Source organism: Hydrogenophaga sp. (genome assembly GCF_036675665.1).
In the GTDB taxonomy this organism is placed as follows: domain Bacteria; phylum Pseudomonadota; class Gammaproteobacteria; order Burkholderiales; family Burkholderiaceae_C; genus Hydrogenophaga.
This window is the reverse complement of sequence record NZ_JAKFEO010000007.1, coordinates 391,186-447,783: the sequence shown is the minus strand read 5'-3', so window position 1 is coordinate 447,783 and position 56,598 is coordinate 391,186. Positions and strand designations below refer to the sequence as shown.

Genomic DNA, 56,598 nt, shown 5'->3' with positions numbered 1-56,598 from the left:
ACGTCAATGGACACACCCGGTTGATGCACGACGGGCGTGCCAACGGTGTGCTGGAGGCCATCCTGTGGCATGGCGGTGAGGCCGAGGCCAGCAAGCAGCAGGTGCTGCAGATGAAAAAACCCGAGCGCGATGCGCTGGTCAGGTTCGTGGAGTCGCTGTGATCAAGCTGTACCGTTTCATGACGGGCGTGGGCATGTGCCTGGCCTGGGGTCATGCCCTGGCCCAGAACGTGGGGCCCGCCGAGCCGGTGGTGGCCTTCCCCATCTACAACGCGGCTCAGGCCATGCAGGGGCTGCACCAGCACACGCTGTTGCCGCGCGCTCAGGCCTTTGCCGACGCGGCGCAGGCCTTGACCAGGCAGACCACCGCCTACTGCGCCGGCCCTGCGGGCGGCGACGGCGCGCTGCAGGCGGTGCGCCAGCAATGGCACGGCAGCTTGCAGGCCTGGGAAAGGCTCTCCAGTGTGGCCACCGGAGCGGTGCTGGAGCGGCGCTCGCAGCGCCAGATCGACTTCTGGCCCGTGCGCCCGGCGCTGATCGAACGCGCCATGGCCCGCGCGCCGCAGGGCGAGAAGGCGATGGAACTGGTGGGCACACCCGCCAAAGGCCTGCCCGCACTCGAATGGCTGTTGTGGACGCGGCCGGCAGCACCCGACACACCCGCCTGCGCCTTTGCGCAAGAGGTGGCCAGGGACGTGGAGCGCGAAGCGCTGGCCCTGGTGCAGGCCGAAGCCCGCATCGCTGCGAAGGACTGGGATGACGACGCCGAGGCCTCGCGCAAAGGCATGGCGGAATGGATCAACCAATGGCTGGGTGGACTGGAATCCCTGCGCTGGGCGCAGATGGAAAAGCCGCTGAAGGCAGCGCCGGCCGGCGAGCGCCCGGCCTATGCGCGGCTCGCCAGCCGCGGTGACGCCGCCAGCTGGCAAACCCAGTGGAAGACGCTGCGCGAGCATGCGGGCGTGACCCCGGATCAACGCCGTGCACCGCCCCGACCCGGTCAGGCGCTGGCGCCGATCGAGGCCATTCTGATGGGGCAGGGCAAGCTCGAGCTGTCCGCGAAATGGAGCACCGCGCTGGCGCAGGCCGACCAGGCCATGGCGGCCGTCGACCCGGCGCGTGCGGCCACCGTGCTGAGCGCATCGACAGCGCTCAAGTCGCTCAGCCTGCTGTTCCAGAACGAGGTGGCCAGTTCGCTGGACATCCCGCTGGGTTTTTCGAGCGCGGACGGTGACTGAGGCCCTCGACCCCTTGCGGCGGCGCTGGCTGGGTGCGCTCGCCTTGGGCGGGCTGCTGCCCGGGTTCGCCGTTGCAACACCACCGGGTGCGCCCGCTGCCGGCGCGCGCCTGCTTGCGGCCTGGCAATCCGACAACGACCACCGCATCGGGCTGATCGATCTTGCCGATGGACAGGCCCGGGTGCATCGCGAACTGATCGTGCCCACCCGTGCGCACGGCTTGCTGGTGGACGCGGGTGGGAGCGTGCTGGCCATGGCGCGCCGACCGGGTGACTGGCTGGTGCGCTGGCACCCCCGGAGCGGCGCCACGCAATGGCAGTGGGTCGAAGACGATCGCCGCTTCAACGGCCATGTGATGGCCAGCCCCGATGGCCAGACGCTCTGGACCACCGAGACCGACCGCGAGAGCGGCCAGGGCCGCGTGGCCTTGCGACAGGCCCGCACGCTGGCCAAGACCACGGAGTTCGCCACCCGGGGCATGGACCCGCACGAGATGCTGGTCTTGCCGCAGCGGGTGGGCGATGTGCCGGCTGGCAGCCTGCTGGTGGCCAATGGCGGCATTCCTTCGCTGCCCGAAACCGGGCGCGCCAAGCGCGACCTCGATCGCATGGACGCGTCGCTGGTGGCGCTGGACGGCGGCAGCGGACGGGTGCTGGGCCAGTGGCGCCTGAGGGATCCGCGCCTGAGCATCCGCCACCTCGCGTGGGACCCGGTTTCGGCGTGTGTGGGCATCGCCTTGCAGGCCGAACACGACGACCCGGACGCGCGCCGCGCGGCGCCCGTGCTCGCGGTCTGGAGCGGCCGTGAGTTGGTGACCGCCCACGGGCAACCGGCGCTCGCCGGGTACGGCGGGGACATCTGTGCGCGCGCCGAGGGCGGATTTCTGGTGAGCTGCACGCGTGCCCACCAGGTGGCGTTGTTTGGCGCCGGTGGCCAGTGGCAGAACAGCATCGCGCTGGAAGAGGCCTGCGCGCTGGGCGAGGTGGCGGGCACATGGTGGGCCGCCGGGCGCTTCAACGCCCTGGGCGGCGCGGGAGCCGGCGGTGCAAGGACGTCGACCGGTCTGCCTGAGGGTTGTCGCCTGGACAACCACTGGCTGGCGTTCGCTTAGGCCACGCTCAGATCAGGATGTCGAACAGGTTCGAGAACGTGTCCGTCCAGGGCCGGAACCCGGGCCGCGGCTCCAGCACCTGAGCACCCTGCAGCTGAGGCGGCAGCGCGGCGGCCTGGCTTGCATTCACGAACACCACCCAGGTGGATCGGCGGCAGAACGGGTCGCCGTGGCCGCCCGGCAATTCAAGCAGCAGCGCGACCTTGCCCACGTGCTGCGCGGCCGAGGCCATGACCGGTCGCAGGTCGAGGTAGGTGTTGGTGATGTGCACCGCCAGCAGGCCATCAGGGCGCATGTGGCGCATGTAGGCGTCGAACGCCTCCAGCGTGAGCAGGTGGGTGGGAATCGAGTCGCCCGAGAACGCGTCCATAGCCAGCAAATCAAAGGCCTGCGGTGATTCGCGCTCCAGCATCAGGCGGCCGTCGCCCAGCACCGGCACGATGCTCGCCGCGCTGTCGGCCAGGTAGCTGAAGTGCTTGCGCGCCAGGTCGAGCACCTGGTCGTTGATCTCGTACATGCGCATCTCGTCACCCGCGCGCCCGTACACCGCGAGCGTGCCCGCGCCCAGTCCCACCACGCCGAGCTTGCGCGCACGGTCGGTGGGCAGGCTCTGCAGCGCGCGGCCGATGCCGGTGCGCTCGCAGTAATAGGCGGTGGCGCGCCTGGGGTGGTTCAGGTACTGCTCGCCGTGGGTGATGCTGCCGTGCACCATGCTGCGCACGGGGCCCAGGCCGTCCTCGTCCACGCTCTCTTCAATGCGGGTCTGGCTGTAGAAGTTGCGCACCACCTCGGTGTAGCCCTGCACGTAGTCCAGCGAAATGCTGGACAGGCGCACGCCGTAGAGCAGCAGCGCCAGCAGCAGGGCGCCGCGCCACCATCTGCCGCGCAGCTCGGGCCAGAGCACCAGCACCATCAGCAGCGCGCAGAGAAACAGGCCCAGCGGCAGTTCGAAGTACGCGTTGAACACCACCGGCGCCACCAGCCCCACGAACAGGCCGCCCAGCGCACCGCCCACCGAGAGCATCAGGTAGAACAGCGTGAGGTGGCGCAGCGGCGGGCGCCGGCGCACCAGCTCGCCGTGGCAGACCATGCAGAACACGAACACCGCCGCGCACAGCAGGCCCACCAGCACCGGCACGTCCAGGCCCTCGTTCATCGCGAAGTCGAGCGCCACGAAGGCCAGCGGCAAGGCCACCATCAGGAAGAACGGGCGCACGTAGTAGCGCGGCGCGTCGAAGCACAGGATGAAGCTCAGCAGGTACAGCGCCAGCGGCAGCACCCAGAGAAAGGGCACCGGCGCCACGTCCTGCGTGAGGTGGCGCGTGATGGCCAGCAGCAGCATGGACGCGGTGGCCGCCAGGCCCACCCACATCAGGCATTCGCGCCAGCCGGGGCGGGGCGCGTCGTCCAGTGGCGAGGTGTGGGCGGCCGATGAACCGATGTGGCGGCGCACGGTGTAGGCCGCGGTGGCCACGCACACCAGCACGAACAGCGCGTATCCGGCCGACCAGACCCAGGCCTGCGGCTTCACCGCCAGCAGCGGCTCGACCAGCACCGGGTAGGACAGCAGCGCCAGCATGGACGCCAGGTTGGACAGCGCGTACAGCCGGTAGGGCTGCACGCCCTGGGCCACGAAGGTGCGCGCGTACCAGGCCTGCATGAGCGGGCCGGTGGTGGAGAGCAGCAGGTAGGGCACCCCCACGGTGGTGGCCAGCACGCCGAGCACGCTCCAGGTCGGGTAGGCCTGGGCGTCGAGCTTCCACGAGGGGTCGGCCACCACCGGCAGGGTGGCCAGGCTGAGCAGCAGCAGCGCGCCGTGCACCCAGGGCTGGCGCCGGGCGCTGATCTTTTCGTGCATCACATGCACGTAGGCATAGCCCAGCAGCAGCTCCACCTGGAAGAACACCATGCACAGCGTCCACACCGAGGACGAGCCACCGAACCACGGCAGGATCATCTTGGCCACGACGGGCTGGATCTGGAACAGCAGGAAGGCGGAGAGGAAGACCGTGGTGGCGAAGAGGGGCATGAGCGAGCGTTGCGAACCTGAGGGTGCTGGAGTATGGCCGCACGCTCAGGCGTGGCGTTGCAGGAACGCTTCGATCGCTTCGTTCACCGGCTCCGGGTGCGTGATCGGGCCCATGTGGCCGAGCTTCTCGAACACCTGGTGTTCGGCCCGGGGCAGCACGCTCAGCAGGCGACGCGCCACGCCGTGGGCCGAGGCGGTGGAGCGTCCGCCCGTCATGCACAGCACGGGCATGTCGAGGCTGGCGAAGCGGGCCAACGGCGTGGGTTCGGTCATGAGCGCGTGGGCCCAGCGGCGCACGTTGACCGTGGCGTTGGCGATCGCCGGCTGGCGCTCAGGCGGCGTGGCGTCCCAGCTGCCGCTGCCCATCCAGTAGTCGATGAAGCATTTCGCGGCCAGGGACTTGTCGCCCGCGTCCAGCGCCGCGACCGCGGCGGTCACCGCGTTGCGGATGCCGTCGGCTTCGTTGGGCGCGGGCCCGTCGGCTTCGATCAACGAGAACAGCGTGGGCTCGTACAGCACGAGGGCGCGCACGCGTTGCGGTTGCTGCAGCGCGGCGATCAGCGCCACGGCCGCACCGAAGGAATGGCCCACCAGGCTGAAGCCGTCACCGGCCCGGGCGAACACCGGGTCCAGGAAGGCCACCTCGTCGGCCAGGGTGATCGTGCGGTCCGACGGCCAGTCCGGGCTCGACCCCGAGCCATAGGCGTCGGGCGCGAGCACGCGGTGGCTGGTGGCCAGCCGAGCCATCAAGGCACGCCACTGGCCGCCGTGACTCGCGTTGGAGTGCAGGCAGACAACGGCCGGGCCGGTGCCGGCTTCGCGGGTGTGGGGCTGCGGTGAGGCCATGGGGGTTCCAGGTCGGTGCGACCGGCCGATGGTACCGACGCTGCGAAGCGGGGAGGTCGGCGAGGCAGCCCAGCCCTGGGTGGTGGAGGCCGCTGGACTTTCAGGCGGGTTGATCAGGCAGCTGCGCGGCCACCAGTTCGACCACGCTGGCGATTTGGGTGGGCCAGGCATCTTGCTCGGCGCCCGCCATGAAGTTGAGCCGGCAACTCGCGCACGACACCGCCACCGTGTTCGCGCCCGTGGCGTCGATCTGTTCGCGCTTGATGCCCCAGGCCTTGTGGCGCAGTTCCGACGCCCGGTTGATGAGGAAGGCGCCCGCGCCACCGCCGCAACACCAGTTCTGTTCTGCCGTGGGCACTGTCTCGATGACGGTGACACCCAGTGCCTTGAGCGCCGCGCGGGGCTCATCGATCACGCCACCGTGTCGGGCCAGCTTGCAGGCGTCGTGGTAGGTGACGGTGCGGCTCGCGTCGCCGGGCAACAGCTTCAGGCGTCCGGTCTGGATTTCCCGCCCCACATACTCGGACACCGCCAGTGCCTCGAACGGCAGCGGGCTGCCATCGGGCATGCGGCCTTCCCAACGCAGGGCCGGGTAGGCGTGACCACACTCGGGCAGGATGACCACTTTCGCCTGGATCGCCAGGGCTTCGTCCACCAGCCTGGCGGTGGCCGCACGCTGCAGTTTCTCGTCGCCCGCCAGGAGTCCGAAGTTGGCCGCCTCGAACCCGGCGCTTCGCAAGGTCCAGCTCACACCCAGGTGGTTGAGGATGCGCGCGGTGGCCGCCAGAGCGTCTTGATAGAGCAGCACGTCGATCACGGTGGACACCAGCATCACGTCGGCTCGTGGCTCGTCCAGCGGTACCGCGATGCCCTGCGCACGCAGCAGCTCAACCGTGTTCAGCAACTCGGCCGGTCCCACGCCGAAGACCGTGCCCCGGCCCGCCTGTTCCTGCGCCACCGCCGTCAGCTCCAGCGGCGCCAGGCCGGCCTCGAACAAGGCCTCACGCATCACATTGACGCCGCGCGCCGTGTTGATGCCCATGGGGCAGACCAGGCTGCAACGGCCACATTCGGTGCAGCTGTCGTACACCAATGGCTGCCACGCCCGCAGGTCGTCCGCCGTGATGTCGGGCGTGAACAGCCGTCGGATCGGCGCAAAGGCCGAGGTCTCCCGCGCGTGCACGCGGCGCAGCAGGTCGAGCTTGCGGCTGGGGCTGTACTGCGGGTCCTGGGTGCTCTGGAAAAAATGGCAGGCCTCCGAGCAGTAGCCGCAGTTCACGCAAGACTCCAGATCCAGGGCCAGACCGCGGTCGGTCTTGGCCTTCATCACGGCTTTGGCACGCGAGACGCGGTCCCCGTCGGTGAGCGCGTCGGGCTGGGCCATCTCCGGCAGGTGGCCGATGGCCTGGAGGAAGCCGTGAAAGACATCCATGTTGATCATGACCGCACCCCGCGACGACCGAAGAACGTGGCCAGCTGCATGCGCCCTGGCCACACGAGGAAGGCGTGCATGAGCTTGCCGAACGGGAACCAGATCAGGAGCAATTCGAGGCTCAGGAGGTGAACGGCCAGGGGCGCGCGGTAGATCACATGGTCGCGCGAAAGGATGGTGTCCGACGGGTCGCCGATGAGGGCCATGCCGGTGAGGACCGGCAAAAAGGTGACGGTCCAGGTGATCCAGTCGTCGGCATGAGAGATCTGCCTGAGCACCGGATCGGTGATCCGGAACAGCAGCGCCATCAACAGCGAGACGATGGTGCCGGCGGCCGCGATGTACATCACCAGATCCGGCAATGCCGGCCACGTGAGCCCCGTCAACCGGTGGATGAAGGCGATGTGCGGCGCATAGCCCAGGAAGACCACCAACAGGCCGATGTGAAACACATAGGGGTTGGCGGTGACGAGGGTGGCGCTCGGATGGAACCCGCCCGGCGGCAAGGTCCGGGTGAGGGCCGCGCGAAACGCCGCTGCCTTGCCGTAGTCCACCCGCGCAGGGGCGCCTCCACGGCCACCTGCCGGCATGTGCCACAGCCACAGAAGGCGCCACCCGATGCCCGCACCACAGATGGCGAGGGACGCCACCAACAAGGGGCCTCTGGCCCAGTCCAGCAGATCCATGCGACGCCCCTGTTCAAGTGCAAGGCTGCACCTTAGGCCCCTGCGGGGCCAGGGGGCTTGATCCACGTCAACGCGCGGTCAATTGCCGCCCGCCGCCGGCCTTCACCGCGTGCCACTCCAGCACCTGCCAGCGCCGGGGCAAACGCGCGCTGTCGATCCAGGCGGTGTGCTGGTCTTTGCGTTGCATGCCGACGCCGTCGACCCGACCTTCGAGGGCGGGCACGGACGAGCGCTCGATGGTCCACGCGCCGTGCTCCAGCGTGCCGAAGCTGATCTCGATGTCGAGCAGGGCTTCGGCGTGCTGCGGATGGCGTGCCATCACCTTGGCCAGGGTGTCGTCGGGCGCGGTGTCGGAGGGCCATGCGGTGCTGCGCGGGCGCAGGTGCATGAGGTAGCGTCCGGCCACCAGCAAGCGCTCGGTGGTGGGTGCGCCGCTGTCGTCGAGTGCGGCCAGCGCGATGCGTGTGCCGAGCGAGCCCGGCAGGCGTTCCCACACCTCGAAGTACTGACCGTGGATGCCGGTCTCGTGCACGCAGTCGGGTGCCTCGAACACCATGTGGCCGGCGTCGGGTGTGCTGCGCGGGGGCTGCAGGTCGATCTGGCGCTGCCAGGTGCAGACCTCGGGTTGGTCGGCGTCGGGGCGGGTGATCAGCGTGGTGCCACCGAAGCCTTGCTGTTCGGCGCGGCCGGCGGGTGTGGTGCGGTCGGCCTCGGGCGGCACACGCAGATCCCCGTGCCACAGGCCGGTTTGCAGCCAGCGCACCCAGGTGGTGGTGTCGTGTGTGGCGGGGGTCCTGAGCAGCGTGCGTTGCCACACGCCGTGGTAGCGATCGGGGATGGGATCGGGAAGGGTCATGTGATGGCGTTCGGGAAGACGGGCAGCTGTCGGTAGAAGGCCATGTCGTGGTTGGGCCAGAGGCGTGCGCCGGTCTCGCGGGCGAGCGCCTTGAGTTTGCGGATGCTGTCGATGGCCTGTTGTTCCCGGCCCTGCCACAGCGTGCCGGGCGCCACCTCGTCGTCGATGTTTTCCTGCAGGTCGGCGGCATCGCCGGCCAGCAGCACCGGCGCGCCTTGCGGCAGCTCGATCAGCATCGACATGTGGCCGGCGGTGTGGCCCGGCGTGGCCACGGCCTGCACGCCCGGCAGCACGCTGTACTCGCCGTGCTTCAGGCAGAACTGCAGGGCGCGGCCCGCGTCGTCGATCAGATCGTCTTCGAACACCGCGCCGTCCAGGCCGCTGCAGGCGGCGTTCCACTCGTCGCGCTGCAGGTGGATCTCGGCGCCGCAGCCGCAGCGCTTGAGTTCCTTCAGGCCACCGGCGTGGTCAAAGTGCAGGTGGCCAATGAAGATCACATCCACATCCTTCGCGCTCAGCCCCAGGCGCGCGAGGTGGTGGGGAATGCGCTGCTCCTCGCGCATGTCGGGCGCGCCCATCTCGAAGGTGGCGGGGTCGTAGTAGCGCTCGCGCAGCGCCGGTGTGTGGATCTTGGCGTGGTCGCAGCCCACGTCGTACAGGATGCGGCCGTGCTTCGTCTCGATCAGCCAGGCCAGGATCGGCGCCTCGATGGTCTGGCCATGGCCACGGTTGAAGGTGGAGATGGTCTTGTCGTAGCGGTGGGTGGCGGTGAGCAGCGGCCAGATGCGGAGCGCTTGGGTCATGCTCAGGGTCCGGTGAAGGCTTTTACCCAGGTGTTCACGCGGGCGCTCAGTGGGTCGGGTGCGGCGTTGGTCAGACCCTGCAACGAAGCCACCACGTCGTCGGTGCTGCACACGCGCCCGAAGATGCCGCCCTCCACACCGATCATGGCCAGCGCGCTCGCCTGCAGCGCGGGGTTGCTGGCGGCCGTGGCGTCACCCACGGTGGTGCAGAGGAAACCCCGGTCCACCGCTTCGCGCAATGTGGAGTGCACACAGACCTCGGTGGTCACGCCGCAGACGATGAGCCACTCGATGTCGCGCGCGGCCAGCAACTGTGCCAGCCGCGTGCGGTGGAAGGCGCCGTAGCCGGGTTTGTCGATCACTTCTTCGCCCGCCACCGGTCGCACCGCGTCCACGAAGTCGTGACCTTGTTCACCGCGCACCAGCAGCCGGCCCAGCGGCCCCAGGCTGCCAATGGGTGCACCCGCGTCCACGCTGCGCTGCAGCTTGGTGGCGGGGCAGTCGCTCAGGTCGCTCAGGTGGCCTTCGCGCGTGTGCACCACCAGCAGGCCGGCGGCGCGCGCGGCCTGCAGCAGCCGCACGGCGTTGGCCACCACCGCCTGCATGGGGCCGATGTCGATGCCGGCCTTGTCGGCGTATCCGCCGGGGCTGCAGAAATCGCGCTGCAGGTCGATCACGACCAGCGCGGTGCGGGTGGGGTCGAGTGCGGTGTCCATGTTCAGACGCCGGCGGGGCGGGTGAAGCCGATGGTGATGGCCTCGGCCATGCGGCGTGCCACCTCGGTGGCCAGCAACCGGCCCTTGGCGGCATCAGACCCTTTCGCGGACGAGAGCACGCCCGAGGCCGGCACCCAGTCGGTGCGCGGCGGGTACATGTCGTAGGGCGGAAAGTCGGCGGGGCCGTCGTCGGGCAGCAGGTCCATGCGCACGAGGTGGGGGTGGTAGTGCAACATCATGGACGTCTCCAGCACGGCCGCGTGCTCCAGTGCGAAGCCGGGGAAACCATCGGGGAACACATCACCCAGGGTGTCGGGCGTCATGAAGTCCCAGTACTCCAGGCGCATCACCTGCAACGGGTTCGCCGGGTCGGCGGCTTTGGCGTCGCGCAGGCCGAGGTCGATGCCCTCGATCAGGAACCACTGGTTCTCGTAGTGGCCGTTGACGATCACGAGCTTCGTCAATCCATGGCGCGCGAACTCACGCACCGCGTCGCGCACCTGGCCCACGAGTGTGGCCGCGTCCACGCTGGTGGTGCCGCAGAAGTGTTGTCCGCCGCCGCACTTGGGTTGCGATTTGTAGCCGTAGGAGAGCGTGGGCGCCACCAGTCCCTTCACCAGCGTGGCGGTGTCGGCCGCCACGGCGCTGGAGAGCAGGCCGTCGGTGCCCAGCGGCAGGTGCGGGCCGTGTTGTTCGAGCGCGCCCACGGGCAGCAGCACGGGTGGCTGATCGCTCTGCACGCGCGACTGGTAGTCGACCCAGGAGAGTTCGTTCATCCACACGGTGGTGTTCATTCAGGTTCCTTGTGATTGGGTTTTGGGAACGGGTGAGGTGTCGATGGCCTCGGCCAGCGCGGCCAGGGCGATCAGCGCGCCGCCGGCCCACTCCAGGCCGGTCATGGATTCGTCGCCGAACCACAGCGCGCTCATGACCGCCACCACCAGCTCGGCCAGCAGGATCACGCCGGCCTTGCTGCTCTCGATGTGGGTCACGCCGAACTGCCAGGTGGCGGTGGCCAGCAGCAGCCACACGAAGCCGTAGGCCAGCACGGCCAGCCACACACCCAGGCCCATGCCGGTGGGCACGGCGTGGCCCAGCGCGCTGGTGGCGATGAGCGAGATGACGCCGCAGCCCGCGAACACCGCGAAGGTCTTGCTCACCATGGGCACCTGCTGCGCGGCGCGCGCGATCACGTTGTTGGCCGCGAAGCAGAAGCCGGCCGAGAGCGCGAGGAAGTCGACGAAGGTGAAGGCCAGGTCGACTCCGCCCGGGCCGCCCAGGAACAGCCACAGCCCCACCAGCGCCACCACCACCGCCGCCCAGCGCAGCGGCGGGATGCGCTCCTTCAGGAACAGCCAGCCGCCCAGCACCGACCACACCGGCGAGAGGTAGAACAGGAACATCACCCGCACCACGTCGCCCAGCATGAGGGCGTTGACGAAGGAGGTGTTGGCCCAGCCGCCGACCACGGCCAGCGCCAGCAGCAGGCCCCACTGGGGGCGCCAGGCGGCGCGCTGGCGCCAGATGAAGATGCAACTGAACAGGCCCACCACGCCGTAGGAGAGCAGCGACACCATGGGGCCGGTGAGACCCTGCGCGATGAACCACTTCAGCGGCATCCACGACAGGCCCCACAGCGAGGCCGAGAACAGCAGCACGCCGGTGGCGACGCGGTTGGACGGGTGGGTGCGCACGGACATCGACAGCACTCAGGGCATGACCGAGCCGCCGTTGGGCCCCAGCACCTGGCCGCAGTAGAAGCGCGACAGGTCGCTCGCGAGAAACAGCGCAGTGGCGGCGATTTCCTCGGGCTCGGCCACGCGGTGCTGTGGCGTGGCGAGTTCCTTCTCCATCCACTCCGGACTCATGCTCTCCAGCGACACCATGGCGGTGTTCACCGGGCCGGGCGCGATGGCGTTGACGCGGATGCCGTGCGGCGCGAATTCGCGCGCCAGCGACTTGGTGAGACCGATCACGCCGGCCTTGGCCGCGCAGTAGGGTGCGTAGTGCTCGCGCCCCAGGATGCCGAGGTCGGACGCGAGGTTGACGATCACGCCGCTGCCGTGCGCGACCATGCCGGGCAACACGGCGCGCGACATCAGGAAGACCGACTTGAGGTCGGTGGCCATCATGCGGTCCCAGTCGTCGTCGGTGGTGTCGAGGAAGGGCTTCTCCTGGATGATGCCGGCGTTGTTGACGAGGATGTGGAGGTCGCCCACGGTGTGCAGCGCTTCGGCCACCAGACGCTGCACGGCGGCGCCGTCGCTCACGTCGGCACTGATCGCCACGGCCTGCCCACCGGCGTTCTTGATGGCCTGCACCACCTTGGCGGCCTCCTGCGGCTGCTGCAGGTGGTTGATCACCACGCGCGCACCGGCCCGAGCCAACAGGATGGCGATGGCGCGGCCGATGCCGGTGGACGCACCCGTGACCAGCGCGGTCTGGCCCGCCAGTGACAGCGACACGCTCATTGGACTACCCTGCGCGCTCATGCCATCACCTCGCCGTGGCTGGCCACCAGGCATTGGCCGGTGAGCGAACGGGACTCGCTGCTGGCGAGAAACAGGAACACGCCGGCGATGTCGGTCGGCGTCAGCATCTCGGGCACCGCCTGGCGCGAAAGGATCTCGCGCTCCACCTCGGCCTCGCTGCGGCCTTGTTCGTGTGCCATGGCGGTGAGCGAGCGCAGCGCGGCCTCGGTGCGGATCCAGCCGGGGCAGACCGCATTCACGCGGATGCCGCGGGCCCCCAGTTCGAGCGCCAGCGATCGCGTGAGACCCACCACGGCGTGTTTGCTCGCCGCATAGGCCGAGAAACCGGCGACACCGATGCGGCCCCAGATGGAACTCTGGTTGATGACGCTGGCGCCGCGCGGCAGCAAGGGCAGCAGCGCCTGCGTGAGCCGCACCATGGAGGTGACGTTGTTGTCGAGCAGGCCGGCCCAGCGGTCCATGGAATCGGCTGCGGCGTCGTCGAGCGGTGTGGGGTACTCGGTGCCGGCGTTGTTCACCAACACGTCCAGCGTGCCCCAGCGTTCGCGAACCTGTCTGGCGATGGTGGCCACCTGCGCGGCGTCGCCGAGGTCGCAGGCGGCGGCGGTGGCGTCGAGCTCGGCGCTGAGCGCGGGCAGGGCGGTGCCGGGCCGGTCGAGCAGCATCAGCCGCGCACCCTGCGCCGCAAAGGCCCGCGCCAGCGCCTGCCCGATGCCGCCGGCCGCGCCGGTGATCAGCACGGTCTTGCCCTGCAGGCCGTGGTCGGCGGCCATGTCAAACGGCGGTCAGAAAGGACACGCCGACAGCGCCGAGGAAGCCGTCCGCGCGCCCCGGCGTGCCCGGTGGCTGCACGGCACCGTAGTTGCTCGCCAGCACGCGATGGACGCGGTTGATGTGGAAGCTCTTCAGCAGTTCACCCACGGTGATCACCTGGGGGTAGCTGTCGGGGTAGAGCTCGCGGTGGAAAGCGGGCAGTCGGTACCAGGGCGCGGTGGGGCGCTCGTGGTGCGCGTTGTGAAAACCGAAGTTGAGCCAGACCAGGTTGAACCACTTCGCATCCAGGCTCACCACGTCGCTGTAGGTGTTGGCCTGTTCGTAGGCGCGGTCGCGCAGCTTGTCGGCCGGGATCGGTGTGTCGTCCAGGATGGGGTAGGCGTCGTAGGTGTGCTGGAAGCAGTCGGCGAAACGCAGCACGGTCACGAAGATGAGGAAGGCCAGCGCGTACAGCAGCAGCGCCTTGAGCGACCACCAGCCCAGCAGCGCCAGCGCGGCGACCCGTACCACGGCCACGCCGATGACGCGGCCGCGCGCGGCCTTCTTCTTGTCGCCCATGAAGGGCATGGCGATCACGAAGCCGCGCATGAGGAACTCCACCGCCGGGATCCAGGCCCATTCCAGCGCCAGCACCACGCGGCGCACTGCTGCGTGAGCGCGCAAAAAGGCCTGCGCGTCGAAGGTGATGACGTCGGCGCGCTCCACATGGTGGCGCATGTGCTTGCGGCGCATGTCGGCGAAGCTGGCGTAGCAGCTGCCGTTGATCCAGCTCATGAGCGTGCCCCAGCGTTCGTTGGCCTGTGGCGTGCGAAAGATGGCGTTGTGCGCGAACTCGTGGATGAAGTAGGCCGACCAGATGAGCGTCTGCGCCACCAGCAGCACGCCCAGCGCATTCAGCAGCCAGCCCGTCTGCCCCAGCAGCGCGATGCCCGCGGGCCAGCCCAGCACGGTGAAGCCCATGGCGGCAACGTTGGGCCACACGCCGTCCTCGTATCGGAAAACCGGTTTCATGGAAATGCCTTCAATGGAGAAACGCTGTCGTCACCGCACCGGTGTCCACCCAGGCACCGGTGCCGCCACCCGGAGGATTACTTCAGACCTTTGACCAGGCTGGCGTCGAAGGTGGCTTCGATCGCCGGGATCGTGGTGATCTGGCCTTTGGCCTTGAGCAGCTCGCCGATGATGTCGCCGCTGGCGTGGTACGAGGTGGTTTCCTTGGCCTTCATGAAGGCCTTGGGCATTTCGGCCACGGGGATGTTGTAGACGCCGGTGAGCTGTTCCTTCACCTCGGCGGCGGACACGCCCATGAACTTGCCGATGATCTTGTGCGCCTCGGCGGGCTTGGCCTTCATGTAGGCCAGGCCGTCCAGATACGCCTGCATCACGCCGGTGATCTGCGCTGGCTTGGCCTTGATGACCTTGTCGTCGAACACCAGCACGTCGGCGATCAGGCCGGGCGCGTCTTTCGAGGAGAACACCACCTTGAACTTCTTGCCGCCGCCCTGGCCGAGGATCTGCGACAGGCTGGGCTCGTAGGTCACGCCGATCGGCAACTGGCCAGAGGCCATGGCGGCCGGCACGGCCTCGGGTGTCATGCTCACCGGGGTGATGTCCTTCTCGGTCAGGTTCACCGTCTTGAGCGCGTAGGACAGCAGGAAGTCGCTCGGCGAGAGCGGGTTGTAGCCGATCTTCTTGCCCTTGAAATCGGCCACCTTGGTGATGCTGCTGTCGACCACGATGGCGTCGCCACCGTTGGAGTAGTCGATGGGCATGACCACCTTCATGTTGCGGCCCGCCGCCACCTGGCCCACCACCTGGTCGTAGGTCAGCATGCCGCCGTCAACCGCGCCCGAGGCAATGGCCGCGGGAATCAGTGCCGGGTCGTTGAAAACCTGCAGCGAGACCTTGAGGTTGTATTTCTTGTAGAGGTCCAGCGCCTCGGCCACGTAGAACGGGCCGTAGCCGATCCACACCACGGTGGCGATCTTCATGGACGCGGGGGTTTGCGCAAACGAGGTGAGCGTTGCCAGCGACAGCGCCAGGCCCAGGGCCGGCTTGAGGAAGTGGTTGCGCCGGCTCGAGTGGGTGGGGGCAGAGGATTTCATCATTGAGGCTCCATGGGTTGAAAGGACGCGCAGGAAGAACCGATCTGTGATCGTTCTCCCGGGCTTTTGTCCCTCCGTGGAGCCTGCGATGAGGCCGGCACACTCTCGGACCAGACACCGCTGCTTCAGCGGTCGGAACCCTAGTGCACCTGAGTGCCGAGCTGTCTCGGGGGCGGACCCCAGATGGCTCTTCTTGCAAGCGTGGTATCAGCAGAAAGCGTGCCAGCCTTTTGCCGACGGCAAGCCCGTTTTTGCGCCGCGCGGCAGCCGGTTTTGCACCAAAAGCAGATGGCAGCGGGCGGCTCAGCCGCGCTTGGCCGGCGCACTGCGCCCTGTGTTGGTGCGGGGCTTGCGCGCAGCCCGGACCTTGGGCGCGGTCGCTGTTTCGGCCGGGGTCTCGACAAGGTCGGGGGGCAGCAGGGGCACGAAGGGCGCGCGTGCGTCGGCGGCCAGACCTCGGGTGAGGGTTTCCAGGATCTCGATCAGTTGCTGCCGCTGCGTGAGCGTCAAGGGCGAGAGCAGGCGCTGGTAGGCCTGCTCGGCCGGGCCGCGCGCGCGCTGCAGCAGCTTCTTGCCGGCCGGCGTGAGCACCACCGCCATCTGGCGCTTGCTGTGCTCGGACATGCGCCGCTCGATCATGCCGCGCTCCTCCAGCCCCTTGCACACCCGCATCACGGTGACCTTGTCGAACGCCAGCGCACGCGCCAGCCGGGTCTGGTCCAGGCCCGGCTCGCTGGCCAGCACGGTGAGCACGCCGTACTGGGCCGGGGTGAGGCCCACGCTGGCACAGGCGGTTTCGAACACCGCTGCCGAAATCTGGTGGGTGCGCCGCAGCAGGAAGCCCGGGCGCTGGTACAGGTCTTTCAGGGTCATGAAATGAAAACTCGGGATTCTACGAATGGCGGCCAACCGGCCTGGACTTCCATAATGGTTCGCATGCTAACGATTGGAGACATGGAATGACACGCTCGAAAACCCTCACCTGCCGCGCGCGCCGCGGCCTGCTGGCCCTGGCGGTGCTTGCCAGCGCTGGTCTGGCCCACGCCCAGGCGACCGATGCACCGCTGCGCCTGATCGTGCCCTTCACGCCCGGCACCGGCATCGATCTGATCGCTCGCACCATCGGACCCCGGTTGTCCGAGCGCCTGAAGCGCCCGGTGGTGGTGGACAACCGGGCCGGGGCCTCCGGCAACATCGGCACCGAGGCCGTGGTGCGGGCCGCGCCCGATGGCAACACCCTGCTGGTCAGCGTGAACACGCTGGTGATGAACCGCAGCCTGTACCCCGCAGCCACCTTCGACCCGCTGCGCGACCTCACGCCGGTGAGCCTGACGAGCTGGGGCCAACTGATGCTGGTGACCCACCCCAAGACCGGTTTCAAGACCGCCGCCGACCTGGTGGAGGCCGCACGCAAGGCGCCCGGCAAGCTCAACTACGCCTCGCCCGGCGTGGGCACGCCGCACCACCTGTCGATGGAGCTGTTCAAGAACACCAGCAAGAGCTTCATCACCCACATTCCCTACCGTGGCACCGGCCCGGCGCTCACCGACCTGCTGGGCGGCCAGGTGGACGCGATGTTCCTGCCGATCCATGTGGCGCTGCCGCAGATCCGCAGCGGGCGCCTGGTGGCACTGGCGATCGGCAGCGACAAGCGCCACGCCTTGCTGCCCGACGTGCCCACGCTCACCGAGTCGCGCACCGCCGACGTGAACGTGGACATGTGGTACGGCGTGTTCGCGCCCAAGGGCATGGCCCCGGCCATGGTGGCCACGCTCAACCGCGAGATCAACGACATCCTGGCCAGCGAGGAGGTGAAGAAGGCGTTTTCATCCCAGGGCATGGACCCGAGCACCGGCACGCCCGAGGCGTTTGGTCAGCTGGTCCAGAAGGACGCCGAGCGTTGGGCCAAGCTGATCAAGGCCCAGAACATCAAGGCGGAATGACGATGGCAGATCAGACCGCGATCGCGGTGGTGGGTGGCGGCATCGCCGGGCTGGCGTTTGCCCTGGCGTTGCACCAGCGTGGCATCGCCTGCGATGTGTACGAGGGCGTGGCCGAGGTCAAGGAGCTCGGCGTGGGCATCACGCTGCTGCCGCACGCCATGGAGGAGCTCACCGCGCTGGGCTTGCTGCCGCCGCTGGAAGCCGCGGGCATCGAGAACCGCGAGAGCGTGTTCTTCAACCGCTTTGGCCAGCGCGTGTACGGCGAGGCGCGCGGGCGGCATGCGGGCTACGAACTGCCCGAGCTCGGCATCCACCGCGGCAAGCTGCACCGCATCCTGTTTGACGCGGCGCAGAAGCGCCTGGGCCCGCAGCATGTGCACACGGGTCACCGCTGCACCGGCCTGGCGCAGGACAGCGAGGGCGTCACGCTCACGTTTTCCGACAACGCCCAGGGCCCGGTGGCGCCGGTGCGCGCGCAGTGGGTGGTGGCCTGCGACGGGGTGAACTCGGCCATCCGCAAGCACTTCCATCCGGACGACCAGATCTGCTACGCCGGCATCAACACCTGGCGCGGCACCACGGTGCACAAGCCCATCCTGGGCGGCAAGTCCTACATCCGCGTCGGCTCCATCGACACCGGCAAGATGGTGATCTACCCCATCGTCGACAACGTGGACGGGCGGGGCAACCAGCTCATCAACTGGGTGGCCGAGATTCGCGACAGCGAAGCCCGCATGAACGACTGGAACCGCCCGGGCCGGGCCGAAGACTTCCTGCCCACCTTCGCCAACTGGCGGTTTGACTGGCTCGACGTGCCCGCGCTCATCAACTCGGCCCAGCAGGTGTTCGAGTACCCCATGGTCGACAAGGACGCGCTGCCGCGCTGGAGCTTCGAGCGCGTCACCCTGATGGGCGATGCCGCCCACCCGATGTACCCGCGCGGCTCCAACGGCTCGGCGCAGGCACTGATCGATGCCCGCACGCTGGCCGACGAGATCGCCAACGAACAGGCCGCGGGCGGCGATCTGCGCGCTGCCCTGCAGCGCTACCAGGACGCCCGCCTGCTGGCCACCGCCCGCGTGGTGGAAACCAACCGCACCCTGCCGCCGGACTTCATCATCATGAAAGCCGACGAATTGAGCGGCGGACGGCCCTTCGACAACATCGACGATCTGATCAGCCAGGACGAGCTGCGCGCCATCTCGGACAACTACAAGCAGATCGCCGGCTTTGCGCTGAAGGGCTGATTTCCCGCACGCGCTCCTCGGGTGTGGGGGGTATCCGACAAATCGGGCGACTTGCTGCGCGGCTGACACCTGTCAGGCGCGGATTTGTGGCACTGTCGGCAAAGGTGCCGTCCGTGGGGGACGGGGCACCCACCTTGTGCCATCCAGCATGCCGCGATCCACACACGCGAAACGAATTCTGACGGGAGAAGACGCATGGCTTGGGGGCCTCGCCGGGCGTTGGCTGTGTGCCGTGGTCCTGTCATGGGCGGTCGTCTGTCCTGTGGCAGGGGCGCAGACCACCTTGCGCTACGGCGGTGACGCCGCGTTCGCGCCTTTCGAGTCCCTCAACGCCCAGGGTCAAGCCGAAGGCTTTCAGATCGACCTGATGCAGGCCGTCGGCCGAGAACTGGGTGTGGAGGTGTCCGTCAGCCTGCAGGCCTGGCCGGCCACGGTGGAAGCGTTCAAGGCGGGGCGGGTGGACGTGATCGCTATGGTGGAGACCACCGAGCGGCGCGCCTACGCGCACTTTCTCAAAGGCCACGCGGCGCCGGCCTTTGCGGTGTACTTGCCGGTGGGGCAACCAGCGCCGCGTGCCCTTCAGGACCTGCAGGGTTTGCGCATTGCCGTGCTGGACCACGAGCCCATGCGCGAGAGCCTGCTCAAGTGGCTCTCCGGCATCGACGCCACCTATGTGCGCACGACCGACGCGCAGTCGGCCTTGCGGGCGGTGAAGCTCGGGTTTGCCGACCTGGCTTTGCTGCCCCGCGCCTACGCCGATCCGGTGATGGCCTCGGGTGAGGTGCCGGGCCTGGTCGCTGGCTTGACCAACCTGAGCCTGCAAACGTATTCGTTGGCGGTGGTGCGGGGCAACGACGAACTGCGCCAGCGCCTGCAAGAAGTGATGGATCGGCTGGAGGCCAACGGCAGCTTGCCCGCGCTGCGCGAGCGCTGGCTCAACGACAAGCCCGCGAGCGCCGAGCGACAGGCGTTGGAGCGGGACATGGCGCAGCAGCGCCGATGGACCTGGCTGGTCGCCGTGGGTGGGGCGCTGCTGCTGTTGCTGGCTGCGTACCTGTTGCGCCAGCGTGGGCGCTCGGTGGCCACCGAGCGTGCACGGCGCAGGGAGGCCGAGCGTTCGTTGCGCCGCTCTGAAGAGCTGCTGGATCGCACCTTCCAGCGCAATCCCGAGCCGATGCTGGTGGTCGATCACGACAGCGGCGTGGTGCAGGATGCCAACCCGGCGGTGGCGGCCCTGCTGGGTTTGCCCGAAGGCGAGGTGGTCGGGCAGCCGTTGCGCGCCCTGGCACACCACATCGGCCTGGACAATCTCAAGTGCATGGCGCGCGCGATCGATCTGGGCGGCCTGCTGGACGCGCTGCCCGTGACCGTGACCCGCCGTGATGGCCAGCAGCGCGCCTGTCTGATCAGCGCCGACAAGATGAGCGTGGGCGCGCTCACCATCGTGCTGTGCATCGTGCGCGACGTGACCGAGCGCATGGCGCAGGACGCGGTGTTTCGCCAGGGTTACCAGGCTTTGCAGGCGATGAGCGAGCAGGCGCGCAGCGAGGCGCCCGACTCGCTGCCGCCATTGGATCCCGGTGAGGAGCGCGTGCGCGAGTTCACCCGGGCCGTGGCGCACGACCTGCGGGCGCCATTGCTGGCCATCCAGGGCTTCATGGCGCTGATGCGCGAACGCCTGGAGCAAGGGCACACCGACGAGGCGATCGAGTACAGCGAGCAGGTGGACAAGGCCACGCGGCGCATGAACGCGATGATCGATGCGCTGTGCAAGCTGGCGCAGATCGACGATGAGGTCTTGCGACGTCAGGACATCGACATGCGCACCCTGGCCGAGGACACCTGGGCCCTGGTGCGCGGTGGCGAGATCGATCGGGCCCTCGAGATCCGGTTCGATCCGCTGCCGCACGCACAGGGCAACCCGGATCTGGTGGCGCAGGTCTGGCAGAACCTGCTGCACAACGCCTGGAAGTACACCGCACGCGTGCCGGTGGCGCGCATTCGGGTCGACAGCTTTCAGGAAGACGGACGCGCCTGGTACCGCGTCGCCGACAACGGCGCCGGTTTCGACATGGCGCACGCCCGCCACCTGTTCCAGCCGTTTCGGCGCATGCACTCGACATCGCAGTTCGAAGGCAGCGGCATCGGCCTGAGCATGGTGCAGCGCATCGTGCGCCACCACGGTGGCGAGGTGCGCGTGCGCAGCCAGCCCGGTGTGGGCACGGTGGCCGAGTTCACGCTCGACCCGGTGGTCTGAGCGGCCGGTCCCCTGCGCTCAATGCCTGGGGTCAGGCGGCCTTGACGCGTGTTGCTTGCGCCAGGCCGCGGGCGCCATCTGGTGCGCGCGCTTGAATGCCCGGTGAAAAGCCGGCTCCGACTCGTAGCCCGTGGCTTCGGCGATGCGCGCGATCGGCTCGTTGCTCTCCAGCAGCCGCTGCGCGGCATACCGCATGCGCTGGCGTGCCAGGTAGCGCATGGGGGGTTCGTCCATCAGGGCATTGAAGCGCTCGGCGAAAGCCGAGCGCGACAAACCCACCTCGCGTGCCAGCTCTTCGGTGGTCCAGCCGCGCTGTCGGTCTCCATGCAGCAGAGCCAGGGCGCGGCCCACCTTGGCGTCGCCCAGGCCCGCCAGCCAGCCGGTGCTGCCCTCGGGCTGTTGCGCGAGGTACTGGCGCACGGCTTCGGCGAACAGCAGCTCGGCCAGCCGACCGAGCAGGTTGGGCGAGACGCCGTGCACCACGCCCATGGGCTGTGAGGCGAATCGCAACGAGCTCTCGAACCACTGGGCGGCGGCCGGGTCGCGCAGGCTCAGGTGCAACACCCGGGGCAGGGCGTTGATGAGTGGATCGTTGACGTTGTCGTGCCCCAGGTAGCCGCAGAAGAACCTTGTGATCGGTCCCTGGCCCCTGTGCGTGAGGCGCAGCAGTCCGCTGTCGCCGGGCTGGTGTTCCAGTTGTTCCACCGCCATGGGGGGCACGGCCAGGTCGCTGCCCACCAGATGGCGGTCGTTGCGCGGCAGGATCACCAGCTCGCCCGCGCGCACCCGCACGGCGCCCGCCTCGCCCTCCACGCGCAGCGTCATTTCGCCCTCGCACACGTAGTGGTAGGCGATCACCTCGCGCGGTGCGGGGTTGAACTCCACGCAGTCCTCCGGCCCGACCTTGGAGAACACGCTCCAGGGCGCGCCGATCTCGGCCTCGATGAAGACGCCGCCGCGCAGGCGCAGCGCGTGCAGCACGTCGGTCAATGCATCGATGGGGTAAGGGGTGGTCATGGCAGGCGTTTCGGCAAGAAAAGCCGGCGCCGCGGGCATGGCCCCGGCGGGCAGCGGGACATAGATTAATCCCACCGGTGCCAGCGAGGCAATGCCCTCCGTCCATATACCGAGCACCGGCCACGCAACCAAGGAGTATTTTTCAATGATCACCGACGCACAGGGTCACACCCTCACCGGCGCCACCGCAGAGGCCGCCACCCACTTTGAGCAGGCCGTCACCGCCTTCAATCTGTACCGCGGCGACCCCATGGCCGCGCTGGAGCGCGCCACCGAAGCCGCGCCAGGTTTCGTCATGGCCCACCTGCTCAAGGCCCATCTGATGGCCATCGCCACGGAACCGGCCGCCGCCGCCGGCGCGCGCGAGCTGCTGCAGGCCACGGCCGGTCTGCCCATGAACGAGCGCGAGCGTTCGCACCGCGCAGCCATCGAGCTCATCCTTCAGGGCGAGTGGTCGGCCGCGGCCATCGCGCTGGATCACCACCACACGCGCCATCCCTTCGACATCGTGGCGCTGCAGGTGGGCCACCTGTGCGACTTTTTCCGCGCCAACGCGCGCAGCCTGCGCGACCGCATCGCGCGCACCCTGCCGCACTGGAGCGCCGAGATGCCGGGCCACTCCATCCTGCTCGGCATGTATGCCTTTGGCCTGGAAGAGTCGGGCCAGTACGCGCAGGCCGAAGACGTGGGGCGCAGCGCGCTCGATGCACAGCCGCTGGACTGCTGGGCCCACCACGCCGTGGCCCACGTGATGGAGATGCAGGCGCGCCACCAGGACGGCATCGGCTGGATGATCGCGCGCGAACCGCACTGGTCGGGCGACGACAACTTCTTCCAGGTGCACAACTGGTGGCACCGCGCGCTGTGCCACCTGGAACTCGGCCAGGCCGATCAGGCGCTGGCGCTGTTTGATGGTCCCATCCGCAGCGGGCGCAGCCAGGTGGCGGTGGACATGGTCGACGCCTCGGCCCTGCTCTGGCGCCTGACGATGAGCGGCGTGGACGTGGGGGGCCGCTGGAACGAGCTCGCCACCGCCTGGGACGCGCATGCCGATGGCGCGCTCTATCCGTTCAACGACTGGCACGCGGCGATGGCCTGGCTGGGCGCGGGCCGTGAGGCCGACGTGGAGCGTCTGCAAGCGGCGCTGCGCGGCGCCCAACGCGATCGGGAAGCCTCGCGCTGGGCGGCCGACACGGGTGCCGATCTGGTGGCCGGCTTCGCCGCGTTCTGGCGGGGCGACCACGAGTCGGCGGTGCAACACCTCCACCGCGCGCGCTTCATTGCCAACAGCTTTGGTGGCAGCCACGCACAGCGCGACGTGATCGACTGGACCCTGACCGAGGCCGCGCTGCGCGGGCGCCGCTTCGGGCTGGCCGAGGCGCTGGCCAACGAACGCCTGGCGTTGCGGCCGCACAGCCCTGTCAACCGCGGCTTCCTGCTGCGCGCCGCCGCCGGGGGCGTGGCAGGCGGTGCGCGCAGTCAGCGCGGTGTGGGCGCGGTGGCCGAGTTCACACTCGATCCGCAACACTGAGCTGCTCGGCCGCCCGTCGCTGGAGGTGACGGGCGGCTAGGTTCGCTATCGAACAGACCCGGCTGCGAGGGGCTGACACACTTTCTCGGCATGTCGGTGAAGACGGTGAGTCGCACGTTCTCGGGCATGCAGCGCAAAGGCTCGCTGCGGGTCGACAAGCGCCGCGTCATCCTGCAGGATGCGGGTGGGTTTTCGCGCCGTTTCGGCGCGCTGCCCCGAACGCGCCGATCTGGCGCACCCGGTCTGTATGCCATCACACGGACAACTGCGTGATCCCGATGCAAGATAGAGGGATGCTTATGCCATTCCCAGCGCGTGCGCGCCACTTCAGGGCAGTGAGCACGCCGGGCCGCTCCCAGGCGCTCGTTCCGGAGCGCGCAGCGCGGAGGGTCGCCCAGTGAGCACGCTTGCGCTTTCAAGGTCGTTGCGCGTGCTCACCGTCAACATCCACAAAGGCTACGACGTCTTCAACAGCCGCTTCGTGCTGCACGAGTTGCGCGAGGCCGTGCGCGCCGTGCAGAGCGACCTGGTGTTCCTGCAGGAGGTGCAGGGCGGCACCGAGGGGCGCAACGCGACCTCGGTGGGCGCGCAATACGAGTTCCTGGCCGACGAGATCTGGCCCGACCATGCCTATGGGCGCAACGCGGTGGCCGAGGGCCTGGACCACGGCAACGCGGTGCTGTCGCACTTTCCTGTGGTGCGCAGCCACAACCACGACATGTCGCTGCCGGGGGTGGAGCCGCGCGGCTTGCTGCACTGCGAAGTGACCCTGCCCGATGGCCTGCCCGCGCTGCACGTGATGTGCGTGCACCTGGGGCTGCGCGAATCGCACCGGCGCCACCAGCTCGCGCGGCTGTGCGAGACCGTGCAGACAGAGGTGCCCGCCGATGCACCGCTGGTGGTGGCCGGCGATTTCAACGACTGGCGCTCGCGCGCCGATGCGCTGCTCGCGCCCAGCGGCCTGCGCGAGGTGTTCAGGGAGGCACACGGTCATCACGTGCGCAGCTTCCCCGCACGCTGGCCGCTGCTGCGGCTGGACCGCATCTATGTGCGAGGTGTCACCGCCGCCCAGCCGCTGCCCATGCCTCGGCGGCCCTGGGCACGGCTGTCCGACCATGCGCCGGTGGCGGCCGAGATCGAAGTGTCGGAGGCACCATGAACCCGCGCTGGGTACCGGGCAACCACATCACCCTCCTGGAGAACGGCGAGGGCTACTTTCCGCGCGTGTTCGAGGTCATCGCCGCGGCCGAGCAAGAGGTGCTGCTGGAGACCTTCATCCTGTTTGACGACAAGGTCGGGCGCGAACTTCAGCAGGCCTTGATGGCCGCGGCCCGGCGTGGTGCCCAAGTGCACGTGCTGATCGACGGCTGGGGATCGCCCGACCTCCCGGCCTCGTTCACGCAGCCCTTGCTCGATGCCGGCGTGCGTCTGCGCAGTTTCGAGCCGGTGCAGCGCCTGTTCGGTGCGCGCATCAACCTGCTGCGGCGCATGCACCACAAGCTGGTGGTGGTCGATGGTCTGCGCGCGTTCGTGGGAGGCATCAACTATTCGATCGACCACCTCCATGAATTCGGGCCTCAGGCCAAGCAGGATTACGCGGTCGAGATCGAAGGTCCGCTGGTGGGGCAGATTCAGGCCTTCTGCCGCGCCAACGTGGACGCGCCGCAGCCAGCGCGCCGCCAGTGGCTTCAGCGCTGGCGTGCCAGCCTGGCGCGCGGCGATGTGGCCGGTGTGCATGAAGACGGCGCGGTGGCCGCGTTCGTCACGCGCGACAACAACGAGCACCGCACCGACATCGAGCGCCATTACCGCGTGGCGGTGCGCAGCGCGCGCCATCGCATCCTGATCGCCAACGCCTACTTCTTCCCCGGCTACCGCCTGCTGCGCGACCTGCGCCAGGCGGCGCGACGGGGGGTGCAGGTCGATCTGGTGCTGCAGGGCCACCCGGACCAGCCCTGGGTGAAACGCGCCACCGAGCTGCTCTACCGGCACCTGCTGCGCGCAGGCATTCGCGTGTACGAGTACAACGAGCGGCCGCTGCACGGCAAGGTGGCGGTGGTAGACGACATCTGGGCCACCGTGGGCTCCAGCAACCTCGACCCGACCAGCCTGAGCTTGAATCTGGAAGCCAACGTGGTGGTGCGCGACGCGGCCTTTGCCCGGCACCTGCGCGAGCGCATCGACCACCTGATGACGCAGAGTTGCGAAAGCGTGCAACGGCCCGCCACGGGGCGCTTGCGCTCGGCCTGGATCGCCGTGCGCAGCATGGTGGTGTTTCATGTGCTGCGGCGTTTTCCCGTATGGGCATCGAAATGGTCGGTGCGCGAACCGAGGGTCGTGCCGATGCATGCCGACGCGCCATGAGTCCGGCGGCTCAGCGGGCCTGGGGATGGTTCAAGCGCATCGCGCCGTGGGCGCTGGCCGCGCTGGTGCTGGCGCTGGTGGTGCGGCAGGCGCACACGGTGGAGTGGCCCGAGGTGTGGCGGGCGCTGCAGGCGCTCACGCTGGCCCAGGGGCTCACGGCAGCGGGCCTGGCGCTGTTGAGCTACGGCCTGTATGCCAGCTTCGACCTGATCGGGCGCCGCCTCACCGGCCACACGCTCTCGATCCCGCGCACGCTCGCCACCGCCGCCATCAGTTATGCGTTCAATCTCAACTTCGGTGCCCTGGTCGGCGGCTTCGGTCTGCGCCTGCGGCTCTACATGCGCGGTGGCCTGTCGGCACCGACGGTGGCCAAGGTCATTGCGCACAGCATGGTGACGAACTGGCTGGGTTACCTCTGGGTGGGTGGTGCCGTGCTGTTGTTCGCCCCGCCCCGGCTCCCCGAGTCGTGGGTGTCGAGCGACCTGGGCCTGCGCGCCAACGGCGCGGCGATGGTGGCGCTGGCGCTGGTCTACCTGGCGCTGTGCATCTGGTCGCGCCAGCGTGAACTGAACTGGCGCGGGCACACCTTGAGCTTGCCCGGCGCGCGCCTGGCCCTGCTGCAGGCGGTGCTGGGTGGCGCCAGCTGGCTGCTGATCGGCGCCATCGTCTGGGGCCTGTTCGGTGGGCGCATCGACTACCCCGCCGTGCTCGGCGCGCTGCTGCTGGCAGCGGTGGCCGGCGTGCTCACACACGTGCCGGCCGGCCTGGGTGTGCTGGAGGCGGTGTTCGTCGCCACGCTGGGCGGCCGCCTGCCCGCCGCCGAGGTGCTGGCCACGGTGCTGGCCTACCGCGCCGCCTACTACCTGCTGCCGCTGGTGTTGGCGCTGCCGGCCTACGCGTGGAGCGAAGCCGCGGCGCGGTCGCGCACCGCGGCGGCTCAGCCCCTGCCCACGAAAGGCATCTGACTGGCCATCACGGTCATGTTCAGCACGTTGGTGGACAGCGGCAGGCCCGCCATGTAGCGCACGGCCTCGGCCACGTGCTGCACGTCCATCATCGGTTCGGTGGCCACCGTGCCGTTGGCCTGGCGCACGCCCTGCGTCATGCGCGCCGAGAGTTCGGTCAGCGCGTTGCCGATGTCGATCTGGCTGCACACGATGTTGAAGTCGCGCCCGTCCAGGGCGATGGTCTTGGTCAGGCCCAGCACCGCGTGCTTGCTCGCGGTGTAGGGGCTGCTGAAAGGGCGCGGCGCATGCGCCGAGATAGAGCCGTTGTTGATGATGCGACCGCCCTGTGGGGTTTGCCGACGCATCAGGCCGAAAGCGGCGCGCGCGCACAGGAACACGCCCGTGATGTTGGTGTCGATCACGTCCTTCCAGCGCTCCAGGGGCAGCTCGTCGATCGGCACGGCCGGTGCATTGACGCCCGCGTTGTTGAACAGCACGTCCAGGCGGCCGTGGCGTTTCTCGATCTGATCGAACAGGGCCTGCACGCTGTGCTCGTCGCGCACGTCGGCCGGGATGGCCCATGCATGCTGGCCGGCGGCCTGGGCCACTTCGGCCACGGCGGCCAGCGGCTCGGGTCGGCGCCCGCTGAGCACGACGTGAAAACCGTCCTTGAGCAAACCGAGTGCCACGGCGCGGCCGATGCCGCTGCCGGCGCCGGTGACCAGCGCAACACGGGGAGAGGGAACTGATGCCATGAAGCTGCCTTCAGATGAGGTGGATGAAGCCAGGGCAGATGGTAGTCGCGCCTGCACCGCTGGCGGCGCAAAGAGATGGGAACGCGCCTTGCTCCTACCGCGTTCCACTTGAATCGACCGGAGCCGTGCCATGACCACATCCCCTGATCACCGCAGAGGCCGTCTGCTATCGGCCACGGCCGTCCTCCTGACCTTGATGGGGCTGGGTTTGCTGGGCGGCGGCGCGTGGCTCGTCGCCCTGGGCGGCTCCTTCTACTACGTGCTGGCCGGTGTGGCCTTGCTGGCGGTGGCGGTGCTGGCATGGCAGGCACGCCCGGCCTCGCTCTGGCTGTACGCGCTGTTCTTCCTGGCCACGCTCGCCTGGAGCCTCTGGGAAGCCAGACTGGCCTGGTGGCCGCTGGCCGCCCGCACCGATGTGTTCTTCCTGCTCGGCCTGCTGATGATCACGCCGTGGGTGGCGCGCTGCTTGCGGCACCACCCTCCGTCCGCCACCCGCGGACCCGATGAACCCCGGCGCTTGCGATGGAATGGCGGACGCGCTGCCCTGGCGGGGGCGCTGGCGCTGTACGCGGGCGTGGCGGTGACCACCTGGGTGGTCGATTTCTCCGCCACCGAAGGCCGTCTTTCCGACGTGTCGCGCCTGCCAGCCGCGAATGGCGACGGGGTGCCGGCCGGCGAATGGCACGCGTATGGGCGCACCGGCCACGGTCAGCGCTACGCGCCGCTCGGCCAGATCACACCGGAGAACGTGGGCCAGCTGGAGGTCGTCTGGCACCACCACACCGGTGACCTGCGCGGCCGGCCGGGCGACCCGGAAGAAACCACCTTCGAAGCGACACCGCTCAAGGTGGGCAACCGCCTGTTTCTGTGCACGCCGCACCAGCAGGCCATTGCGCTGGACGCGACCACCGGGCAGGAGTTGTGGCGGTTCGACCCCAAGGTGCTCTCCCGCCTGGCCCTGCAGCACCAGACCTGCCGGGGGCTGTCGTACTGGCCGGGCAACGGGAACGCCGCACCGCCGGCGGGGGCGGCGGCGCCGGACGCGGCATCGGTTCCTGGCGCCCCCCCTTTGCCCATCGCGGCACAGGACGGCCCCGCCGTGGACGCCTGCACCGGCATGCTCTTCCTGCCCACTGCGGACGGCCGCATCATCGCGCTCGATCCGGCGTCCGGCGCGGTATGCCGCCGCTTCGGCGGCGGCACCGGGCAGATCAACCTCTGGCGCGGCATGCCCAACGTGCGCCTGGGCGGCTACTACTCCACCTCGCCGGTGGTGGCGTCGCAGCGCGTGCTCGTCGTGGGCGGCACGGTGCTCGACAACGTGTCCGTGCGCGAGCCCTCTGGCGTGGTGCGCGGCTTCGACATCCAGACCGGCCAGCTGCTCTGGAACTGGGACCCCGCGCGGCCCGAGGGCGACACCGCGCCCATCCCCGCGGGACAGACCTACGCGGAAAGCTCGCCCAACGTCTGGTCCGTCATGAGCGTGGACGAAGCGCTGGGCCTGGTCTACCTGCCGCTGGGCAATCCGCCGCCCGACCAGTGGGGCGGTCGGCGCAGCGACGCCAGCGAAAAAGTGGGCTCATCGGTGGTGGCGCTGGACCTCGCCACCGGCCGGTTGCGCTGGGTGTTCCAGACCGTGCACCACGACCTGTGGGACTACGACGTGCCCGCGCAGCCGACCCTCGTCGATCTCAACGTGGGCGGTGCGCCGGTGCCCGCGCTGGTGCAGCCCACCAAGCAGGGCGAACTTTTCGTGCTCGACCGACGCACGGGCCAGGCGGTGCACCCGGTGAGGGAGGTGGCCGCGCCGCAGGGCGCCGCCCGTGGCGACCGCACGGCGCCCACCCAGCCGGTGTCCTCGGTGTCGTTCGATCCGCCGCCGCTGACCGGTGCATCCATGTGGGGCGCCACGCCCTTCGACCAACTCGCCTGCCGCATCGCGTTTCACCGGTTGCGCTACGAAGGCCGCTTCACACCGCCCTCGGTCGAGGGCACGCTCGTGTATCCGGGCAACTTCGGCGTCTTCAACTGGGGCGGCATCGCCGTCGATCCCCAGCGCCAGATCGCCTTCACGACGCCGGGCTACCTCGCATTCACGTCACAGCTGGTGCCCCGGCCGGACGACACCACCCTCATGGTGCAGGGCCAGCGCCGGCCCGACGGATCGCTGCCTGCGCTCAACGAGAACTTCGGCGCGCCTTTCGCGGTGAAGCTTGCGGCGTTCACGTCGCCTTTCGGCATACCCTGCCAGGCGCCGCCCTGGGGGTATGTGGCGGGCGTGGACCTCAACAGCGGCCGCATTGCCTGGAGGCACCGCAACGGGACGGTGCGCGACCTGGCACCGGTGCCCCTGCCGTTCAGGATGGGCGTGCCCAGCCTGGGCGGACCATTGCTCACCGCGGGCGGTGTGGCGTTCCTCTCCGGCACGCTGGACGATTACCTGCGTGCCTACGATGTCGCGAGCGGCAAGACCCTCTGGCGCAGCCGCCTGCCCGCGGGCGGGCAGGCCACGCCCATGAGCTATCTCGGCGCGGATGGTCGGCAGTACATCGTGGTGGTGGCGGGTGGACATGGCTCGCTGGGCACCCGGGCAGGTGACTCCGTGATCGCCTATGCGCTGCCGCGACGCTGAGCGCGGCGTCCGGGCCCTGCCGCAAGCGTTGCGGCAAATTGTTCACTGGCGCGGTGCCCGTGCGTGCGTGACTTTGCCGGCGGACTCTTTGAGCACACTGATGCTGCCATCGGCTTCAAGAAAGGCGTACTTCATGTCCTTGAGGTCGCAGTCTGCCTCGCGCAGCGCGCGCTCCACGTCCTCTCTGGGCACATGGTTCTTCTGCAGCGCGTCGGGGTAGAAGCGTCCTTCGCGACCGATGAGCACCGGATCACCCTCGACGACCGACAGCAGCTTCGGGCTTCGCGCCGTCACCGTGGCGACCAGCGCAGGAACGTGCATTGCCCGGAGGCAGCCCGATATTCAACTGAAAAAGGAATGCCCATGAACCCGCAACAATACGCATCGTGCATGGAGGCCTGCATGCGATGTGCCCTTGCATGCCACCATTGTTCCGCCGCGTGCCTGACCGAGGAGCGTGTCGATGCCATGGCGAGATGCATCGCACTGGACATGGACTGCGCTGCGATCTGCGAACTCGCCGCCGCTGCCATGGCCCGCGACAGCGAAAACGCCCATGCCCTGTGCCGGCTGTGCGCCCAGATCTGCGAACTCTGTGGCGACGAATGTGGAAAACACGACATGGACCACTGCCAGGCCTGTGCACAGGAGTGCCGCGCATGCGCTGCCGAGTGTCTGCGGATGCAGGCAGCGGCCGTCTGACCCCTCAGCCACCCCATCGATGCAGCCCACCTGCCGCAACTGCCGGGCAGGTTCGCGGTGGCGCCGGGCTTCTTTGCATGCAGGCGAATGGCTGACCAGGCTCACGCCATGCCGTTGCGCCTGGCGAGTTCGACGAACAGGGCCGAGTGGTCCAGGTCGGCCAGGCCGTGGTCGACCGACCGGGCGTAGAGCTGTTCGAACAAATGGGTGATGGGCGCATCGAACCCGATTTCGCTGGCCGTGGTCAGCGCGTTGCGCATGTCCTTCAGTTGCACGGCCACCGCGGCGCGCTTGGTGAAATCGCGTTCAACCATGCGCTGGCCGTGCACCTGCAGGATGCGGCTGTCGGCAAAGCCGCCGGTGATGGCCTGCTTGACCTTGCCCATGTCGGCGCCGCCTTTCTCGCACAGCAGCAGTGCCTCGGCCACCGCGCCAATGGTGATGCCCACGATCATCTGGTTGGCGAGCTTGGCCAGTTGGCCGGCGCCGTGCGGACCCACATGCACCGGGCGGCCCAGCAACTCGAACAAGGGACGCAAGCGCTCGAACCCGGCAGGCTCACCGCCCACCATGATGGCCAGCGTGCCGGCCTCGGCGCCCACCGTGCCGCCCGAGACGGGTGCGTCCAGGTGGTGCATGCCGGCGGCCTCCAGGCGCGCGGCGTGGTCGCGTGCCTGACGCGGCAGGATGGACGACATGTCGACCACCACGCTGCCCGGGCGCAGGCCGTCCACGGTGCCCTGGGTGAACAACACGTCTTCCACGATGTCGCCGTTTTCGAGCAGGGTGATGACGATGTCGGCCTGGGCCACGGCCTCAGCGGGTGTGTCGGTCACGCGGGCACCAAAGGCTTCCAGGCGCTCGGCCTTGCTGCGCGAGCGGTTCCACGCGCTGACCGTGCAGCCGGCTTCACACAGCCGACGGGCCATGGGAAAGCCCATCAGGCCGATGCCGAGCACGGCCACTTGCAAGGCGGGGGAGGGTGGGGTGGAGGAGGTGGTGTTCACTGAGCGCCTGGAGAAGCATTGAAGGGGATTTCGTGCACAGAATAATGGTGTTTGATGAGCCCGTCAGGACATGCTGACAACGACCTCCATGACACAATGCGCGACCATGGAAAAAACACCTTCGACCGACCCCGTCTGGCTGGACGGTGAGTACAACAACCGGGCGCTGGTGCCCGAGCACGCCGAGCATTTCAAGCGTTGGGCCGAAAGCTCGGCGCAGACCCGACAGAGCAGCCGTTCACTGCTCGACGTGAGCTACGGTCACGGCCCCGGCGAGACGCTGGACATCTTTCCCGCACCGCGCAAGGCGGGAGCGCCGCTGGCGCCGGTGATGCTGTTCATCCACGGCGGCTATTGGCGCAGCCTGGACAAGTCCGACCATTCCTTCATCGCACCCGCGTTCACGAAGCACGGGGCCTGCGTGGTGGTGCCCAACTACGCGCTGTGCCCCGCTGTCACCATTCCGGACATCGTGATGCAGATGGTGCAGGCCCTGGCCTGGACGTTCCGCCACATCGCCGCGCACGGGGGTGATCCGCACCGCATCTCGGTGGTGGGCCACTCGGCGGGTGGGCATCTCGCCGCCATGATGCTGGCTTGCGAATGGCAGCGCGTGGGTGACGATCTGCCCGAAGCGCTGGTGAAGAACGCGCTCTCCATCTCGGGCCTGTACGACCTGGAGCCGGTGCGGCTCACGCCGTTCGTGCAGTCGTCCTTGAAACTGACGCCGGCGCAGGTGAGGAAGGCCAGCCCGGCGCTGTTGCCTGCACCATGGCTGCGCGAAGGCAGGGGTCGGCTCTACGCGGTCGCTGGCGCCGATGAGAGCAGCGAGTTCCTGCGGCACAACCGCCTCATTCAGCAGGCCTGGGGATTGGAGGTGGTGCCGGTGTGCGAGGCCCTGCCGGGGCTCAACCACTTCAGCATTGTTGAGGCCTTGGCGCAGCCTGGGCATCGGCTGCATGGGTTGGCTCGGGAACTGCTGGCGGTTTGACGGGTTTTCTCCGGGGGCTCCGGTCATCGGCGGCCATGGGGCACGGCTCCGCGAATGTCCCCCGGGGCCTTTGGCCCCTCCTCCTTTATTTCGCTGCGCCGTGCCCCATGGCCGCCGATGACCTCGTTGGCACTCGTCACATGGGCGCGCAAGCATCACTTCAGGCTCGTGGATGCATGGTGCTCTGCGCAGCGAAATAAAGGGGGAGGACCGGCGCAGCCGGGCCGGAGGACATTCGCGGAGCAGAGTGCCATGCGTCCGCGAGCCACGCGAGGTGGTTGAGCGAAAGATCTCCCAACCCCGTCACATCAACAAATGCTCTCCCGCGTTGTCTCCACCCAGGATCACGTAGTTCACCTTGCGCACGTCCATCAGCTTGGTGCCACCCGAATAGCTGATCGAGCTCTGCACGTCCTGCTCCATCTCCACCAGCGTGTCGGCCAGCTTGCCCTTGATGGGCTCCAGAATGCGCTTGCCTTCCACGTGCTTGTATTCACCCTTGTTGAAATCGCTGGCCGAGCCGTAGTACTCCTTGTAGAGCACACCATCCACCTCCACCGTCTGGCCCGGTGACTCTTCGTGGCCCGCGAACAGCGAGCCGATCATCACCATCGAGGCACCGAAGCGCACGCTCTTGGCGATGTCGCCATGGCTGCGAATGCCACCGTCGGCAATGATGGGCTTGGTCGCCACGCGCGCACACCACTTCAGCGCGCTGAGCTGCCAGCCGCCGGTGCCAAACCCGGTCTTGAGCTTGGTGATGCAGACCTTGCCCGGACCCACACCCACCTTGGTTGCGTCCGCGCCCCAGGTCTCCAGGTCGATCACCGCTTCCGGCGTGGCCACGTTGCCCGCGATCACGAACGACGACGGCAGCTTCTCCTTGAGGTAGCCGATCATGTTCTTCACGCTGTCGGCGTGGCCGTGCGCGATGTCGATGGTGATGTATTCGGGCGCCAGGCCCTCGGCCACCAACTGGTCCACCGTGGCGTAGTCGGGCGCCTTCACGCCCAGCGAGATCGAGGCGTACACACCGTGGGCGCGCATGTCGCGCACGAACTTCAGGTTGTCCAGATCGAAGCGGTGCATCACGTAGAAGTAACCGTGCTTGGCCAGCCAGACGCAGATGGACTCGTCCACCACCGTCTTCATGTTGGCCGGCACCACCGGCAGCCGGAACTTGCGACCACCCAGCTCCACGCCGGCGTCGCATTCCGAGCGGCTCTCCACGCGGCACTTGCGCGGCAGCAGCAGGATGTTGTCGTAGTCGAATATCTCCATGAGAACCAGGCTCCAGAAAACTGTTGTTGAACAGGGAGAGCGCTTGGCTTGGGCCCGGCCTTTCTGGATCGCCCAAAAAGAAACCGGGCGCAAGAATCTTGGGCCCGGTGACTGATTCTAGGCGCCTTGAACGGCTCGCGGGCGACTTTGCATGCCCCCGATCCAATATGGCCTGCATACGCATGACCGTATACCGCCCGCAATGCAGGGTGCTTCCTACAATCGAACCATGTTGTTTGAAGAATCCGTCGCCCCGTCCCCGCTGCTCGCGGGCCTCAATGCCGAACAGGCCGCCGCCGTCATGCTCCCGGCCGAGCATTCGCTCATCCTGGCGGGGGCGGGCTCGGGCAAGACGCGCGTGCTCACCACCCGCATCGCCTGGCTGCTGCAGACCGGCCAGGTCACGCCCGGCGGTGTGCTCGCGGTCACCTTCACCAACAAGGCCGCCAAGGAAATGATGACGCGGCTCTCCAGCATGCTGCCGGTGAACGTGCGCGGCATGTGGATCGGTACCTTCCACGGACTGTGCAACCGCTTCCTGCGCGCGCACCACAAGCTGGCCAACCTCCCGGCCACGTTCCAGATTCTGGATACACAGGACCAGCTCTCGGCCATCAAGCGCCTGTGCAAGCAGTTCAACGTGGACGACGAGCGTTATCCCCCGAAGCAGATCCAGTACTTCATCAGCGGCTGCAAGGAAGACGGCCAGCGCCCGCGCGACGTGGTGGCTCGCGACGAGGAGACGCGCAAGAAGGTCGAGCTCTACGGGCTCTACGAAGAACAGTGCCAGCGCGAGGGCGTGGTGGACTTCGGCGAGCTCATGCTGCGCAGCTACGAAGTGCTGCGCGACAACGACCCGGTGCGCGAGCACTACCAGCGGCGCTTCCGCCACATCCTGATCGACGAGTTCCAGGACACGAACCGCCTGCAGTACGCCTGGATCAAGATGTTCAGCGCCCCGCCACTCGAAGGCCTGCCGGGTTCGGGCAACGCGGTGTTCGCGGTGGGCGACGACGACCAGAGCATCTATGCCTTTCGCGGCGCGCGCGTGGGCAACATGGCCGACTTCGTGCGCGAGTTCAACGTGCGCCACCAGATCAAGCTGGAGCAGAACTACCGCAGCTGCAGCAACATCCTCGACTCGGCCAACGAACTCATCAGCCACAACACGAACCGCCTGGGCAAGAACCTGCGCACCGACGCCGGGGCCGGCGAGCCGGTGCGGGTGCATGAGGCCACGAGCGACTTCGCCGAAGCGCAGTGGATGGTCGACGAGATGAAGCAGCTTGCGCGCGAAGGGGTGCCCAAGGTGGAGATGGCCGTGCTCTACCGCAGCAATGCGCAAAGCCGCGTGGTGGAAACCGCGTTGTTCAACGCGGCCATGCCCTACCGCGTGTACGGCGGCCTGCGGTTTTTCGAGCGCGCCGAGATCAAGCACGCGCTGGCCTACCTGCGCCTGCTGGAAAACGCCAACGACGACACCAGCTTTCTGCGCGTGGTGAACTTTCCGCCGCGCGGCATCGGCGCGCGCAGCATCGAACAACTGCAGGACGTGGCCCGCACCTCGGGCTGCTCGCTGCACGACGCGGTGAGCGCGGTGACTGGCCGCGCCGGCGTGGCCATCGGCGCCTTCGTGGCCAAGCTCGATGTGCTGCGCGAGCAATCCGAAGGCATGACGCTCTCCGAGATCATCGAGCTGGTGCTCGATCACAGCGGCCTGGTGGAGCACTACCGGGCCGAGCGCGAAGGGCAGGACAGGGTGGAGAACCTGGAGGAACTGGTGAGTGCGGCCAAGAGCTTCGTGGGCATCGAAGGCTTTGGCCGCGATGCTGTGGCGCGCACGGCGGATGCCCAGGGACAGCCGCTCACCCAGAGCCCGGCCAGCCAGGGGCTGGACGCCTCGTTGCCGGTGCTGGACGAACCGCTGGCGCCCGACGCCGAGACCGGCGAGACCATGAGCCCGCTCGCGGCTTTCCTCACCCACGCTGCACTCGAATCGGGCGACAACCAGGCGCAGGCCGGGCAGGACGCGGTGCAGCTCATGACGGTGCACGCCGCCAAGGGGCTGGAGTTCGACGTGGTGTTCATCACCGGCATGGAAGAGGGCCTGTTCCCGCACGAGAATTCGATGAGCGACCGCGATGGGCTGGAAGAAGAGCGCCGCCTGATGTACGTGGCGATCACGCGCGCGAGGAAGCGGCTGTATCTCAGCCACTCTCAGACGCGCATGTTGCACGGCCAGACGCGCTACAACATGAAGAGCCGCTTCTTCGACGAGTTGCCCGAAGCCTGCCTGAAATGGCTCACGCCGCAGCAGCCGGCCTGGGGTGCGCCGGGTGGCGCGGGCGGTGGGGGTGGCCAGTGGCAGAACGGACGGCGCTTTGGCGCAGCGCCCGCGCTGCAACCATCGTGGTCACCCGGCTTCAACGACAGGGGCGACCCCAAAGGTCTGGGCCAGAACGCGCCCGAACCCGACCGCGGCACCGACATCAAGGCCGGCATGGCCGTGTTCCACAACAAGTTCGGCGAGGGCAAGGTCTTGTCCATCGAAGGCGCGGGCGATGACGCCCGCGCACAAGTGAACTTCAGCCGGCACGGTACGAAATGGCTCGCGCTCAGCGTCGCGAAGCTCACCCCAATCACCTGATCGCTCAGGTCCCGATCACGCCGCCGTCGTTTTTCGTGATGACGATGGTTGCGGAACGGGGGCGCTGACCCGCGCCGTAACCCGCGTTCGCGGGCCAGCGGCTCTCGTATTTGGCAGGGTCGTTCACGTCCGCCATCTTCGTGTTTTCGCCTGCGTGCTGAATGTTCACGAAGATCGCGCGGCCGTCAGGCGTTTCGGTGATGCCGGTGATCTCCGCGCCCCTGGGTCCGACCAGGAAGCGCTTGAGCGTGGCCGGTGTCTGCGGCTTGCCCATGTGAGTGGTCACCTGCTTGTCGCCATGGGTCAGTGTCTTGCTCGCGCCGTCGCCGCGCTGGCCGGGCAGGGCAGCGAGCAGCATGCAGTTGGTCTTGTCGGTGTAGGCGCCGTCGTCGGTCTGGATCCAGCACACGCCGGTGGCCTTGCTGAACACCAGCCCGTCCGGTGAGGACAGGTCGTTGTCTTCGGTGAGGTTGGAGAGGTTCACGCTGGCCTTGTCGGCGTCGGCTTCCGAAGCGAACAGGTAGATGTCCCACAGGAACGCAGCGTCTGCCGGCGCCTTCTCGGCCATGCGAACGATGTGGCCGTGCACGTTGCCTTTCTGCTCCTTGCCGGCCTTCAGGTCGGTGTACACGCGCGGGTTGGCGCTGTCCACGGTGGCCACGGTGCGCGCGCTGTTGTTGGTGAGGGTGATGTAGACCTCGCCATTCTTCGGGTTCACGCCGCCCCACTCGGGTCGGTCCATTCGCGTGGCGCCCACCGCGTCGGCGGCCAGGCGGGTGAAGACGGCGATGTCGGCTTCGCTCTTGAACTCGAAGTACGAGCTGCCGGCGATCACGGGGTTGTCCATCGACAGCTCCAGCCACTCGCCGGTGCCGTCGCCCTTGAAGCGCGCGACGAAGAGCGTGCCCTTGTCGAGGTACTTGTCGCCTGCGGCGAGGCGGTTGGCCGGCTTGGCATCGACCGGGTCCCACTTCGCGGCCGAGACAAATTTGTAGATGTATTCGCCGCGCGCGTCGTCGCCCATGTAGGCCACCACCGGCTGGCCGGCACTCACGCGCGCGAAGGTCGCGTTCTCGTGGCCCATGCGGCCCAGCGCGGTGCGCTTGCGCAGCGCGGTGGTCTTGTCGTGGGGGTCGATCTCGACGATGTAGCCGAACGTGTTCATCTCATTGCGGAAGTCGTCCTTGGCGCTGGCACCCACGGCGCTGTTGTTCCAGCGCGTGTAGGTGTCGGCGCTGCCACCGCTTTCCCAGCCGTGGCGGCTGGCCGCGCCGGCCTTGCGGCCGTAGCGGTTGAGGGCCTGCACCTGCTTGTCCTTCTTGCGTGCGTCGTCATCCTTCGCGTCGCGGAAGAAGTAGCCGAACCAGTTCTCTTCGCCCGAGATGAACGTGCCCCAGGGCGTGCGACCGGTGCCGCAGTTGTTGAGCGTGCCGCGCGCCTGCGTGCCGTCAGGGCTGAACTTCGTCACCAGGTGCTCGCTGCCGCGCGCCGGGCCGTGGATGGCCACCGGTGTCATGGTCGTCACGCGGCGATTGAACGCCGAGCCCGGCTTCGTGGCCCAGGCCTTGCCATCGCTCTGCACCTCGACCACCGAGAGACCGTGGATCATGAGTTCCTTGTCGACCTCGGCAGCCGGACGGGGCAGGGTGGAGGTGCCGCCATTGGCGTGGATGAAGAAAGAGCTGAGCTTTTCGTCGGTGGTGGCTTCGTGGTTCATGGCCAGCAGGCCGCGCGATGCGAAGCTGTCCGACGGTTGGCCCGCCGCGTCCAGGCCGAACCATTCGATGCCGTCGTGGTGGTCACCGGCGCGGTTGCCGAAGTCGGCGTCCGTGCCGTCATTCTTGTAAGCGGGCGTGCTGGCGGTGAGCGGGTCGCCCAGCGCGTAGATGACGCGCGCGGTGTAGCCGTCGGGCACGGTGACGCGGTCGGCCATGGTCTTGGCCACGGGCGTGAATCCGAGTGCGTGGACTGGCGCGACAGGCCCCGCCATGGTGGAGCAACCACCGAGGGCAGCGGCGCCACCCAGGGCGGCGGTGCCACGCAGCAGACCGCGACGGCTCAGGCGGGCTTGCAGCACGGTGTCGAACGCGGGGTTGTTGCTGGTGTTGGAGTCTTCGTCGTTGAATTGGGCGGTGGGGCGGATGTTGTCGTGGGACATGCTGATGACCTTGGGTGAATGAATCACCGCGGATCATGTGCAAGTCGTGTGAAAGTCTGGTGACAACCCCGGGGGGTACTCAGACTTGGTGCCCCACCACGCCAAGCATCAGCCGACCTGGGCACGCCGCCACGCGGCAGGCGGCTGGCCCACCAGCCGCTTGAAGGCGCGCGCGAAGGCGGCTTCGGAGTCGTAGCCCACCTCCTGCGCCACAGCGGCCACCTTGGACTGCCCCTGGCGCAGCAGCCCCGCACCCAGCTGCATGCGCCAGTTCGTCAGGTATTGCATCGGCGCCTGCCCGGTCAACTCAACGAAGCGCTCGTGCAGGGCCGAGCGCGACAGTCCGACCTGCCGCCCCAGTTCCTCGACGCTCCAGGGGTCTGACGGACGTTCATGCATCAGCGAGATGGCCTGGCCAACGTGCCGGTCGCGCAGGGCGCCCAGCCATCCCGCCGACCCCGGTGGCAGCGATTCGAGGTAGCGCCGAGCGGCATCGACAAACACAAACTCGCTGGCGCGCTCCAGGATGGCGGCGCTGCCGGCGCGGCGCTCGCGTGACTCCGCCACCGCCTGGTCCAGCAGCTGCGTCGTCCATGCCCCCAAGGCCCCGGCGCGCAGGTGCAACTGGGGTGGCAGGGCGTTGATCAGCGGGTTGAACGGCTTCATGTCGCAGGCCACGAAGCCGCACACCACCACCGTGCGCGCATCGTCAGCGGGGCCGGGCAGGCCGGGCCGCAGCACGCCCCGGTGGTAGGCCACGGCGATTGGCTTGGGGTCGTTGCGTGTCTCGTAGCGCCAGTTGCTCTGATCCTCCGACGCATGCAGGCCGGGCGCGCTCGAAATCACGTGGCCGTCTCCGCGCGGAAACATGATGATGTCGCCGGCGGCCAGCCGCACCGGCGCCTGGCCGTCAGAGGCAGCCCAACCATCTCCCTTGACCACCAGGTGGTAGGCCAGCACGTGATCGGCGCCCGGCATGAGGGCCCCGGCCAGCATCGGCGAAGGCGGCGTTTCGGCAGCCCACTCGCCGTCGAAGCTCACGTAATAAAAGATGGCGCCCCGCAAGCGCACGCTGCGCAACACATCGGACAAGGGGTCGTGGCTCATTGAGTGCCTCCGATCGTGCGGTTTCGATCAAGTCGCGCGGACGCACGGCAAAGGCGCGGCGGTGCGCGCCGCCAATGGCGGACGCGCGAGCAAATATGCCGAACAGAAAGTGAAGCGTCAACGGCCACGGTTTTTGAGAATGGATTCGTCGGCGCAACCCGCGCCGATGCACCTCGAACACCCATCCTCAGGAGACACCATGAACACCGTCATCGACAAGCCCGCCATCGACTTCACCGCCATCAAGCAGCGCCAGCAGGCCACATGGGCCAGCGGTGACTACGCCGCCGTCGGCACCACCTTGCAGATCGTCGGCGAGACGCTCGCCGAAGCCGCCGACGTGCGTGCCGGCCAGGCTGTGCTCGACGTGGCCGCCGGCAATGGCAATGCCTCGCTGGCCGCCGCGCGCCGCTACGCGAAGGTCACCTCCACCGACTACGTGCAGGCGCTGCTGGACAAGGGACGCGCTCGTGCAGAGGCCGAACACCTGCCGGTGCAGTTTCAGCTGGCGGATGCCGAGGCACTGCCCTTTGCCAACGCCAGCTTCGATGCTGTGCTGTCCACCTTTGGCGTCATGTTCACGCCGGACCACCACCGCTCCGCGAGCGAGATGCTGCGCGTGCTGCGCCCGGGTGGCCGCATCGCCCTGGCGAACTGGACGCCCGCTGGCTTCATCGGCCGCCTGTTCAAGGTGATCGGTGCCCATGTGCCCCCACCAGCGGGCGTGCAGTCGCCCGCGCTGTGGGGCACCGAGCCGCACATCGTCGAGCTGTTCGGTACCCAGGCCGCTCAGATCGAATGCCAGCGCCGGCACTTCAACTTCCGCTACCACTCGGCGAGCCACTTCGTGTCGGTGTTCCGCGAGTTCTACGGCCCAACCCACAAGGCCTTCGCGGCGCTCGACGCCGCCGGTGCGCAGTCGCTCGAGCGTGCCATCACGGCCTTGCTCGACGAGTTGAACGTTGCCGGTCCCGACTCGCTGGTCGTGCCCAGCGAGTACCTCGAGATCGTGGTCACCAAACACTGAAGCGATCCACTCGTCTAAGGAAATCACCATGAAGACCCGTAACTTGATAGTCCACCTCGCCGTGCCACTCGCTGGCGCCATGTTCACCATCCTGGCCTCACCCGCGCGGGCCGATGTCATCACCGACTGGAACCAGCGCTCCGCGCAGATCGTTGGCGAGGCGCGCATCGGTACGCCGCCCGCTGTGCGCGTGATGGCGCTGGTGCAGACCGCCGCCTTTGAGGCAGCGCGCGAAGCCACGCGCGCGCCATCGGCACCATCGCATTCGGTGGACGCGGCGGTGGCAGGCGCCCACCGCGCCACGCTGACGCAGCTGCTCCCGGCGCAACGCGCGGCCATCGAAGCCGCCGTGCAGGCGGCTGTGGCAGCCCTGCCGGACGATGCAAGCCGGGCGGCGCACCTGGCGGCCGGTGAGCGCGCTGCGCAGCGCGTGCTGGCCGGGCGCACCGGCGACATGCCGGGCGGGGCCGATGCCTACCGCCCCCACACCACGCCGGGCGCGTACGTGCCCACCGCAGCCCCGGCCGTGCCCCAATGGCCGCAGCGCAAGCCCTGGCTGCTGCAGCACGCCGACCAGTTCCGCCCGGGGCCACCGCCGGCGCTGAGCAGCGCGCGCTGGGAACGCGACTACAACGAGATGAAGGCGCTGGGGGGCCGTGACAGCAAGCAGCGCAGCGCGGAACAAACCGAGGTCGGGCGCTTCTGGGACTACTCGCTGCCGGCGATCTACCACGGCGTGGTGCGCTCGGTGGCGCTGCAGCCCGGTCGCGATGTGCTGGCCAACGCGCGGCTCTTCGCGGTGGTCGCGCAGGCCATGGACGACGCGCTGATTGCGGTGATGGATGCCAAGTACCACCACAACTTCTGGCGCCCCGTCACGGCGATCCGCAACGGCGACCTCGATGGAAACGATGGCACCGAGCGCGATGCCGGCTGGACACCACTCATCGACACGCCGATGCACCCCGAGTACCCCTGCGCGCACTGCATCCTGGCTGGCACCGTGGCCACGGTGCTGAACGCCGAAGGCCGCAAAGGGCCGCTGCCCGTGCTCAGCACCACCAGCGCCACGCTGCCCGGCGTCGTGCGCCGCTGGAACACGCCCGACGACTTCATGCACGAGGTGGCGCAGGCGCGCATTGTCGGTGGCGTTCACTACCGCAACTCCACCGAGGTGGGCATGGCCATGGGCCAGCGCATCGGCGAATGGGCACTGCAGCGCAGCGCAGTGGCGGAACAATGATTCGCACCCAGGAGACCAACATGAGCGGACACATCCTGGAAGCCGACTACGTGATCGTCGGCGCGGGCGCCGTGGGCATGGCCATGGCCGACACGCTGACGGCGGAGACCTCGGCCACGGTCGTCATCGTGGACCGGCGCGCCAAGCCCGGCGGCCACTGGAACGACGCCTACCCCTTCGTGCGCCTGCATGGCCCCTCGGTCACCTACGGCGTGAATTCGATGCCGCTGGGCAGCGGCCGCATCGACCAGGTCGGTCTGAACGCCGGGCTCAACGACCTGGCCAGCGGCGCCGAGATCTGCGCCTACTACGACCGCGTGATGCAGGAGCACCTGTTGCCCAGCGGCCGCGTGGCCTGGCTGCCGCTGCACGACGTGGATGAGGACGGCTGGGCCATCTCGCTGGTGAATGGCCAGCGAAGGCGCCTGGTGGCCCGGCGGCGCTGGGTGGACGCGACGCAGGCGGACACCCAGGTGCCCGCCACCCACGGGCCGCGCTTCGCGGTGGCCGAGGGGGTGACCTGCCTGACGCCGACCGAACTCACGCAGTGGCGGCAGCCTGCTGCCGGCCACGTGATCGTCGGCGGCGGCAAGACGGCGATGGACACCGCCTTGTGGCTGCTGGATCACGGCGTGGAACCCGATGCCATCACCTGGATCCGTCCGCGCGAGGCCTGGCTGCTCAACCGTGCCAACGTGCAGCCCACGGCACCATTCGCCCACCAGACGCTGGCCGCCATCGTGGCCGAACTCGAGGCCGCGCGCGATGCGACTTCGCTGCCGGATTTGTTCACCCGCCTGGAAGCGGCGCGACTGCTGCAACGCATCGACCCATCGGTGCAACCCACGATGTACCGCTGCGCCATCGTCAGCGAGGCCGAACTGGCACAGCTGCGCAGGATCAAGAACGTTGTGCGCATGGGCCATGTGCAGGCCATCGAGATCGATCGCATCGTGCTGGAGCATGGCGAGATCGCGACCTCGGCCCGCCACGTGCACGTGCACTGCAGCTCGACCGGATTGCCGCGCGGTCCCGTGCAAGCGGTGTTCCAGGGCCAGCGCATCGTGCCGCAGTACGTGCGCCGGTGCTCGCCCACCTTCAGCGCCGCCTTCATCGCGCACCTCGAAGCAACGATTGACGACGAGCACGAGAAGAACGCCCTGTGCGAACCCGTGCTGGTTCCGGAGGTGCCGCTCGACTGGCTGCGCATGCACCTGCAAACGGCAAAAAACCAGTTGCGCTGGTCGCAGCGCGGGGAGTTGCAGGACTGGTTGCGCCGTTCCCGGCTGGAGGCTTACACGGGTTTGTTCGCGCGGATGCAGGGCCAGGCAGACCCTGCCTGGGACGCCTTGCAGTCGAAGCTGAGACAGGTGCGCGGACCGGGGCTTGAACGCATGGCCGAACTGCTCCGCGCTGCCAACGGTGCGCAAGGTCAGGGTAGCGTGGCTTCACCGGCAGGTGAGCCGCTCAAGAAGCGATCTCGTGAGCCTTTGCCTGTCGAGGTTCGGAGCACATCGGAAAAGCCGGTGTTTTGACAGTCTGCAAGGTGACGTGCGTGATGTCGAACTCGCGGTGCAACTGTTCGGTGACCTTCTGAAGAAATGCATCGTCCGCAGGGCCCTCGGGCATCACCAGGTGCGCGGTGAGTGCGATCCTGTTGGTGCTCATGGCCCAGATGTGCAGGTCGTTCACCCGACTGACGCCGGGCTGGTTCGCCAGGCAGTCGTGCACGGCCTTTGGATCGATGTTGTCCGGCACTCCGTCGAACAGCAAGTGCAGCGCCTGTTTGAACAGATTTCCAGTGCCGACCAGGATCACCGCCGCTATCAACAGGCTGGCCACCGGGTCCAGCCAGACCCAGCCCATCCACAAGGTGAGCGCCCCAGCCACCACCACACCGGCCGACACCAGCGCATCGGCAGCCATGTGCAGAAACGCGCCGCGAATGTTGAGGTCGGACTTGCCATCCTGCATGAACAAGAGGGCCGTGATCGTGTTGACCACGATGCCGATCCCGGCCACGACCATGATGGTCGCTCCTTCGGCGCTCGCCAGCGGATCGGGCGATGTGATCCGCCCCACCGCTTCCCAGACCAGGGCACCCATGGCCATCAGCAGGAGCAGGGCGTTGGCGAAGGCTGCCAGGATGGTGCCGCGCTGCCAGCCATAGGTGTGCCGCGGGTTTGGGCGCAGCCGGCTGGCCAGCGCGGCGCCCCAGGCCAGCACCAGCCCCGCCACGTCGCTCAGGTTGTGCCCGGCGTCGGCCAGCAAAGCCAGGGAATTGATCCTCCAGCCGTAGAAGGCCTCGATGGCCACGAACATGATGTTCAGCGCAATGCCGATGGCAAACGCCCGGTTGAACTCCGTGGGAGCGTGATCGTGGTTGTGATCGGTGCTCATCTCAACGCCGCCGCAGCGAGCCCCGCAGATCGGTGCCGGGCGACACGGTGTTGAACACGGTGCCGTATTTCCTGACGTTGTCGTGCAGCAATGCCAGTCGTTGATCGGTTTCGTCGGTGTCCAGCGCAATTTCGGCGCTTTTGCAGCGCGACAGGCTGCCGTGCGCGTCTACCCGCCGGGATTCGACATGAAACGTCATCTTGGGCGTGTTGGTCATGGTGTTGGATCTTCCAGCGTTTCAAACATCGATCAGCGCGATCATGCTGTTGCAATTGGCACATCCTGTGCCGCCTTGATGTCCATTGTTCACTCCTGTTCCATTTCGAGATAGGTGCGGTTGACCAGTTGGGGGATCCACACGTCGGCGTGTTTCAAGTCCGCATAGGGCGCGGCGTTGAACGTCTTGACGGCAGCGCCGATGTCGGTGCCGTCCTGCACGGCGCGGCCCACGTGCTGACGCAAGGCCCTGAGCAGGTCGCGGGTGTCGGCACGCGCATTCGCCAGCGTCGTCACGTCACCATGCCCCGGCACGATCACGGCGGGTTGAAGCTCGTCGATCACCGCAAACGATTCGAGCCAGGTTCGGGTCTTACTCACCGCGTTCATGCCCAGCACGCGGTTGACGTAGACCACATCCCCACTGAACAGCACGTTCTGGCCCGGCAACCACACCAGGCTGTCACCGGGCGTGTGGCCGCCCCCGCGGTGCTTTCCCTCGATCACGACGCCACCGAACTCCAGCCGCGTGTCGGGGGTGGTCAGCCAGCGGGTTGGCAGCAGGGGCACGGTCCCATCGAGTCCTTCTTTCAGCACGGGCTTGAGCGCATTCATCTGCTCCAGCGCACGCGCCTTCATGTCGGCCTGTGCGTTGGCGTGGGCGATGAGTTCGGCTCCGTGCGTCGCGAAGTAGCCGTTGCCCAGCCAGCGGTGGTCCTGCCCGCCGGTGTTGATCACCCACTTGATGGGCTGCGGCGTGACCTTGCGCGCCGCTGCAGCGATCTGCCGGGCCGACTGGAAGCTCGCGCCGCTGTCGATGAGCACTGCGCCAGCTGGCGTCACGATCAGGCCGATGTTGGCGTTCAGGCCCTCGTTGTCATAACTGCGGCCCTCCAGATCGCCAATGTGGGCGTAGACGCCGTCGGCCACGGGGTGGAAGTCCACTTCAACGGCGTTTGCTGTTCCCAGGCCAGTGACCAGCAGGCTGGCGGCCGTGCACGTGGCGAGCCAGCTTCGAATGCGTGTGTTCATGGAGCATTTTTTTGTTGAGGGAGTCGGGGGCTCAGAGCACCGCGTTGAACACGAAGCCCACCAGCAGGATGCCACCGGAGACCACCGCCACGAAGATGGCGATCAGCCGCATCTTGAGCACCTTGCGCAGGATGATCATCTCGGGCAAAGCGCGATCACGCTCATCATGAAGGCCAGCACGGTGCCCTGCGTCTTCACCGCCGCCCAGCCACTTTCGATCCGCTCGGCCAGGGTAGCGCCCGCATCAGCAGGTGCAAAGGGCTCGCTCGACCGATGCGCAACGGCATGCGGATCGGCCGTCAGTGCTCTGCCACTTCGCCGTGATCGGGGCGCCTTGATCTGCGTCAACCTGAGGGCAGGGCGATCGGCGCAAGCTGGCGACAAGGTTCGATCAGGCAGCGATGTGACCTGGCAGCAGAGGGGCATCCATTGAAGTTCAAGGACTACTACGCAATTCTGGGCGTGGCGCGTGACGCCGGCGCCGAGGACATCAAGAAGGCGTATCGAAAGCTTGCGCGCAAGTACCATCCGGACGTGAGCAAGGAGAAGGATGCGTCCGCGCGCATGAGCGAGATCAACGAGGCCAACGCCGTGTTGTCCGATGTCGAGAAGCGCGCCGCCTACGACGCCATTGGCACTGGCCGCCACGCTGGCGAAAGCTTCACGCCTCCACCGGACTGGGACGCCGGCTTCGAGTTCAGGGGCCGCGGCGCAGAGGGCGCTGACCACAGCGATTTTTTTGAAGAGCTGTTTGGCCGCATGGGGCGGCAAGCCCGCCAGCAAACCCATGGTGCTCAGGGGTCGGCCAGTTTCAGTGATCGCGGCGAGGATCACCACGCCAAGATATTGCTCGACATCGAAGACGCGTGGCGGGGCGCGCGGCGCCGGTTGACGCTCAAGTCCCCGCAGATCGATGCTCAGGGCCGCGTAGAACTGGTTGAACGAACCCTGGAAGTCTCGATCCCGCCTGGGGTGAAGGCGGGCCAGCTGATCCGCCTGGCGGGTCAGGGTTCACCAGGGCAAGCCGGTGCTTCAGCCGGCGATTTGTTCCTCGAAGTGCATTTTCGGCCGCATCAACGTTTTCATGTCGAGGGCGCGGACCTGATCATGGCGCTGCCGCTGGCACCCTGGGAGGCTGCACTCGGCGCGGTGGTTCCGGTGCTCTTGCCCAGTGGCAGTTCGCTCAAGGTCCGCGTGCCCGCCGGGACACAGAGCGGGCAGACGATCACGGTGCGGGGCAAGGGGCTGCCCGCCAAAACGCCTGGCGATCTGGACCTGAAGGTGATGGTGGTCTTGCCCAGCGCGCACGATCCGCGCGCCAAGGAACTTTACGACCAGATGGCCAGCACGTTGCCCGACTTTGACGCTCGCAAGGTTCATGCGGCCGAGCGAGAGCGACAGGCCCAAGGAGGTTCATGATGGAACAGGAAATCTCGCGCGTGCAGGTGGTGCTGGACGAGACCTGGCTGGAGATGGGGCAGCTGTGCCGAATGGCCGGCGTGACCGAGCTGTGGGTGTGCCAGCGGATGGAAGATGGCCTGCTGGCGCCCACAGTGCGGGAACCCACCGAGCCCCCCCGATTCAATGCAGACGATCTTCGACGGGTGCGGCGCATGGCCAGTCTGGAGCGCGACTTCGACGCCGTGCCCGAACTGGCTTCGCTGGTCGCCGAGCTGGAACAGGAGATCGCTGTCCTGCGAGAAAAACTTCGGCGCCTGGGCGGCTGAAGCTGATCACAAGGCGGCCGTCCTCTCATTCCTCGGCTGGCGCATCGGGTTCGATCTTGCGCGGAGCTCGGGGCACACAGTCGTCGATGTGGCTCGTGCTGTCAAACAACACCTTGCAAGCCGACACCATGTGCTCCCGCATGCGCTGGCGGGCACGCTGAATGCGCGACTTCGCCGCAGGTCGTCAGGCAGCGGCATGCTCTTGTGGCCCGCGCGCAGGCGGTCCGTCAATGTGTTGCGGGCAACTTCAAACAGTCAGGCGCGGGGCTGCTGGACGTTTGCAAGCCGCTCATCCGGGTTCATGTGCCCTGAGCCAGCCGCGTAGCTCGGCCTCGTGTTGAGTCCAGGTGGCGAGCAGGGCGTTCATCGTGTTGTTGACGGCTGGGCGGGGAATCCTGGCAGTTCAATTGGCGATGGAAAGCTTCTTCATCTTCTCCCACAGGGTCTTGCGGCTGATGCCCAGCACCTCGGCTGTCTTGCCCACACTGCCCTCGCAATGCAGCAGGGCCTTGCGGATGTGCGCGCGCTCGACGCCCTCCAGGATGGTCTGCAAAGGCTCGATGGGTTCGCTGGATGCGGTGCCGGGGGGCTGGTCGGCGTCGTCGATGCTCAGCGGCTCGTCGAGAATGCCGCCATCGCTCATCACCACAGCCTGTTCCAGGTAGGAACGCAGCTCGCGCACATTGCCACGCCAGTCGCGTGCCATCAGGTCGCGCAGGAAGCGCTCGGACATCGCCAGTGGCCGGCCCTGCTCGACCACCATTGTTGCCAGCAGACGCTCGGTCAACCAGCGCACGTCTTCCGGCCGTTCGCGCAGGGGCGGCAGGGCGATCTTGATGACGGCCAGGCGGTAGAACAGGTCCTCGCGGAACGTGCCGGCATTCATGTCGGCGTACAGGTCGCGGTTGGTGGCAGCGAGGATGCGGAAGTCGCTGTGGGTGGTGCGTTCGGCGCCGAGCCGGAAGAAACATTTTTCCTGCAGCGCCCGCAGCAGCTTGGCCTGCATGCTGGCCGGCAGGTCACCCACTTCATCGAGAAAGAGGGTTCCGCCATGAGCCCGCTCCAGGTAGCCCTTGTGGGATCTCACGGCGCCGGAAAAGGCGCCCTTTTCGTAGCCGAAGAACTCGGCCTCCAGCATGGACTCCGGGATGGCGGCGCAATTGACGGCCACGAATTCGCGCTGGCCCGCGCGCGGGTCCAGGGCATGCACCATTTGCGCGGCCACCTCCTTGCCCACGCCGGAGTCGCCGGTGAGCAGCACCGAGACGCGCTGGCCCGCGACCTTGCGGACCATGCCCTCGACGCGGCGCATCGCCGGCGAGATGCCGAGCACGGCATCCTCCTCGGGAGCGAAGCTGGCAGAGACGGCCTGGTGCACCAGGCCGACCACGTGCTCGATGTCGAAGGGCTTGGTGAGGTACTCCCTCGCGCCCGCTCGAACCGCCGTCACGGCATCGTTCACGCTGCCGTAGCCGGTCAGGAAGAACCAGGGCAGGGCACGGATGGCCGCAGGCAGTTTCACGAACCAGTCTGTCGCCAACCCATCGGGCAGTCTTACATCGCTCACCACCGCAGCGGGTGGTGTCTTCAGCGCTTCGGCGGCTTCCGACAGACTCCGGCACCAGACCACGTGCAGGCCTTCCAGTTCAAACCGCTGCGCCAGGGATTCGCCCATGATCGCGTCGTCTTCAATCACCAGCAGGGTCTTCATGGGGTTTCCTCCGCGGCCTCGCGGTTGGGCACCTGGAACACCAGGCGGGTCAGTTCGGGTTGTGTCGCGTCCAGCTCGAACCGGCCGCCCAGGTGGCTGGCGAGTTCCTGGCAGACCCACAGACCGAAGCCCCGGGGGTCGCGACCGCTTTCGGCCGCCAGGGTGTTGCGGAATTTCTCCGCGCTCAAAGCAGGGCCGGTGTTGCTGGCGCAAAAGGTCACCTGGTCCTCGTCTGCTTCGAGTCGTGCCGAGACGGTGCCCTGTTCGCCTGCCGCCTTCATGGCGTTGAGCAGCAGGTTGAGCATCACCTGGCGCAGCGGTGCCGATGGCACGCGCAGCGCGGAGTCGATGTCCATGCTGAAACGAATTTCGACCGGCAGCTTGTTGGCGCTCACCCGCACGAGCGTGACGATGTCTTCCAGGTCGCCTGGTTCCAGCGGGCGGTCGTCCATGCGGGCCTGGGGCAACAGCGCCGCCACCGTCGTCCTGATCTGCTGCAGGCCGCGGTCGAGCAGGTCGATCGTGCGGGTGCGGATGTCGTCCGACCCGCCATGCAGGCGCAGCGTCTGCGTGGCGGTCAGCAAGCCCGCCAGGGGGTTGTTGATCTCGTGCGCCACCGCCGCCGTCATGCGGCCCACGGCAGCGAGCCGCTCGGCCGACAACGCGCGGTCCTCGGCCAGTTTGCGTTGTTCCAGCTCGCCCATGAGCTGGCTCACCGCATCGCCAATGCGGCTGAGTTCGGGGTCCTGGGTCGTGGGCACCGCGCTGCGAAGCTCGCGCGGGTCGTCCCTACCGATGCGCTCGATCACGGCCACCAGCCGCTCGACGGGCCGGGTCATGCGCTTGCCCACCCACCAGCCCACAGGCACCAGCACGGTCACGGCCAGAGCGATGGCCAGCAGGGCGGTTTTCGCCAGTGATGGCCAGTCGGGCGCGAAGACCGCCGCGTCCACCTCCGTCAAGACAAAGCCCAGTGTCTGCCCGTCTTCACTGCGGATGGGGTCGATCATCACCACCGAACCGTCGCCTCTGTCGAGCCGTTGTCTCTCCGTGATCGCGGAGGGCAGCGGTGTGGATTGATCGCGCCAGGTTCCGCCCAGCAAGGTGCGGCCGGTCTCCAGTTGCGTGGGGTCGGATGCGGCAAACACGCGGCCATCGGCGCCCAGGATGGCCAGACGGGCCTGACCGGTGACAGCACCCGGCATCAGCTCGGCGGTGTCGCGCAGCAGGGCGAACACGCGCCAGGTGTCGTCGGCCACCAGCAGGGGGCGCACCTGCGCGCTGACCAGGACCACTGCCTTGTCCAGCAGCGACAGGATGTCCTGCCGCGCGTTCTGCGCCGACACCCGCGCCGCAATGCCCGTGACAAGGATCGCCGCCAGCAGCACCGCGAGGGACAGGCCCAGCGGGATCTGCACGCGGTAGGGCAGGCGACCGAACATCAGCCGGTCACCCCGCTGCCGGGGACCTGGACGGCCTGATGTCGAATGGAATCGAACAGGGATGGCACGCCTGCAGAGAAGCCGCTGAGGTTCAACGACCCCAGCAACTCACGGCCGGCCGCATCGTTGGCCATGTCGAGCAAGGCTTCCCGCAGTCGCTCCGTGCGCGGATGGGTGGCGCGGCGTGCCGTCACCAGGGGCGGAAATCCGAACGGCTCCGATTTCCAGATCACCTCGGTCCTGGCCGCAGCCGGCATGCCTTGCAGGCGCATGGTCTCCCACACGTAGCCGTCGATCGACCCGGCCTGGGCCAGTTGGGCGGCCACCGCTTCGGCAACGTTGCGATGGCCGTGCGCGAAGAAGGCGCGCTTGAGCTCACGCGGCGCGATCCCGGCCTGGGCCAGCTGCGCCTGGGCAACGAGCCAACCCGAGTTCGACAGCGGGTCCGAGTACGCGAGTACGCGGTCCTTGAGGTCGCTCCATCCTCTGAGCCCATCGACGGCGGTCGAGCGGATCAGATAGGCCTGGTAGTGCGGGTCGCCCCGGTACAGGGGAACGGCCAGCAGCTTGAGGTCGCTTTCGAACCGAACGAAGGGATAGCCGCAAATCCAGGCCGCATCGATCTGGCCCGACCACAGCAGATCGAGGATGGACTGGTAGGACTCACGGGCCACGAAGCTCACCTCTATGCCGACCTGCGCGCCGAGGTAGCGGCCCCAGCGCGAGAGGAACGCGATCTGGTCCGCGAGGATGACCGGGGTCAGGCCGACCTGCAGCCGGTCCGCGTGCGCCGCCGCGGCAGGTGACATGGGCCATACCGCTGCGGTGGCCAGGCCCGCGATGCATTCGCGTCTTCTCATGGTTTTGTCTCCTGGCGTTACTTTTTCGTAACCAGTGTTTTTCGGCATTGTTACCAAAACTACCCAAAAAGTCACACATGCCTTCTCAAGCCTTTGATTCATATGGCTTCTCCGTTGGCACGCGCGTTGCGATGGAAGGCGGGTCCGTGATCACAACCAGGAGACAACATGGAAGACCTCAAGATCGGCCGCCGCTTCTTTCTGCAGTCCGGCGGCGTTGCCGCCGCCGTGGCCGGCAGCACCGTGATTCCCATCCACAGCGCGCAGGCCGCCACCCCGGCGCGCAACAGTGGCACCACGCTGCCGTATCCCAAGAAGGCGGTCGGCGCGGCCAAGCGCATGCCGGTCAATGAGGTGGTCAGCTTCACCTACCCCGACGCCAGCTCACCGTGTTACGCGATCCGCATGGGCAACGCCGTGCCCGGTGGCGTGGGACCGAACAACGACATCGTGGCCTTCAGCGCCTATTGCACGCACATGGGGTGCCCAGTCGCCTACGACGGCGGAACGCGCACCTTCAAGTGCGGCTGCCACTTCTCCATCTTCGACCCCGAGAGCGGTGGGCAGATGGTGTGCGGGCAAGCCACCGAGGACCTGCCGAAGATCCGGCTGGAGTACGACGCGAAGACCGACGCGGTGAGCGCGGTGGCCGTCGACGGCCTGATCTACGGCCGCCAGTCCAACATCCTCTGAGGAGCGCAGCATGTCCACCAACATCAATGACCGCATCGCGCTGCCCACGAAGGACGCGCAGAAGTCGAACATGACCTGCCACTTCTGCATCGTCGGCTGTGGCTACCACGTCTACAAGTGGGACGCCAACCAGGAGGGTGGCCGCGCTGCCAGCCAGAACGGCCTCGGTGTCGATTTCACCCAGCAGGTGCCGCCGCTGGCCATCACCATGACCAAGGCGATGACCAACACCATCACCGACAAGTCGGGCAAGCGCTGGAACATCATGATCGTGCCCGACAAGGGCTGCGTGGTGAACAGCGGCCTCTCAAGCACGCGCGGCGGCAAGATGGCCTCGTACATGTACGCCCACGACGGCATGGGCAAGGAGCGCCTGAAGAACCCGCGCATCTTCCGCGGTGACCAATGGCTGGACACCGGGTGGGACAACGCGATGGCGCTGTACGCCGGCCTCACCAAAAAGATCCTGGACAACGACGGCCCGAACGCGCTGTTCTACGACTGCTTCGACCACGGCGGCGCGGGCGGCGGCTTCGAGAACACCTGGGGCACCGGCAAGCTGATGTTCAGCGCGCTGCAGACGCCGATGGTGCGCATCCACAACCGGCCGGCCTACAACTCCGAGTGCCACGCCACGCGCGACATGGGTGTGGGCGAACTCAACAACAGCTACGAAGATGCGCAGCTGGCCGACACGATCCTCTGCACCGGCGCCAACCCCTACGAGACCCAGTCCAACTACTTCCTCAACCACTGGGTGCCCAACCTGAGCGGCTCGACGGTGGACAAGAAGAAGCAGCGCTTCCCTGGGGAAACGGCCGCAGCCGCCAAGGTGATCATCGTGGACCCGCGCCGCACCGCCACCGTCGCGATCTGCGAGCAGGTCGCCGGCAAGGACAACGTGCTGCACCTGGACATCGAGCCCGGCTCGGACACCGCGTTGTTCAACACGCTGTTCACCTACGTGGTGGAGCAAGGCTGGCACGACAAGGACTTCATTGCCAAGCACACGCGCGGATTCGACGATGCGGTGAAGACCAACCGCATGAGCCTGGAGGACGGTTCGAAGGCGACCGGCATTCCTGTCGCGAAGCTGCGCCAGGCGGCCGAATGGGCCTACAAGCCCAAGGCCTCCGGCCACCGCCCGCGCACCTTCCACCCGTATGAGAAGGGCATCATCTGGGGCAACGACAACTACGTGATCCAGAGCGCGCTGGTGAGCCTGGGGCTGGCCACGCAGAACGTGGGCCGGCGCGGCACCGGTGTGTGCCGTCTCGGTGGACACCAGGAAGGCTACACGCGCCCGCCGTATCCGGGCGACAAGAAGATCTACATCGACCAAGAGGTCATCAACGGCAAGGGCCTGATGTACACCCTGTGGGGCACGAATCCGTTCCAGACCACCCTCAACGCCGAGCAGCACCGCCTGGTGCTCAGCCGGCGCGCCAAGATCGTCAACGAGGCCATGGCGAAGGCGCGCGGTGCCTCCACCGAACAGATGATCGAGGTCATCTACGACGCTTGCAAGAACAAGGGCGGCATGTTCATCGCCGCCATGAATCTCTACCCGACCATGATTGCCGAAGAGGCTCACATGCTGCTGCCCGCCGCGCACCCGGGTGAGATGAACCTCACTTCCATGAACGGTGAACGCCGCCTGCGCTTGTCCGAGAAGTTCATGGATGCGCCCGGCTCCGCGAAGCCGGACTGCCTGATCGCGGCCGACATCGCCAATGCGCTCAAGGCGCTCTACCTGAAGGACAACAAGCCCGACATGGCCAAGCGCTTCGACGGCTTCGACTGGAAGACCGAAGAAGACGCGTTCAACGATGGCTTCCGCCGTGCGGGGCGACCGGGCGTGGGACCGATCGACAGCCAGGGTGGTGACACCGGCTACATGGCCACCTACGCGCTGCTGCGCAAGGCCGGCAACAACGGGGTGCAGTTGCCGATTCAGCGCATGGAGGGCGACAAGCTCATCGGCACCGAGATCCACTACGCCGATGGCAAGTTCGACACCAAGGACGGTCGCGCAGAGTTCAAGCCGGCGCCCTGGAACGGTCTGCCCAAGCCGGTGGCCGACCAGAAGGCGAAGCACAAATACTGGATCAATGGTGGACGGGCCAACGAGGTCTGGCAGACGGCGTACCACGACCAGTACAACGCCTTCGTGCGTGATCGCATTCCGATGGCCTTCATCGAGATCAATCCCGACGACGCGCGGCAGATGGGCGTCGCGCCCGGCGATGTGATCGAGGTCTACAACGACTACGGCAGCACCTACGCCATGGCCTATCCGATCAAGTCTGTGAAGCCTGGGCATACCTTCATGCTCTTCGGCTACATCAAGGGTGTGCACGGTGACGTGGTGACCAACTGGGTGGATCGCAACGTCATCCCGTACTACAAGGGCACGTGGGGCAGCATCCGCCGGGTGGGCAGCGTGGACGACTACAAGGCCACGATCTCGTTCAAGGACCGGCGCTTCGCTTGACGGCGTGAGAGGAGCACTGTGAACACATCCATGCCAACACCGGCGGTGAAAGCCGTCGACATCGGCGCCCGTTCCCGCCGAGACGGGTCAGAGATCGACGGTGAGTTTGCTGAAGTCCTCATCACGAGTCGGCAGAACGTTTCACCGCGACGTCTGGTGGCGCCCGGGCCTTCCTCATTGCAGTTGGCCGGCATCCTGCGCGCGGCGGCGGCCGCGCCGGATCACGGCCTGCTGCGGCCATGGCGGTTCGTGATCGTGCCCGAAGCCAGGCGCGCGGACCTCGCGGAAGTGTTTGCTCTGGCCTTGATCGATCGTGATCCTGGTGCCACCCTGGATCAGATCGAGTCGGCCCGCGACAAGGCCCACAGTGCACCCTTGTTGATGTTGGTGGTGGCGCGGCTCGGGCAGGACGAGGCGCGCATCCCTTCACTGGAGCGCATGGTCTCGGTGGGTTGTGCTGTTCAGAACATGCTGCTCATGGCGCACAGCCTGGGGCTGGGCAGCGGTCTGACCAGCGGGCAGGCCATGCAATCGGTGCGCATGCGCGAGCTGTTCCAGCTCGCTTTGGGCGAAGAGGCTGTGTGTTTTGTGAACATGGGCACGGTGGCGAAACGCAAATTACCTCGGTTGCATCCCGATCCGCAGGACTTTCTGAGCGCACTGTGAAATGAAGAAGGGCGGCACTGTGGCCGCCCCTTTTTATGGCGGGCACATTAAGGTGCCGACCACTTCACTCAGCCACCGATCACACCGCCGTCGGTGCGGCGCACCACCACCACGGCAGAGCGCGGGCGAATTCCGGCAGTGGGCCACTGCGAAAACACCGTGGGATCGCGCGCGAGATCGTTGTCACTGTAGGTGGGTGGACGGCGGGGATGGGCGCCGAGTTCACCAGGGTGCTGGATGTTGACGAACATCGTCGTGCGGTCTGGTGTCCAGGTGATGCCGGTCACCTCGCAGCCCGACGGCCCGACCAGGAATCGGCGCACTTCCTTCGTCTGGGGATCGCCCACCAGCATCTGGTTGTTGCCGTTGCCCGCGAAGTTGCCCGTGTTGCTGAAGTTGCCGTCCGTCTGGATCCACATGCGACCGAAGCTGTCGAAGGCCAGCCCATCCGGGCTGTTGAACAGGTTGTCCATCGTGATGTTGGACGACGGCGCTCGCTGGTCGGTGAACGACGGCTGGCCGGCAAGCAGGAAAATGTCCCAATCGAAGGAGAGGGCGGTGGCGTCACCACCGGCTTCGTTCCAGCGAACGATGTGTCCCCATGCGTTGGATGCACGTGGGTTGGCATCGTCGACTGGTGGGCGCGAGGAGCTGGACACGCTGGTCCCGTCAATCGAGTTCGACGAGGCCGGAGTCGTGCCACGGCGGCTGTTGTTGGTGCAGGTCATGAACACTTCGCCCGGTTTGGTCGGGTTGGCGGCGACCCACTCGGGGCGGTCCATCATCGTGGCACCCACGCGGTCGGCAGCCTGGCGGGCCTTGATCATCACGTCGCCCTGGTCGGCGAAGCCGTTTCCGACATCCAGCCCGTTCTGACCAAAGACCAGTGGGAGCCACACTCCGTTGCCCATGCGGTCGCCGGAAACCGCGCCAGCATCGAAGCGCGCCACGTACAGCGTGCCGTCAGACAGCAGGTTGCGGTTGGCCAGACTGGTGGGGTTGCTGGCATCGAACGTGCCGCTCGACACAAACTTGTAAGCGTACTCATTGACTTCGTCGCAGCCCATGTAGACCACGACCTTGCCATTGGAGGCGACTACGAGTTCTGCATTCTCATGTTTGAAGCGGCCAAGTGCCGTGCGCTTGACGGGCTGGCTGGCCGGACTGAACGGGTCGACCTCCACAATCCAGCCGAAGCGGTTGGCTTCGTTGCGGTTCGCTGCCATATCGAAACGCGGGTCGACCGTGTGCCACCGGTAACCGAAACCTGTTTCGCTCAGGCCATAGCGGGCCTCCAGCGTGTTGCGAGTGAACACACCATTCCAACCGAAGTAGCCGTTGAAGTTTTCCTCGCAGGTGAGGAAAGTGCCCCATGGCGTGCGGCCGTTGCCGCAGTTGTTGAGCATGCCTAGAA

The 56,598-nt window shown here is 67.6% G+C and carries 51 protein-coding genes and 1 riboswitch (2 of these 52 cut by a window edge); of the genes, 23 read left to right on the top strand and 28 right to left on the bottom strand.

The annotated features are described in order from the left end of the window. The 3 genes in view from V6M63_RS04840 to V6M63_RS04830 are tightly spaced (each overlapping or abutting the next) and all read left to right on the top strand, a layout consistent with a single transcriptional unit that may run on beyond the window. Positions 1-161: the 3' end of a di-heme oxidoreductase family protein gene (locus V6M63_RS04840; protein ID WP_332739979.1), read on the top strand. Its footprint begins 1,276 nt before the window's first position; 161 of the gene's 1,437 nt are visible here — the last part of the coding sequence; its start codon lies off the left edge, out of view; its stop codon occupies positions 159-161. Further along, positions 158-1,237 (top strand): imelysin family protein, encoded by a 1,080-nt coding sequence (locus tag V6M63_RS04835; protein ID WP_332739978.1) that lies wholly within the window; start codon positions 158-160, stop codon positions 1,235-1,237. The genes V6M63_RS04840 and V6M63_RS04835 overlap by 4 nt, the downstream gene beginning before the upstream one ends. Continuing rightward, the gene (locus V6M63_RS04830) at positions 1,230-2,348 is read left to right on the top strand and encodes a DUF1513 domain-containing protein (protein WP_332739977.1); all 1,119 of its coding nucleotides are present in this window, start codon (positions 1,230-1,232) and stop codon (positions 2,346-2,348) included. Before V6M63_RS04835 ends, V6M63_RS04830 begins: the two co-directional genes overlap by 8 nt. 7 nt (positions 2,349-2,355) lie before the next feature. Here V6M63_RS04830 and V6M63_RS04825 read toward each other — a convergent pair whose 3' ends face one another. The 14 genes from V6M63_RS04825 to V6M63_RS04760 form a co-directional block, all read right to left on the bottom strand. Further along, positions 2,356-4,377, bottom strand: a complete 2,022-nt coding sequence (locus V6M63_RS04825) for a spermidine synthase (protein WP_332739976.1) — start codon at positions 4,375-4,377, stop codon at positions 2,356-2,358. A gap of 45 nt (positions 4,378-4,422) precedes the next feature. Continuing rightward, positions 4,423-5,223 (bottom strand): alpha/beta fold hydrolase, encoded by an 801-nt coding sequence (locus V6M63_RS04820; protein WP_332739974.1) that lies wholly within the window; start codon positions 5,221-5,223, stop codon positions 4,423-4,425. Between the two features lie 100 nt (positions 5,224-5,323). After that, positions 5,324-6,664, bottom strand: a complete 1,341-nt coding sequence (locus V6M63_RS04815) for a (Fe-S)-binding protein (RefSeq protein ID WP_332739972.1) — start codon at positions 6,662-6,664, stop codon at positions 5,324-5,326. Continuing rightward, positions 6,661-7,341 carry a hypothetical protein gene (locus V6M63_RS04810; RefSeq protein WP_332739970.1) on the bottom strand — a complete coding sequence of 227 codons (681 nt, stop codon included), beginning with the start codon at positions 7,339-7,341 and terminating at the stop codon, positions 6,661-6,663. Before V6M63_RS04810 ends, V6M63_RS04815 begins: the two co-directional genes overlap by 4 nt. A 67-nt stretch (positions 7,342-7,408) precedes the next feature. Then, entirely contained in the window at positions 7,409-8,197 is a 789-nt protein-coding gene (locus V6M63_RS04805; RefSeq protein ID WP_332739968.1) for a hypothetical protein, read from the bottom strand. Further along, positions 8,194-9,000, bottom strand: coding sequence for an N-acyl homoserine lactonase family protein (locus V6M63_RS04800; protein WP_332739966.1), 807 nt, complete (start codon positions 8,998-9,000; stop codon positions 8,194-8,196). The genes V6M63_RS04805 and V6M63_RS04800 overlap by 4 nt, the downstream gene beginning before the upstream one ends. 2 nt (positions 9,001-9,002) lie before the next feature. Next, positions 9,003-9,716 carry a cysteine hydrolase family protein gene (locus V6M63_RS04795; RefSeq protein WP_332739964.1) on the bottom strand — a complete coding sequence of 238 codons (714 nt, stop codon included), beginning with the start codon at positions 9,714-9,716 and terminating at the stop codon, positions 9,003-9,005. A gap of 2 nt (positions 9,717-9,718) precedes the next feature. Then, positions 9,719-10,510: a creatininase gene (locus V6M63_RS04790; RefSeq protein WP_332739962.1), complete on the bottom strand. Its 792-nt coding sequence runs from the start codon at positions 10,508-10,510 to the stop codon at positions 9,719-9,721. Next, positions 10,511-11,416, bottom strand: coding sequence for a DMT family transporter (locus V6M63_RS04785; RefSeq protein WP_332739961.1), 906 nt, complete (start codon positions 11,414-11,416; stop codon positions 10,511-10,513). A gap of 9 nt (positions 11,417-11,425) precedes the next feature. Continuing rightward, the gene (locus V6M63_RS04780) at positions 11,426-12,208 is read right to left on the bottom strand and encodes an SDR family NAD(P)-dependent oxidoreductase (RefSeq protein WP_332739959.1); all 783 of its coding nucleotides are present in this window, start codon (positions 12,206-12,208) and stop codon (positions 11,426-11,428) included. Further along, a complete protein-coding gene (locus tag V6M63_RS04775) occupies positions 12,205-12,981 on the bottom strand; it encodes an SDR family NAD(P)-dependent oxidoreductase (protein WP_332739957.1) in 777 nt (258 codons plus the stop codon). Before V6M63_RS04775 ends, V6M63_RS04780 begins: the two co-directional genes overlap by 4 nt. A 1-nt stretch (position 12,982) precedes the next feature. Next, positions 12,983-13,993 (bottom strand): fatty acid desaturase family protein, encoded by a 1,011-nt coding sequence (locus V6M63_RS04770; protein WP_332739955.1) that lies wholly within the window; start codon positions 13,991-13,993, stop codon positions 12,983-12,985. Between the two features lie 77 nt (positions 13,994-14,070). Beyond that, positions 14,071-15,087 (bottom strand): ABC transporter substrate-binding protein, encoded by a 1,017-nt coding sequence (locus V6M63_RS04765; RefSeq protein ID WP_332739953.1) that lies wholly within the window; start codon positions 15,085-15,087, stop codon positions 14,071-14,073. 53 nt (positions 15,088-15,140) lie between these two features. After that, positions 15,141-15,242, bottom strand: a riboswitch (guanidine-I (ykkC/yxkD leader). Between the two features lie 148 nt (positions 15,243-15,390). Next, positions 15,391-15,960, bottom strand: coding sequence for a MarR family winged helix-turn-helix transcriptional regulator (locus V6M63_RS04760; protein ID WP_332739951.1), 570 nt, complete (start codon positions 15,958-15,960; stop codon positions 15,391-15,393). Positions 15,961-16,046: 86 nt separating this feature from the next. Between V6M63_RS04760 and V6M63_RS04755 the strand changes: the two genes are divergently transcribed. From V6M63_RS04755 to V6M63_RS04745, 3 genes are all read left to right on the top strand, one after another. Beyond that, complete coding sequence (locus tag V6M63_RS04755) at positions 16,047-17,030, top strand: tripartite tricarboxylate transporter substrate binding protein (RefSeq protein ID WP_332739949.1); 984 nt, start codon at positions 16,047-16,049, stop codon at positions 17,028-17,030. A 2-nt stretch (positions 17,031-17,032) separates the two neighbouring features. Further along, positions 17,033-18,277 (top strand): flavin-dependent oxidoreductase, encoded by a 1,245-nt coding sequence (locus V6M63_RS04750; protein ID WP_332740155.1) that lies wholly within the window; start codon positions 17,033-17,035, stop codon positions 18,275-18,277. A gap of 232 nt (positions 18,278-18,509) precedes the next feature. Further along, complete coding sequence (locus tag V6M63_RS04745; RefSeq protein WP_332739947.1) at positions 18,510-20,534, top strand: ATP-binding protein; 2,025 nt, start codon at positions 18,510-18,512, stop codon at positions 20,532-20,534. Between the two features lie 18 nt (positions 20,535-20,552). Here V6M63_RS04745 and V6M63_RS04740 read toward each other — a convergent pair whose 3' ends face one another. Next, positions 20,553-21,551, bottom strand: a complete 999-nt coding sequence (locus V6M63_RS04740) for an AraC family transcriptional regulator (protein ID WP_332739945.1) — start codon at positions 21,549-21,551, stop codon at positions 20,553-20,555. A gap of 145 nt (positions 21,552-21,696) precedes the next feature. Here V6M63_RS04740 and V6M63_RS04735 point away from each other — a divergent pair, with 145 nt between their 5' ends. The 5 genes from V6M63_RS04735 to V6M63_RS04715 all read left to right on the top strand — a co-directional run bounded on the left by V6M63_RS04735 (position 21,697) and on the right by V6M63_RS04715 (position 26,411). Beyond that, a complete protein-coding gene (locus tag V6M63_RS04735; protein WP_332739943.1) occupies positions 21,697-23,082 on the top strand; it encodes a tetratricopeptide repeat protein in 1,386 nt (461 codons plus the stop codon). Positions 23,083-23,172: 90 nt separating this feature from the next. After that, positions 23,173-23,355 (top strand): hypothetical protein, encoded by a 183-nt coding sequence (locus tag V6M63_RS04730; protein WP_332739941.1) that lies wholly within the window; start codon positions 23,173-23,175, stop codon positions 23,353-23,355. A gap of 157 nt (positions 23,356-23,512) precedes the next feature. Continuing rightward, positions 23,513-24,241 (top strand): endonuclease/exonuclease/phosphatase family protein, encoded by a 729-nt coding sequence (locus tag V6M63_RS04725; RefSeq protein WP_332739939.1) that lies wholly within the window; start codon positions 23,513-23,515, stop codon positions 24,239-24,241. Continuing rightward, complete coding sequence (clsB, locus tag V6M63_RS04720) at positions 24,238-25,446, top strand: cardiolipin synthase ClsB (RefSeq protein ID WP_332739938.1); 1,209 nt, start codon at positions 24,238-24,240, stop codon at positions 25,444-25,446. The genes V6M63_RS04725 and clsB overlap by 4 nt, the downstream gene beginning before the upstream one ends. Then, positions 25,443-26,411 (top strand): lysylphosphatidylglycerol synthase domain-containing protein, encoded by a 969-nt coding sequence (locus V6M63_RS04715; RefSeq protein ID WP_332739936.1) that lies wholly within the window; start codon positions 25,443-25,445, stop codon positions 26,409-26,411. The genes clsB and V6M63_RS04715 overlap by 4 nt, the downstream gene beginning before the upstream one ends. On the opposite strand, the gene V6M63_RS04710 is transcribed toward V6M63_RS04715, so the two are convergent. Beyond that, positions 26,384-27,148, bottom strand: a complete 765-nt coding sequence (locus V6M63_RS04710) for an SDR family oxidoreductase (protein ID WP_332739935.1) — start codon at positions 27,146-27,148, stop codon at positions 26,384-26,386. The two genes, V6M63_RS04715 and V6M63_RS04710, sit on opposite strands and share 28 nt — an antisense overlap. A gap of 130 nt (positions 27,149-27,278) precedes the next feature. Between V6M63_RS04710 and V6M63_RS04705 the strand changes: the two genes are divergently transcribed. Beyond that, positions 27,279-29,780 carry a membrane-bound PQQ-dependent dehydrogenase, glucose/quinate/shikimate family gene (locus tag V6M63_RS04705; protein WP_332739933.1) on the top strand — a complete coding sequence of 834 codons (2,502 nt, stop codon included), beginning with the start codon at positions 27,279-27,281 and terminating at the stop codon, positions 29,778-29,780. A 42-nt stretch (positions 29,781-29,822) separates the two neighbouring features. Here V6M63_RS04705 and V6M63_RS04700 read toward each other — a convergent pair whose 3' ends face one another. Continuing rightward, on the bottom strand, positions 29,823-30,101 hold the full coding sequence (locus V6M63_RS04700; RefSeq protein WP_332739931.1) for a YetF domain-containing protein: 279 nt from the start codon (positions 30,099-30,101) through the stop codon (positions 29,823-29,825). Between the two features lie 147 nt (positions 30,102-30,248). Between V6M63_RS04700 and V6M63_RS04695 the strand changes: the two genes are divergently transcribed. Continuing rightward, positions 30,249-30,482, top strand: coding sequence for a four-helix bundle copper-binding protein (locus tag V6M63_RS04695; RefSeq protein WP_442909536.1), 234 nt, complete (start codon positions 30,249-30,251; stop codon positions 30,480-30,482). A gap of 101 nt (positions 30,483-30,583) precedes the next feature. Here the strand turns inward: V6M63_RS04695 and V6M63_RS04690 are convergent, their stop codons facing one another. Then, positions 30,584-31,489 carry an NAD(P)-dependent oxidoreductase gene (locus V6M63_RS04690; RefSeq protein ID WP_332739927.1) on the bottom strand — a complete coding sequence of 302 codons (906 nt, stop codon included), beginning with the start codon at positions 31,487-31,489 and terminating at the stop codon, positions 30,584-30,586. Positions 31,490-31,595: 106 nt separating this feature from the next. Between V6M63_RS04690 and V6M63_RS04685 the strand changes: the two genes are divergently transcribed. Beyond that, entirely contained in the window at positions 31,596-32,480 is an 885-nt protein-coding gene (locus V6M63_RS04685; protein WP_332739925.1) for an alpha/beta hydrolase, read from the top strand. A gap of 303 nt (positions 32,481-32,783) precedes the next feature. On the opposite strand, the gene V6M63_RS04680 is transcribed toward V6M63_RS04685, so the two are convergent. Further along, complete coding sequence (locus V6M63_RS04680) at positions 32,784-33,761, bottom strand: GMP reductase (protein ID WP_332739923.1); 978 nt, start codon at positions 33,759-33,761, stop codon at positions 32,784-32,786. Between the two features lie 229 nt (positions 33,762-33,990). Here V6M63_RS04680 and V6M63_RS04675 point away from each other — a divergent pair, with 229 nt between their 5' ends. Continuing rightward, positions 33,991-36,408 carry a UvrD-helicase domain-containing protein gene (locus tag V6M63_RS04675; protein WP_332739921.1) on the top strand — a complete coding sequence of 806 codons (2,418 nt, stop codon included), beginning with the start codon at positions 33,991-33,993 and terminating at the stop codon, positions 36,406-36,408. Positions 36,409-36,412: 4 nt separating this feature from the next. Here V6M63_RS04675 and V6M63_RS04670 read toward each other — a convergent pair whose 3' ends face one another. Continuing rightward, positions 36,413-38,566, bottom strand: a complete 2,154-nt coding sequence (locus V6M63_RS04670; protein WP_332739919.1) for a PhoX family protein — start codon at positions 38,564-38,566, stop codon at positions 36,413-36,415. A gap of 108 nt (positions 38,567-38,674) precedes the next feature. Then, positions 38,675-39,673: an AraC family transcriptional regulator gene (locus tag V6M63_RS04665; RefSeq protein WP_332739918.1), complete on the bottom strand. Its 999-nt coding sequence runs from the start codon at positions 39,671-39,673 to the stop codon at positions 38,675-38,677. A 199-nt stretch (positions 39,674-39,872) separates the two neighbouring features. On the opposite strand from V6M63_RS04665, the gene V6M63_RS04660 reads away from it, so the two are divergent. From V6M63_RS04660 to V6M63_RS04650, 3 genes are read left to right on the top strand one after another with little or no spacing between them, the layout of a single operon-like run. Continuing rightward, positions 39,873-40,700: a class I SAM-dependent methyltransferase gene (locus V6M63_RS04660; protein ID WP_332739916.1), complete on the top strand. Its 828-nt coding sequence runs from the start codon at positions 39,873-39,875 to the stop codon at positions 40,698-40,700. A 28-nt stretch (positions 40,701-40,728) separates the two neighbouring features. Continuing rightward, positions 40,729-41,943, top strand: coding sequence for a vanadium-dependent haloperoxidase (locus tag V6M63_RS04655; RefSeq protein ID WP_332739914.1), 1,215 nt, complete (start codon positions 40,729-40,731; stop codon positions 41,941-41,943). Between the two features lie 20 nt (positions 41,944-41,963). After that, positions 41,964-43,478: an NAD(P)-binding protein gene (locus V6M63_RS04650; protein WP_332739912.1), complete on the top strand. Its 1,515-nt coding sequence runs from the start codon at positions 41,964-41,966 to the stop codon at positions 43,476-43,478. On the opposite strand, the gene V6M63_RS04645 is transcribed toward V6M63_RS04650, so the two are convergent. From V6M63_RS04645 to V6M63_RS04635, 3 genes are all read right to left on the bottom strand, one after another. After that, entirely contained in the window at positions 43,411-44,343 is a 933-nt protein-coding gene (locus V6M63_RS04645) for a cation diffusion facilitator family transporter (protein WP_332739910.1), read from the bottom strand. The genes V6M63_RS04650 and V6M63_RS04645 overlap by 68 nt on opposite strands. A 1-nt stretch (position 44,344) precedes the next feature. Further along, the gene (locus V6M63_RS04640) at positions 44,345-44,560 is read right to left on the bottom strand and encodes a hypothetical protein (RefSeq protein ID WP_332739908.1); all 216 of its coding nucleotides are present in this window, start codon (positions 44,558-44,560) and stop codon (positions 44,345-44,347) included. 89 nt (positions 44,561-44,649) lie between these two features. After that, positions 44,650-45,591 (bottom strand): MBL fold metallo-hydrolase, encoded by a 942-nt coding sequence (locus tag V6M63_RS04635; protein ID WP_332739906.1) that lies wholly within the window; start codon positions 45,589-45,591, stop codon positions 44,650-44,652. Positions 45,592-46,020: 429 nt separating this feature from the next. Here V6M63_RS04635 and V6M63_RS04630 point away from each other — a divergent pair, with 429 nt between their 5' ends. Beyond that, positions 46,021-47,010 (top strand): DnaJ C-terminal domain-containing protein, encoded by a 990-nt coding sequence (locus tag V6M63_RS04630; RefSeq protein WP_332739904.1) that lies wholly within the window; start codon positions 46,021-46,023, stop codon positions 47,008-47,010. Continuing rightward, positions 47,007-47,318 (top strand): chaperone modulator CbpM, encoded by a 312-nt coding sequence (locus V6M63_RS04625; RefSeq protein ID WP_332739902.1) that lies wholly within the window; start codon positions 47,007-47,009, stop codon positions 47,316-47,318. Before V6M63_RS04630 ends, V6M63_RS04625 begins: the two co-directional genes overlap by 4 nt. 403 nt (positions 47,319-47,721) lie before the next feature. Here V6M63_RS04625 and V6M63_RS04620 read toward each other — a convergent pair whose 3' ends face one another. From V6M63_RS04620 to V6M63_RS04610, 3 genes are read right to left on the bottom strand one after another with little or no spacing between them, the layout of a single operon-like run. Then, positions 47,722-49,029, bottom strand: coding sequence for a sigma-54-dependent transcriptional regulator (locus V6M63_RS04620; RefSeq protein ID WP_332739900.1), 1,308 nt, complete (start codon positions 49,027-49,029; stop codon positions 47,722-47,724). Next, on the bottom strand, positions 49,026-50,471 hold the full coding sequence (locus tag V6M63_RS04615) for a sensor histidine kinase (RefSeq protein WP_332739898.1): 1,446 nt from the start codon (positions 50,469-50,471) through the stop codon (positions 49,026-49,028). The genes V6M63_RS04620 and V6M63_RS04615 overlap by 4 nt, the downstream gene beginning before the upstream one ends. Beyond that, positions 50,471-51,331 (bottom strand): PhnD/SsuA/transferrin family substrate-binding protein, encoded by an 861-nt coding sequence (locus V6M63_RS04610; protein WP_332739896.1) that lies wholly within the window; start codon positions 51,329-51,331, stop codon positions 50,471-50,473. The genes V6M63_RS04615 and V6M63_RS04610 overlap by 1 nt, the downstream gene beginning before the upstream one ends. Before the next feature lie 168 nt (positions 51,332-51,499). Here V6M63_RS04610 and V6M63_RS04605 point away from each other — a divergent pair, with 168 nt between their 5' ends. Genes V6M63_RS04605 through V6M63_RS04595 form a run of 3 tightly spaced genes read left to right on the top strand, consistent with a single transcriptional unit; the run spans position 51,500 to position 55,184 of the window. Further along, on the top strand, positions 51,500-52,024 hold the full coding sequence (locus V6M63_RS04605; RefSeq protein WP_332739894.1) for an arsenate reductase (azurin) small subunit: 525 nt from the start codon (positions 51,500-51,502) through the stop codon (positions 52,022-52,024). Positions 52,025-52,034: 10 nt separating this feature from the next. Then, positions 52,035-54,518 carry an arsenate reductase (azurin) large subunit gene (locus V6M63_RS04600; protein ID WP_332739892.1) on the top strand — a complete coding sequence of 828 codons (2,484 nt, stop codon included), beginning with the start codon at positions 52,035-52,037 and terminating at the stop codon, positions 54,516-54,518. 18 nt (positions 54,519-54,536) lie between these two features. Next, entirely contained in the window at positions 54,537-55,184 is a 648-nt protein-coding gene (locus V6M63_RS04595) for a nitroreductase family protein (protein WP_332739890.1), read from the top strand. A gap of 68 nt (positions 55,185-55,252) precedes the next feature. On the opposite strand, the gene V6M63_RS04590 is transcribed toward V6M63_RS04595, so the two are convergent. Continuing rightward, positions 55,253-56,598: the 3' portion of a PhoX family protein gene (locus tag V6M63_RS04590; protein ID WP_332739888.1), read on the bottom strand. Its footprint extends 754 nt past the window's final position; only the last 1,346 of its 2,100 coding nucleotides appear in the window; the start codon falls outside the window, past its right edge; the stop codon is at positions 55,253-55,255.

Bases quoted from the DNA above. Each gene is read 5' to 3' on its own strand.
- V6M63_RS04825 (WP_332739976.1), bottom strand. From the start codon at position 4,377: ATGCCCCTCTTCGCCACCACGGTCTTCCTCTCCGCCTTCCTGCTGTTC.
- V6M63_RS04820 (WP_332739974.1), bottom strand. From the start codon at position 5,223: ATGGCCTCACCGCAGCCCCACACCCGCGAAGCCGGCACCGGCCCGGCC.
- V6M63_RS04815 (WP_332739972.1), bottom strand. From the start codon at position 6,664: ATGATCAACATGGATGTCTTTCACGGCTTCCTCCAGGCCATCGGCCAC.
- V6M63_RS04810 (WP_332739970.1), bottom strand. From the start codon at position 7,341: ATGGATCTGCTGGACTGGGCCAGAGGCCCCTTGTTGGTGGCGTCCCTC.
- V6M63_RS04805 (WP_332739968.1), bottom strand. From the start codon at position 8,197: ATGACCCTTCCCGATCCCATCCCCGATCGCTACCACGGCGTGTGGCAA.
- V6M63_RS04800 (WP_332739966.1), bottom strand. From the start codon at position 9,000: ATGACCCAAGCGCTCCGCATCTGGCCGCTGCTCACCGCCACCCACCGC.
- V6M63_RS04795 (WP_332739964.1), bottom strand. From the start codon at position 9,716: ATGGACACCGCACTCGACCCCACCCGCACCGCGCTGGTCGTGATCGAC.
- V6M63_RS04790 (WP_332739962.1), bottom strand. From the start codon at position 10,510: ATGAACACCACCGTGTGGATGAACGAACTCTCCTGGGTCGACTACCAG.
- V6M63_RS04785 (WP_332739961.1), bottom strand. From the start codon at position 11,416: ATGTCCGTGCGCACCCACCCGTCCAACCGCGTCGCCACCGGCGTGCTG.
- V6M63_RS04780 (WP_332739959.1), bottom strand. From the start codon at position 12,208: ATGAGCGCGCAGGGTAGTCCAATGAGCGTGTCGCTGTCACTGGCGGGC.
- V6M63_RS04775 (WP_332739957.1), bottom strand. From the start codon at position 12,981: ATGGCCGCCGACCACGGCCTGCAGGGCAAGACCGTGCTGATCACCGGC.
- V6M63_RS04770 (WP_332739955.1), bottom strand. From the start codon at position 13,993: ATGAAACCGGTTTTCCGATACGAGGACGGCGTGTGGCCCAACGTTGCC.
- V6M63_RS04765 (WP_332739953.1), bottom strand. From the start codon at position 15,087: ATGAAATCCTCTGCCCCCACCCACTCGAGCCGGCGCAACCACTTCCTC.
- V6M63_RS04760 (WP_332739951.1), bottom strand. From the start codon at position 15,960: ATGACCCTGAAAGACCTGTACCAGCGCCCGGGCTTCCTGCTGCGGCGC.
- V6M63_RS04755 (WP_332739949.1), top strand. From the start codon at position 16,047: ATGACACGCTCGAAAACCCTCACCTGCCGCGCGCGCCGCGGCCTGCTG.
- V6M63_RS04750 (WP_332740155.1), top strand. From the start codon at position 17,033: ATGGCAGATCAGACCGCGATCGCGGTGGTGGGTGGCGGCATCGCCGGG.
- V6M63_RS04740 (WP_332739945.1), bottom strand. From the start codon at position 21,551: ATGACCACCCCTTACCCCATCGATGCATTGACCGACGTGCTGCACGCG.
- V6M63_RS04735 (WP_332739943.1), top strand. From the start codon at position 21,697: ATGATCACCGACGCACAGGGTCACACCCTCACCGGCGCCACCGCAGAG.
- V6M63_RS04730 (WP_332739941.1), top strand. From the start codon at position 23,173: ATGTCGGTGAAGACGGTGAGTCGCACGTTCTCGGGCATGCAGCGCAAA.
- clsB (WP_332739938.1), top strand. From the start codon at position 24,238: ATGAACCCGCGCTGGGTACCGGGCAACCACATCACCCTCCTGGAGAAC.
- V6M63_RS04715 (WP_332739936.1), top strand. From the start codon at position 25,443: ATGAGTCCGGCGGCTCAGCGGGCCTGGGGATGGTTCAAGCGCATCGCG.
- V6M63_RS04710 (WP_332739935.1), bottom strand. From the start codon at position 27,148: ATGGCATCAGTTCCCTCTCCCCGTGTTGCGCTGGTCACCGGCGCCGGC.
- V6M63_RS04705 (WP_332739933.1), top strand. From the start codon at position 27,279: ATGACCACATCCCCTGATCACCGCAGAGGCCGTCTGCTATCGGCCACG.
- V6M63_RS04700 (WP_332739931.1), bottom strand. From the start codon at position 30,101: ATGCACGTTCCTGCGCTGGTCGCCACGGTGACGGCGCGAAGCCCGAAG.
- V6M63_RS04695 (WP_442909536.1), top strand. From the start codon at position 30,249: ATGGCGAGATGCATCGCACTGGACATGGACTGCGCTGCGATCTGCGAA.
- V6M63_RS04685 (WP_332739925.1), top strand. From the start codon at position 31,596: ATGGAAAAAACACCTTCGACCGACCCCGTCTGGCTGGACGGTGAGTAC.
- V6M63_RS04680 (WP_332739923.1), bottom strand. From the start codon at position 33,761: ATGGAGATATTCGACTACGACAACATCCTGCTGCTGCCGCGCAAGTGC.
- V6M63_RS04675 (WP_332739921.1), top strand. From the start codon at position 33,991: ATGTTGTTTGAAGAATCCGTCGCCCCGTCCCCGCTGCTCGCGGGCCTC.
- V6M63_RS04670 (WP_332739919.1), bottom strand. From the start codon at position 38,566: ATGTCCCACGACAACATCCGCCCCACCGCCCAATTCAACGACGAAGAC.
- V6M63_RS04665 (WP_332739918.1), bottom strand. From the start codon at position 39,673: ATGAGCCACGACCCCTTGTCCGATGTGTTGCGCAGCGTGCGCTTGCGG.
- V6M63_RS04660 (WP_332739916.1), top strand. From the start codon at position 39,873: ATGAACACCGTCATCGACAAGCCCGCCATCGACTTCACCGCCATCAAG.
- V6M63_RS04655 (WP_332739914.1), top strand. From the start codon at position 40,729: ATGAAGACCCGTAACTTGATAGTCCACCTCGCCGTGCCACTCGCTGGC.
- V6M63_RS04650 (WP_332739912.1), top strand. From the start codon at position 41,964: ATGAGCGGACACATCCTGGAAGCCGACTACGTGATCGTCGGCGCGGGC.
- V6M63_RS04645 (WP_332739910.1), bottom strand. From the start codon at position 44,343: ATGAGCACCGATCACAACCACGATCACGCTCCCACGGAGTTCAACCGG.
- V6M63_RS04640 (WP_332739908.1), bottom strand. From the start codon at position 44,560: ATGACCAACACGCCCAAGATGACGTTTCATGTCGAATCCCGGCGGGTA.
- V6M63_RS04635 (WP_332739906.1), bottom strand. From the start codon at position 45,591: ATGAACACACGCATTCGAAGCTGGCTCGCCACGTGCACGGCCGCCAGC.
- V6M63_RS04625 (WP_332739902.1), top strand. From the start codon at position 47,007: ATGATGGAACAGGAAATCTCGCGCGTGCAGGTGGTGCTGGACGAGACC.
- V6M63_RS04620 (WP_332739900.1), bottom strand. From the start codon at position 49,029: ATGAAGACCCTGCTGGTGATTGAAGACGACGCGATCATGGGCGAATCC.
- V6M63_RS04615 (WP_332739898.1), bottom strand. From the start codon at position 50,471: ATGTTCGGTCGCCTGCCCTACCGCGTGCAGATCCCGCTGGGCCTGTCC.
- V6M63_RS04610 (WP_332739896.1), bottom strand. From the start codon at position 51,331: ATGAGAAGACGCGAATGCATCGCGGGCCTGGCCACCGCAGCGGTATGG.
- V6M63_RS04605 (WP_332739894.1), top strand. From the start codon at position 51,500: ATGGAAGACCTCAAGATCGGCCGCCGCTTCTTTCTGCAGTCCGGCGGC.
- V6M63_RS04600 (WP_332739892.1), top strand. From the start codon at position 52,035: ATGTCCACCAACATCAATGACCGCATCGCGCTGCCCACGAAGGACGCG.